At 65.9% G+C, this 54434-nt stretch carries 59 protein-coding genes and 3 tRNA genes (2 of these 62 only partly in view); 45 read left to right on the top strand and 17 right to left on the bottom strand.

Annotated elements, in window-relative coordinates; all coding sequences use genetic code 11:
* The 11 genes from M5E06_RS08790 to M5E06_RS08740 all read left to right on the top strand — a co-directional run.
* On the top strand, positions 1–186 hold the 3' portion of the coding sequence (locus M5E06_RS08790) for an urease subunit gamma (protein ID WP_085089984.1). It extends 117 nt beyond the left edge of the window; only the last 186 of its 303 coding nucleotides appear in the window; the start codon falls outside the window, past its left edge; its stop codon occupies positions 184–186.
* Positions 187–199: 13 nt separating this feature from the next.
* The gene (locus M5E06_RS08785; protein ID WP_252137875.1) at positions 200–505 is read left to right on the top strand and encodes an urease subunit beta; all 306 of its coding nucleotides are present in this window, start codon (positions 200–202) and stop codon (positions 503–505) included.
* A gap of 27 nt (positions 506–532) precedes the next feature.
* Positions 533–2242 (top strand): urease subunit alpha, encoded by a 1710-nt coding sequence (ureC, locus tag M5E06_RS08780; RefSeq protein ID WP_252137874.1) that lies wholly within the window; start codon positions 533–535, stop codon positions 2240–2242.
* A 142-nt stretch (positions 2243–2384) separates the two neighbouring features.
* Positions 2385–3227, top strand: coding sequence for a glutamate racemase (gene murI, locus M5E06_RS08775; RefSeq protein ID WP_252137873.1), 843 nt, complete (start codon positions 2385–2387; stop codon positions 3225–3227).
* On the top strand, positions 3227–3709 hold the full coding sequence (locus tag M5E06_RS08770; RefSeq protein ID WP_109153457.1) for an urease accessory protein UreE: 483 nt from the start codon (positions 3227–3229) through the stop codon (positions 3707–3709). Before murI ends, M5E06_RS08770 begins: the two co-directional genes overlap by 1 nt.
* Complete coding sequence (locus M5E06_RS08765; RefSeq protein WP_252137872.1) at positions 3693–4427, top strand: urease accessory protein UreF; 735 nt, start codon at positions 3693–3695, stop codon at positions 4425–4427. Before M5E06_RS08770 ends, M5E06_RS08765 begins: the two co-directional genes overlap by 17 nt.
* On the top strand, positions 4424–5068 hold the full coding sequence (gene ureG, locus M5E06_RS08760) for an urease accessory protein UreG (protein ID WP_085089978.1): 645 nt from the start codon (positions 4424–4426) through the stop codon (positions 5066–5068). Before M5E06_RS08765 ends, ureG begins: the two co-directional genes overlap by 4 nt.
* Before the next feature lie 111 nt (positions 5069–5179).
* On the top strand, positions 5180–6070 hold the full coding sequence (locus M5E06_RS08755) for a PRC-barrel domain-containing protein (RefSeq protein ID WP_252137871.1): 891 nt from the start codon (positions 5180–5182) through the stop codon (positions 6068–6070).
* 60 nt (positions 6071–6130) lie between these two features.
* Complete coding sequence (locus M5E06_RS08750; RefSeq protein ID WP_252137870.1) at positions 6131–6571, top strand: YgaP family membrane protein; 441 nt, start codon at positions 6131–6133, stop codon at positions 6569–6571.
* Between the two features lie 320 nt (positions 6572–6891).
* Positions 6892–7677 (top strand): enoyl-ACP reductase FabI, encoded by a 786-nt coding sequence (gene fabI / locus M5E06_RS08745; RefSeq protein ID WP_109153454.1) that lies wholly within the window; start codon positions 6892–6894, stop codon positions 7675–7677.
* Positions 7678–7863: 186 nt separating this feature from the next.
* Complete coding sequence (locus M5E06_RS08740; protein ID WP_252137869.1) at positions 7864–8274, top strand: bacteriohemerythrin; 411 nt, start codon at positions 7864–7866, stop codon at positions 8272–8274.
* A gap of 6 nt (positions 8275–8280) precedes the next feature.
* Here M5E06_RS08740 and M5E06_RS08735 read toward each other — a convergent pair whose 3' ends face one another.
* The 3 genes from M5E06_RS08735 to serB all read right to left on the bottom strand — a co-directional run bounded on the left by M5E06_RS08735 (position 8281) and on the right by serB (position 9870).
* Positions 8281–8661 (bottom strand): helix-turn-helix domain-containing protein, encoded by a 381-nt coding sequence (locus M5E06_RS08735; RefSeq protein ID WP_252137868.1) that lies wholly within the window; start codon positions 8659–8661, stop codon positions 8281–8283.
* Complete coding sequence (locus tag M5E06_RS08730; RefSeq protein ID WP_252137867.1) at positions 8658–8909, bottom strand: type II toxin-antitoxin system RelE family toxin; 252 nt, start codon at positions 8907–8909, stop codon at positions 8658–8660. Before M5E06_RS08730 ends, M5E06_RS08735 begins: the two co-directional genes overlap by 4 nt.
* A 67-nt stretch (positions 8910–8976) precedes the next feature.
* Positions 8977–9870, bottom strand: a complete 894-nt coding sequence (gene serB / locus M5E06_RS08725) for a phosphoserine phosphatase SerB (RefSeq protein ID WP_252137866.1) — start codon at positions 9868–9870, stop codon at positions 8977–8979.
* A 148-nt stretch (positions 9871–10018) separates the two neighbouring features.
* Between serB and miaA the strand changes: the two genes are divergently transcribed.
* The 5 genes from miaA to ilvC all read left to right on the top strand — a co-directional run bounded on the left by miaA (position 10019) and on the right by ilvC (position 16084).
* A complete protein-coding gene (gene miaA / locus M5E06_RS08720) occupies positions 10019–11011 on the top strand; it encodes a tRNA (adenosine(37)-N6)-dimethylallyltransferase MiaA (RefSeq protein WP_252137865.1) in 993 nt (330 codons plus the stop codon).
* A gap of 17 nt (positions 11012–11028) precedes the next feature.
* A complete protein-coding gene (locus M5E06_RS08715) occupies positions 11029–12240 on the top strand; it encodes an aminotransferase-like domain-containing protein (RefSeq protein WP_109153449.1) in 1212 nt (403 codons plus the stop codon).
* Positions 12241–12575: 335 nt separating this feature from the next.
* Positions 12576–14339: an acetolactate synthase 3 large subunit gene (locus M5E06_RS08710; RefSeq protein WP_252137864.1), complete on the top strand. Its 1764-nt coding sequence runs from the start codon at positions 12576–12578 to the stop codon at positions 14337–14339.
* 34 nt (positions 14340–14373) lie between these two features.
* Positions 14374–14880, top strand: coding sequence for an acetolactate synthase small subunit (gene ilvN / locus M5E06_RS08705; protein ID WP_109074020.1), 507 nt, complete (start codon positions 14374–14376; stop codon positions 14878–14880).
* Positions 14881–15064: 184 nt separating this feature from the next.
* The gene (gene ilvC / locus M5E06_RS08700; protein WP_014248441.1) at positions 15065–16084 is read left to right on the top strand and encodes a ketol-acid reductoisomerase; all 1020 of its coding nucleotides are present in this window, start codon (positions 15065–15067) and stop codon (positions 16082–16084) included.
* A 55-nt stretch (positions 16085–16139) separates the two neighbouring features.
* Here ilvC and M5E06_RS08695 read toward each other — a convergent pair whose 3' ends face one another.
* On the bottom strand, positions 16140–16871 hold the full coding sequence (locus tag M5E06_RS08695) for an ArsR/SmtB family transcription factor (RefSeq protein WP_252137863.1): 732 nt from the start codon (positions 16869–16871) through the stop codon (positions 16140–16142).
* Here M5E06_RS08695 and M5E06_RS08690 point away from each other — a divergent pair.
* Complete coding sequence (locus M5E06_RS08690; protein WP_252137862.1) at positions 16825–17916, top strand: DMT family transporter; 1092 nt, start codon at positions 16825–16827, stop codon at positions 17914–17916. The two genes, M5E06_RS08695 and M5E06_RS08690, sit on opposite strands and share 47 nt — an antisense overlap.
* 16 nt (positions 17917–17932) lie before the next feature.
* Here the strand turns inward: M5E06_RS08690 and mrdA are convergent, their stop codons facing one another.
* The 5 genes from mrdA to M5E06_RS08665 form a co-directional block, all read right to left on the bottom strand.
* On the bottom strand, positions 17933–19822 hold the full coding sequence (gene mrdA / locus M5E06_RS08685) for a penicillin-binding protein 2 (protein WP_252137861.1): 1890 nt from the start codon (positions 19820–19822) through the stop codon (positions 17933–17935).
* Between the two features lie 18 nt (positions 19823–19840).
* Entirely contained in the window at positions 19841–20353 is a 513-nt protein-coding gene (gene mreD, locus M5E06_RS08680; RefSeq protein WP_085089967.1) for a rod shape-determining protein MreD, read from the bottom strand.
* 71 nt (positions 20354–20424) lie between these two features.
* Complete coding sequence (gene mreC / locus M5E06_RS08675; RefSeq protein ID WP_109153444.1) at positions 20425–21294, bottom strand: rod shape-determining protein MreC; 870 nt, start codon at positions 21292–21294, stop codon at positions 20425–20427.
* 93 nt (positions 21295–21387) lie between these two features.
* The gene (locus tag M5E06_RS08670) at positions 21388–22428 is read right to left on the bottom strand and encodes a rod shape-determining protein (RefSeq protein ID WP_012974729.1); all 1041 of its coding nucleotides are present in this window, start codon (positions 22426–22428) and stop codon (positions 21388–21390) included.
* 352 nt (positions 22429–22780) lie between these two features.
* Entirely contained in the window at positions 22781–23320 is a 540-nt protein-coding gene (locus tag M5E06_RS08665; protein ID WP_149267866.1) for a TIGR00645 family protein, read from the bottom strand.
* Between the two features lie 268 nt (positions 23321–23588).
* Between M5E06_RS08665 and phoU the strand changes: the two genes are divergently transcribed.
* Positions 23589–24296 (top strand): phosphate signaling complex protein PhoU, encoded by a 708-nt coding sequence (phoU, locus tag M5E06_RS08660; protein ID WP_085089964.1) that lies wholly within the window; start codon positions 23589–23591, stop codon positions 24294–24296.
* Positions 24297–24433: 137 nt separating this feature from the next.
* A complete protein-coding gene (gene hisE / locus M5E06_RS08655; RefSeq protein ID WP_252137860.1) occupies positions 24434–24760 on the top strand; it encodes a phosphoribosyl-ATP diphosphatase in 327 nt (108 codons plus the stop codon).
* A gap of 17 nt (positions 24761–24777) precedes the next feature.
* Here hisE and M5E06_RS08650 read toward each other — a convergent pair whose 3' ends face one another.
* Positions 24778–26307: a class I SAM-dependent methyltransferase gene (locus tag M5E06_RS08650; protein WP_252137859.1), complete on the bottom strand. Its 1530-nt coding sequence runs from the start codon at positions 26305–26307 to the stop codon at positions 24778–24780.
* Between the two features lie 239 nt (positions 26308–26546).
* On the opposite strand from M5E06_RS08650, the gene M5E06_RS08645 reads away from it, so the two are divergent.
* The 3 genes from M5E06_RS08645 (at position 26547) to M5E06_RS08635 (ending at position 27582) form a co-directional block, all read left to right on the top strand.
* Positions 26547–26622: transfer RNA gene (locus tag M5E06_RS08645), tRNA-Lys, on the top strand.
* Positions 26623–26645: 23 nt separating this feature from the next.
* Positions 26646–26721: transfer RNA gene (locus tag M5E06_RS08640), tRNA-Lys, on the top strand.
* Positions 26722–26883: 162 nt separating this feature from the next.
* Positions 26884–27582 (top strand): class I SAM-dependent methyltransferase, encoded by a 699-nt coding sequence (locus M5E06_RS08635; RefSeq protein ID WP_252137858.1) that lies wholly within the window; start codon positions 26884–26886, stop codon positions 27580–27582.
* 99 nt (positions 27583–27681) lie between these two features.
* Here M5E06_RS08635 and M5E06_RS08630 read toward each other — a convergent pair whose 3' ends face one another.
* From M5E06_RS08630 to M5E06_RS08620, 3 genes are all read right to left on the bottom strand, one after another.
* A complete protein-coding gene (locus tag M5E06_RS08630) occupies positions 27682–28089 on the bottom strand; it encodes a bacteriohemerythrin (RefSeq protein ID WP_252137857.1) in 408 nt (135 codons plus the stop codon).
* 104 nt (positions 28090–28193) lie between these two features.
* Positions 28194–30008 carry a M3 family oligoendopeptidase gene (locus tag M5E06_RS08625; protein ID WP_252137856.1) on the bottom strand — a complete coding sequence of 605 codons (1815 nt, stop codon included), beginning with the start codon at positions 30006–30008 and terminating at the stop codon, positions 28194–28196.
* A gap of 60 nt (positions 30009–30068) precedes the next feature.
* A complete protein-coding gene (locus tag M5E06_RS08620) occupies positions 30069–30998 on the bottom strand; it encodes a LysR family transcriptional regulator ArgP (protein WP_252137855.1) in 930 nt (309 codons plus the stop codon).
* A 97-nt stretch (positions 30999–31095) separates the two neighbouring features.
* Here M5E06_RS08620 and M5E06_RS08615 point away from each other — a divergent pair, with 97 nt between their 5' ends.
* Entirely contained in the window at positions 31096–31734 is a 639-nt protein-coding gene (locus M5E06_RS08615) for a LysE/ArgO family amino acid transporter (protein WP_252137854.1), read from the top strand.
* 12 nt (positions 31735–31746) lie between these two features.
* On the opposite strand, the gene M5E06_RS08610 is transcribed toward M5E06_RS08615, so the two are convergent.
* Entirely contained in the window at positions 31747–32097 is a 351-nt protein-coding gene (locus tag M5E06_RS08610) for a hypothetical protein (RefSeq protein ID WP_252137853.1), read from the bottom strand.
* Positions 32098–32189: 92 nt separating this feature from the next.
* Between M5E06_RS08610 and M5E06_RS08605 the strand changes: the two genes are divergently transcribed.
* Positions 32190–32654: a DUF3574 domain-containing protein gene (locus M5E06_RS08605; RefSeq protein ID WP_252137852.1), complete on the top strand. Its 465-nt coding sequence runs from the start codon at positions 32190–32192 to the stop codon at positions 32652–32654.
* A 198-nt stretch (positions 32655–32852) separates the two neighbouring features.
* Positions 32853–34790, top strand: a complete 1938-nt coding sequence (locus M5E06_RS08600; protein ID WP_286208638.1) for a propionyl-CoA synthetase — start codon at positions 32853–32855, stop codon at positions 34788–34790.
* Positions 34791–34848: 58 nt separating this feature from the next.
* Here the strand turns inward: M5E06_RS08600 and M5E06_RS08595 are convergent, their stop codons facing one another.
* Complete coding sequence (locus tag M5E06_RS08595) at positions 34849–35502, bottom strand: DsbA family oxidoreductase (RefSeq protein WP_109149795.1); 654 nt, start codon at positions 35500–35502, stop codon at positions 34849–34851.
* Positions 35503–35669: 167 nt separating this feature from the next.
* Here M5E06_RS08595 and M5E06_RS08590 point away from each other — a divergent pair, with 167 nt between their 5' ends.
* Complete coding sequence (locus M5E06_RS08590; protein ID WP_252137851.1) at positions 35670–36131, top strand: hypothetical protein; 462 nt, start codon at positions 35670–35672, stop codon at positions 36129–36131.
* Between the two features lie 4 nt (positions 36132–36135).
* Here the strand turns inward: M5E06_RS08590 and M5E06_RS08585 are convergent, their stop codons facing one another.
* On the bottom strand, positions 36136–36573 hold the full coding sequence (locus tag M5E06_RS08585; RefSeq protein ID WP_252137850.1) for a hypothetical protein: 438 nt from the start codon (positions 36571–36573) through the stop codon (positions 36136–36138).
* Positions 36574–36667: 94 nt separating this feature from the next.
* Complete coding sequence (locus tag M5E06_RS08580; protein WP_252137849.1) at positions 36668–36952, bottom strand: hypothetical protein; 285 nt, start codon at positions 36950–36952, stop codon at positions 36668–36670.
* A 165-nt stretch (positions 36953–37117) separates the two neighbouring features.
* Between M5E06_RS08580 and M5E06_RS08575 the strand changes: the two genes are divergently transcribed.
* The 19 genes from M5E06_RS08575 to M5E06_RS08485 all read left to right on the top strand — a co-directional run.
* A complete protein-coding gene (locus M5E06_RS08575) occupies positions 37118–37345 on the top strand; it encodes a hypothetical protein (protein ID WP_109149792.1) in 228 nt (75 codons plus the stop codon).
* 201 nt (positions 37346–37546) lie between these two features.
* Positions 37547–37623: transfer RNA gene (locus M5E06_RS08570), tRNA-Asp, on the top strand.
* 314 nt (positions 37624–37937) lie between these two features.
* Positions 37938–38306: an NADH-quinone oxidoreductase subunit A gene (locus tag M5E06_RS08565; protein WP_045580751.1), complete on the top strand. Its 369-nt coding sequence runs from the start codon at positions 37938–37940 to the stop codon at positions 38304–38306.
* Positions 38297–38842: a NuoB/complex I 20 kDa subunit family protein gene (locus tag M5E06_RS08560; RefSeq protein WP_174470176.1), complete on the top strand. Its 546-nt coding sequence runs from the start codon at positions 38297–38299 to the stop codon at positions 38840–38842. The genes M5E06_RS08565 and M5E06_RS08560 overlap by 10 nt, the downstream gene beginning before the upstream one ends.
* Positions 38843–38938: 96 nt before the next feature.
* Positions 38939–39568, top strand: a complete 630-nt coding sequence (locus M5E06_RS08555) for an NADH-quinone oxidoreductase subunit C (protein WP_109074000.1) — start codon at positions 38939–38941, stop codon at positions 39566–39568.
* Between the two features lie 53 nt (positions 39569–39621).
* On the top strand, positions 39622–40839 hold the full coding sequence (locus tag M5E06_RS08550) for an NADH-quinone oxidoreductase subunit D (protein ID WP_174757381.1): 1218 nt from the start codon (positions 39622–39624) through the stop codon (positions 40837–40839).
* Positions 40836–41462, top strand: a complete 627-nt coding sequence (gene nuoE, locus M5E06_RS08545) for an NADH-quinone oxidoreductase subunit NuoE (protein WP_109073999.1) — start codon at positions 40836–40838, stop codon at positions 41460–41462. Before M5E06_RS08550 ends, nuoE begins: the two co-directional genes overlap by 4 nt.
* A 16-nt stretch (positions 41463–41478) precedes the next feature.
* Positions 41479–42768, top strand: a complete 1290-nt coding sequence (nuoF, locus tag M5E06_RS08540; protein ID WP_109151176.1) for an NADH-quinone oxidoreductase subunit NuoF — start codon at positions 41479–41481, stop codon at positions 42766–42768.
* 15 nt (positions 42769–42783) lie between these two features.
* Complete coding sequence (gene nuoG, locus M5E06_RS08535; RefSeq protein WP_252137848.1) at positions 42784–44847, top strand: NADH-quinone oxidoreductase subunit NuoG; 2064 nt, start codon at positions 42784–42786, stop codon at positions 44845–44847.
* Positions 44840–45850: an NADH-quinone oxidoreductase subunit NuoH gene (gene nuoH, locus M5E06_RS08530; RefSeq protein ID WP_109073996.1), complete on the top strand. Its 1011-nt coding sequence runs from the start codon at positions 44840–44842 to the stop codon at positions 45848–45850. Before nuoG ends, nuoH begins: the two co-directional genes overlap by 8 nt.
* Positions 45851–45957: 107 nt before the next feature.
* A complete protein-coding gene (nuoI, locus tag M5E06_RS08525; protein ID WP_014248411.1) occupies positions 45958–46446 on the top strand; it encodes an NADH-quinone oxidoreductase subunit NuoI in 489 nt (162 codons plus the stop codon).
* 18 nt (positions 46447–46464) lie between these two features.
* Positions 46465–47079: an NADH-quinone oxidoreductase subunit J gene (locus M5E06_RS08520; protein ID WP_109151178.1), complete on the top strand. Its 615-nt coding sequence runs from the start codon at positions 46465–46467 to the stop codon at positions 47077–47079.
* Positions 47080–47081: 2 nt separating this feature from the next.
* Positions 47082–47390 carry an NADH-quinone oxidoreductase subunit NuoK gene (gene nuoK / locus M5E06_RS08515; RefSeq protein WP_014248409.1) on the top strand — a complete coding sequence of 103 codons (309 nt, stop codon included), beginning with the start codon at positions 47082–47084 and terminating at the stop codon, positions 47388–47390.
* A gap of 9 nt (positions 47391–47399) precedes the next feature.
* Entirely contained in the window at positions 47400–49514 is a 2115-nt protein-coding gene (gene nuoL, locus M5E06_RS08510; RefSeq protein WP_252137847.1) for an NADH-quinone oxidoreductase subunit L, read from the top strand.
* 25 nt (positions 49515–49539) lie between these two features.
* On the top strand, positions 49540–51066 hold the full coding sequence (locus M5E06_RS08505; protein WP_252137846.1) for an NADH-quinone oxidoreductase subunit M: 1527 nt from the start codon (positions 49540–49542) through the stop codon (positions 51064–51066).
* Positions 51067–51079: 13 nt separating this feature from the next.
* Complete coding sequence (gene nuoN / locus M5E06_RS08500; protein ID WP_252137845.1) at positions 51080–52528, top strand: NADH-quinone oxidoreductase subunit NuoN; 1449 nt, start codon at positions 51080–51082, stop codon at positions 52526–52528.
* 10 nt (positions 52529–52538) lie between these two features.
* Positions 52539–53333 carry a biotin--[acetyl-CoA-carboxylase] ligase gene (locus tag M5E06_RS08495; protein ID WP_252137844.1) on the top strand — a complete coding sequence of 265 codons (795 nt, stop codon included), beginning with the start codon at positions 52539–52541 and terminating at the stop codon, positions 53331–53333.
* 45 nt (positions 53334–53378) lie between these two features.
* Complete coding sequence (locus tag M5E06_RS08490) at positions 53379–54152, top strand: type III pantothenate kinase (RefSeq protein ID WP_109151181.1); 774 nt, start codon at positions 53379–53381, stop codon at positions 54150–54152.
* A protein-coding gene (locus M5E06_RS08485) for a ribonuclease J (RefSeq protein WP_252137843.1) crosses the window boundary here: on the top strand, positions 54149–54434 show its start. It continues 1430 nt past the right edge of the window; the window shows 286 of its 1716 coding nt (coding positions 1–286); its start codon is at positions 54149–54151; its stop codon lies off the right edge, out of view. Before M5E06_RS08490 ends, M5E06_RS08485 begins: the two co-directional genes overlap by 4 nt.

Here is a 54434-nt window from a genome sequence, read left to right as displayed (position 1 = left end):
ACCGATTACGTGGTGGAGGGCGCGCGCGACGGCCGCACGGTGGCCGAGCTGATGCGCGACGGCGCCACCGTGCTGACCCGCGATCAGGTGATGGACGGCGTTGCCGACATGATCCACGACATCCAGGTTGAAGCAACCTTCCCTGACGGCACCAAGCTCGTCACCGTCCACCAGCCGATCCGTTGAGGGGAGCAGCCAGATGAAACCCGGTGAAATCTTCCCGGCGGCCGGCGAGATCGTGCTGAACGATGGCCGCACCACCGTCGAACTCGACGTCGCCAACGCCGGCGACCGGCCGATCCAGGTCGGTTCGCACTTTCACTTCTACGAGACCAACAGCGCGCTGACCTTCGACCGTGAGAAGGCACGCGGCTTCCGGCTCGACATTCCCGCCGGGACGGCGGTGCGTTTCGAGCCCGGCCAGACCCGCCGCGTGACGCTGGTCGCCTATGGCGGCGACCGGGTGGTGATCGGCTTCAACCGCATGGTCAACGGCGCCCTCTGACGGGCCGACAGGGAAGGGCGAACGACAATGGCGCATCGCATCGACCGGGCCGAGTACGCGGCCCTCTACGGCCCGACCACCGGCGACCGCATCCGGCTGGCCGACACCGACCTGATCGTGGAGGTCGAACGCGACCACACCGTCTATGGCGAGGAGGTGAAGTTCGGCGGCGGCAAGGTGATCCGCGACGGCATGGGGCAAAGCCAGCGCTCGCGCCACCAGGGGGCGGTCGACACCGTCATCACCAACGCCCTGATCATCGACCATTGGGGCATCGTCAAGGCCGACATCGGCATCACCGGCGGGCGGATCGCCGCCATCGGCAAGGCCGGCAACCCCGACATCCAGCCCGGCGTCGACATCATCATCGGTCCGGGCACCGAGGTGATCGCGGGCGAGGGCAAGATCGTCACCGCCGGCGGCATCGACGCCCACATCCATTTCATCTGCCCGCAGCAGGTGGACGAGGCGCTGAACAGCGGCGTCACCACCATGCTGGGCGGCGGCACCGGCCCGGCCGCCGGCACCTCCGCCACCACCTGCACGCCGGGGCCGTGGCATATGGAGCGGATGCTCCAGGCTGCGGAAGGGCTGCCGATCAACCTTGGTTTCTTCGGCAAGGGCAACACCAGCCGCCCCGATGCACTGCTGGAGCAGATCGCTGCCGGCGCCTGCGGCCTGAAGCTGCACGAGGATTGGGGCACCACGCCGGACGCCATCGACACCTGCCTGACGGTTGCCGACCAGCTCGACGTGCAGGTGGCGATCCACACCGACACGCTGAACGAATCGGGCTTCGTCGAGGACACCATCGCGGCGTTCAAGGGCCGCACCATCCACACCTTCCACACCGAAGGGGCGGGCGGCGGCCATGCGCCGGACATCATCCGGGTGGCCAGCCTCGCCAACGTGCTGCCCAGCTCGACCAACCCGACGCGACCCTTCACCATCAACACGGTGGACGAGCATCTGGACATGCTGATGGTGTGCCATCACCTCAGCCCGCGCATTCCGGAAGACGTCGCCTTCGCCGAAAGCCGCATCCGGCGCGAGACCATCGCGGCGGAGGACATCCTGCACGACCTGGGCGTCTTCTCCATGATCTCGTCGGACAGCCAGGCGATGGGCCGGCTGGGCGAGGTGATCATCCGCACTTGGCAGACCGCCCACAAGATGAAGCTCCAGCGCGGCAGGCTGCCGCAGGAGTTCGGCGACAACGACAATTTCCGGGTCAAGCGCTACATCGCCAAATACACCATCAACCCGGCGCTGTCGCACGGGATCGGCCATGTCGTCGGCTCGGTCGAGGTCGGCAAGCTGGCCGATCTGGTGGTGTGGTCGCCGGCCTTTTTCGGGGTGAAGCCGGACATGGTCATCAAGTGCGGCACCATCGCCGCCGCGCTGATGGGCGACCCCAACGCCTCGATCCCGACGCCGCAGCCGGTGCATTACCGCCCGATGTTCGGCGCCTTCGGTCGCTCGCTCCAGGCCAGCAGCGTCACCTTCGTCAGCGCCAAGGCGCTGGAGCTGGAGGTCGGCCGCCAACTGGGCCTGCACCGTGAACTGATCGCCGTCCAGGGCACCCGCACCGTCGGCAAGAAGGACATGATCCACAACGACGCCACTCCGCACATCGAGGTGGACCCGGAAACCTACGAGGTGCGGGCGGACGGACAACTGCTGACCTGCGAACCGGCGGACGTCCTGCCGATGGCGCAGCGGTATTTCCTGTTCTGAGGCGTTTTTTCTTCCCCTCCCCCGCCCAGCGGGGGAGGGTTAGGGTGGGGGTATGTGGCGTGGGCTGTCTTCGGCTGCGCCGAACCCCCTCATCCCAACCTTCTCCCCAGGGGGGAGAAGGAGTTTTCTGCAGGGTCTATTCGTGATCGGTGTATTCGACTCAGGACATGGCGGGTTGACGGTGCTGCGCGCCCTGGTGGATGCGGCATCCGACCGGCCCTTCGTCTATCTCGGCGACCATGCCGCCGCTCCCTACGGCCCGCGCAGCGAGGACGACATCTACCGGCTGACCATCGCCGGGATGGACCGGCTGTTCGCCCAGGGCTGCCGGCTGGTCGTCATCGCCTGCAACACCGCCGCAGCGGTGGCGCTGCGCCGTTTGCAGCAGGAATGGCTGCCGTCGGCCCATCCCGGCCGCAACGTGCTGGGTGTGCTGGTACCGATGGTGGAGGCGATCACGCGGGTGCCGTGGATGATCGACACCGTTCCGCCCGACCATCTCGCCGAACCGCGCAGCGTCGGCATTTTCGCCACCGCGGCCACGGTCAATTCCGGCTCCTTCCCGCGCGAGATCGGCAAGCGCGCGCCTTCGGTCCGCGTCGTGCAGCAGGCCTGTCCCGACCTCGTGCCGCTGATCGAGCGCGGTGCGTCGGATGACGAGATCGAGCCTGCGGTCGCCGGCTATGTCCGCGTGCTGCTGGACAAGATGGGCAGCCAGCCGCTGGACACCGTGGTGCTGGGCTGCACCCATTATCCGCTGGTGCGCCACCTGTTCGCCCGCGCGCTGCCGCCGGGGGTGGAGGTGCTGTGCCAGCCGACGCTGACCGCCCGCTCGCTGGAGCAGTATCTCGACCGCCACCCGGAATACCGGCCCGATCCGGCTGAACGGGGACTGAAATTCTTCACCACCGGGAATGCGGCGCTGGTCAGCGAACTGGCCGGCCGCTTCTTCGGCCACCCGACCCCCTTCGAACGGCTTAGCTGATGACCGATCCCACCCGCCGCGCCACCCGAGTCCATGCCCGCGGCCATTGGCCGGTCGAGCAGGCGGCCGGCACCGTGACGCTCGCCTTCGACGACCGTTTCCGCCGCCGCATGGCGATGACCGACGATGCCGGCGGCGCCTTTCTGCTCGACCTGCCGCGGGCGGTGGCGCTGGACGACGGCGACGGGCTGGAGTTGATCGACGGCAGCTTCCTGCGCGTGGTCGCCGCCTCTGAGGAACTGATGGAAGTCCGCGTGCCCGGCCCGGTCGAGGCCTTCGCGCGGGTGGCTTGGCATCTCGGCAACCGTCACCTGCCGGTGCAGATCGTCGGCGACACCATCCGCCTGCGCCGTGACCATGTGATCGAGGACATGCTGCGCGGGCTGGGAGCGGAGGTGCGCGACGTGACGGCGCCCTTCATGCCGGAAGGCGGCGCCTATGGCGGGCATTCGCATGGCGGCGGGCATGGGCATTCGCACTGAAATCGTTACGAATGGGGTGAATGACAGCGTCTCCACCCACGCCCTGACGCGCCTGCTGGCGTGGCTGTCGCCCAGCTTTCCCGTCGGTGGCTTCTCCTACAGCCATGGGATCGAGGCGGCGGTGGAGCAGGGGCTGGTGCGCGACCGGGCGACGATGATCGTCTGGCTCGACGGCATCCTGCGTCACGGTGCCGGGCGCACCGACGGCATGCTGTTCGCCGCCGCCCACCGTGCCGTTCTGGCCGGTGACGAGGCCGGCTTCGCCTGGGCGGTGGAGCGGGCCGACGTCCTGCGCGCCTCCGCCGAGACCGCGCTGGAATCGCGGGCGCAAGGGCAGGCTTTCCTGCTGGCGATCCGCGCCGCATGGCCGCTCGACGGGTTGCCGCGTTGGGATGCGGTCATCGCCTCCACCGGACGGCCGGTCGCCTATGCGGTGGCGGTGGCGCTGGTATCGGCGCTGATCGGCGTGGCGGAGGGGCCGGCGCTGACCGCCTACCTGCACGCCTTCGCCGCCAATCTGGTGTCGGCCGGCGTTCGCTTGGTGCCGCTGGGCCAGACCGACGGGCAGCGGGCGCTGGCGGCACTGGACCCCATCACGCATCGCGCGGCGGAGGCGGCGCTGGCGGCTCCGCTCGACGATCTCGGCGGCCGGGCGATGGCCGTCGACTGGACCTCGATGATCCACGAAACCCAATATACGAGGCTGTTCCGCTCATGAGCGCTCTCCCCGCTATCGAAAAGAGCCACGCCGGTCCGCTTCGCGTCGGCATCGGCGGCCCCGTCGGCTCCGGCAAGACCGCGCTGACCGACGCGCTGTGCAAGCGCATGCGCGACGATTGGGAGGTCGCGGCGATCACCAACGACATCTATACCAAGGAGGATGCGGAGTTCCTCACCCGCTCCGGCGCGCTGAAGCCGGAACGGATCATGGGGGTGGAGACCGGCGGCTGCCCGCACACCGCGATCCGTGAGGATGCCTCGATCAACCTCGCCGCCGTCGACCAGATGAACGCGAAGTTCCCCGACCTGGACCTGATCTTCATCGAATCGGGCGGCGACAACCTCGCGGCGACCTTCTCGCCGGAGTTGGCGGACATCACCATCTACGTCATCGACGTGTCGGCCGGCGACAAGATCCCGCGCAAGGGTGGGCCGGGCATCACCCGCTCGGACCTGCTGGTGATCAACAAGACCGATCTCGCCCCGATGGTCGGCGCCAGCCTGGAGGTGATGGACCGCGACGCCCGCAAGATGCGCGGCGACCGTCCCTTCGTCTTCACCAACGTCAAGGCGGGCGAGGGTCTGGACGCCATCCAGTCCTTCATCGTCCAGCGCGGCGGATTGCCCCTTCCGGGTTGACCTTTCACAACTGGGGGAAGATCGGCGCCAGGGAATCTCTGGCTGATGGAACCTCCGGCTTGACCATGCTGTTCATGCAGCATGAGACGATTCAAGCCGGAGGATGCCCTAATGACGCGCCCCACCCCTGCAACGGCCCTGCTGCTGGCCGCGCTGGGAACCCTGTCCTTCGCCGCGCCCGCGCTGGCGGCCGACGACTGCGCGGCCGGGCTCGACCGGCTGGGACAGCAGGCGGCGGCTCTTGAGGCTGCCGGCCCCGGTACCCCCGCTCCGGTGACCCAGCAGGAAACCGCACAGCTTCGCGCCCTGCAGCAGGCGGCGCAGGCCGCCGCGCAGAAGGGCAACGCGCCCGCCTGCCAGGCCATCCTGGGCGAGGCGGCGGCCCTGCAGGACTCCATCGCTCATCCGCGTGCCGTCGCCGCCGACGAGCTTGAGGACGCCAAGCTGCGCAGCCCGGACGGCAAGGATCTCGGCAGCGTGTCCGAGCTGATCATCGATCCCGCCAGCGGCCGGGTCGCCTATGCGGTGGTCGAGTTGGGCGGCTTCCTCGGCATCGGCGACAGCCACTTCCCGGTGCCGTGGGCACTGTTCTCCCCGTCGGGCGACGGCTATGTCCTGAACGTGCCGAAGGACAAGCTGACCAATGCCCCGCGCTTCGACGAGAAGAACCGCCCGAACATGAACGACCGCCAATGGGCGATGGCGGTCCACACCTATTACGGCGTGGCGCCCTACTGGATGCGCGATTCGGCGACGCTGGCCGCCATCGCCGGCTCGGCGGGTGGTGGCGACGCCTCGGCCGGCCCGTTGCGCCAGGAGGTGCAGCGCCTATCGCAGGAGGTGGCGCGGCTGAACCGTGAACTGCAGCAGGCGCGCGGCGCCGCCGGTTCCAGCGGCCAGGAGGGAAGCAGTCAGGGCGGCACTTCGCAATCGGCGCCGGGGGCTGCTTCCGGGACGACATCCGGGAACGGCACCCCCCAGCCGCCGGTTTCCCAACAGTGACGCGATAACGATCCGATGGCGGACGATCCCCGACCGGGACCCGCATTCAGGAGGACCGACATGGAACTCTCTTCCATCACCGAAACGGCCCAGCGCAACCTGCGCGGCCTCAACGACCGCCTTCACGGACCCAGCGGCGGTTACAGCATCAATGTCGGGCATACCGAGCGGCTGGCGTCGCTGGCCGGCGGCGTGCTGCTGGCGGTCCTCGGTCTGCGCCGTCCCAACTGGACCGGCGCCGCCATGGCGCTTGCCGGCGGGGCCCTGGTGGCGCGCGGTCTGACCGGCTATTGCCCCGGCAAGGCGATGCTGTCCGACTGGAGGCACAACGACCGGGCGGCCATTCCGTCGCAGGATGTGAACCAGGGCGTCAATCGCTACTCGCGCCATCCCGGCGACATCTATGAGGAGGCGTGCGAGGAGGAGATCGTCGACGAGGCCTCGCAGGAATCCTTCCCGGCCAGCGATCCGCCGTCCTTCACGCCGGGTGTTGCCCGCTAAGGAGGCGGACCGCACAAGCGGTGTGGCGCCATAACGGAAATGTCATCAAGAAACGGCCAGCCAGTCCCATACTGGCAGGCCGTTTTGATATGGATCAATGAAAGACTGAAACGGCAACAATTCAGTTTTTACTGAACGCTCTCCGAGCAATGCTGCGCAATGATTGAGGGGCATGTGCGGAGCGCGCCCATTGCACATTGCGGACCTCCGGCGGTTGGTTTATGGTGCACTGCACAAGGAGCGCCGCGTGATCTCACCCGGCGAAAGGCGGCCGGGGTTGCGGCCGCTCCTCCCGTCCCATCGACCGCAGGACCGTCCGCATGACCACGATCATTCCCGCCGCCGCCACGCTCGAAGGCAAGAAGGGGCTCGTCCTTGGCATTGCCAACGACCAGTCGATCGCCTGGGGCTGCGCCCGCGCCTTCCGCGCCATGGGTGCCGACCTTGCGGTCAGCTATCTGAACGACAAGGCCAAGAAGTTCGTCGAGCCGCTGGCCCAGCAGCTGGAGGCCGAGATCTTCGAACCGGTGGACGTCACCGGCGAAGGCCAGCTGAAGGCCCTGTTCGACAAGATCGGCGAGAAGTGGGGCAAGCTCGACTTCGCGCTGCACAGCATCGCCTTCGCGCCGAAGGAGGACCTGCACGGCCGCGTCGTCGATTGCTCGCGTGAGGGCTTCCAGCAGGCGATGGACGTCTCCTGCCACTCCTTCATCCGCATGGCCCGCTATGCCGAGCCGCTGATGAAGGACGGCGGGTCGCTGTTCACCATGTCCTATTTCGGCGCCAACCGCGTCATCGACAATTACGGCGTCATGGGCCCCGTCAAGGCGGCGCTGGAGGCCAGCGTGCGCTATCTGGCGGCCGAGTTGGGTCCGAAGGGCATCCGTGTCCATGCCATCTCGCCCGGCCCGATCAAGACCCGCGCCGCTTCCGGCATCGCCCATTTCGACGAGCTGATGAACAAGGCCGCCGAGCGCGCGCCTGAAGGCCGTCTGGTAACCATCGAGGAGGTCGGTTACACCACCGCCTTCCTCGCCACCGATGGCGCGAAGGGTATCACCGGCGACACCACCTATGTCGATTGCGGCTATTCGATCGTCGGCTGAGATTTATCAACTTAAGTCTGTAGAACGGGGCGGGTGCGGCGACGCATCCGCCCCGCTCCGTTTCGGTTCGCGTCATGCGGGTGCGTCAAATTGCCGTGTGACGCCGGCGGCTGTTTGGGTGCGGTGGTAACACCATTCATAATCCTCCCCAACGGGGTGCCGGTTAAGGGGGGAGGCCGCAAGGTCATGGGCGCCATCACATGGCGACGGCAGTTGAGCGTCGGGCAGCCGGCCATCGACGACGATCACAAACACCTGATCGAGTATCTGAACGAACTCGACGCTGCGCTGGCCGCCCCGCGGTTCCAGCCGGTTCGCGTTGCCAAGATCCTGATCAAGCTTCTGGAATACACCAAGGAGCATTTCGCCCGCGAAGAGCGGATCATGCAGATCGTGCATTACCCGAAATTCGACGAGCATGTCGCCATGCACCGCGCCGCGGTCCAGAAGGTCAGCGAGCTGTCGAACCAGTTCTCCAACGAACCCAGCCACGAGAACGCCGAGAAGCTCTACAAATTCACCGCAGACTGGCTGGTCCGCCACATCATCCTGACGGACACGCAGCTGACACCCTATGTCCGCGGCGTATGGGCGTGAGGGACTTTATCGACGCGCTAGCAAGTCCAGCGGCACATTCAGCGCAGCGGCAATGCGCACCATGGCATCGAAACTGCCGGGCTTGCGTTCATTTTCGATTTCCGAAAGGTAGGACGGAGCAAGCCCTGCCGCCTCAGCCAGCCCGCGCAAGGTGAACTGACGGTGTTCGCGAAGAACCGTCACCGGATGTTCGCCGTCCAGGATGCGTTCAGCAACCTCGAAGGGAAAAGTCTCCGTCTCGCCTGCTGCGAGCCGAGCCTTTACTGCTTCCACATCGGCAAGATCCTGGGCGTCGGCAACCAGTTCGGCCAATGCTTCGAAGTCCGCGCGACTGAGTGTGACGCTGTCAGGAGTTTCTGCGATCGGACGGATAGGTAGAGCGTTCATCGGTAAACCTCCTTGCGATTTCCGATCTTCAATACCGTGACCACCATCACATCGCCGTCGATGGCATAAACGGCCCGCCAATCGCCATGCCGGATGCGGCCTTGTCCACCACCGAAAGCCTTGGCCCAAGGATGTGGATCATAGGGAGCAGCAGCAAATGACTTTAGCTTCGTCCGGAGACCATCTGCATCGGACTTCGGCATCCGCAGAAGGACTTTCAATGCAGAGGCTTCAATGACGAGCATCATGGGTGCATGATCCTGGCGCAAATCATCCAGGTCAATAGAAATTCGCTATTAGCGAACACGCAGCCCCTTAGCCCACGAACTCCGCCGCCCGGTAGCCCTGGGCGTAGAGCAGGGCGGTCAGGTCGCCATGGTCGACGCGGGCGCGGGCTTCGGCGGCGACCACCGCCTTGGCATGGAACGCGACGCCAAGACCGGCGGCCAGCAGCATCGGCAAATCGTTGGCGCCGTCGCCGACGGCCATGGTCTCCGCCATCGGCACGCGGTGCTCGCCGGCATAGGCCATCAGCGCCTGCAGCTTGCTGTCCTTGTCCAGGATCGGCTCGATCACCTTGCCGGTCATCACGCCGTCGATCACCTCCAGTTCGTTGCCGCGATCATCGTCGAAGCCGATCCAGTTGCGCACCCGGCCGGTGAAGCAGCGGAAGCCGCCCGACACCAGGACGCAGGCTGCGCCGTTGGCGCGCATGGTGCCGACCAGCTGGGCCGCACCCGGCATCAGGGTGGCGCGCTGCCACACCTCGTCGATCACCGTCTCCCTCAGGCCCTTCAGCAGGGCGACCCGCTCGCGCACCGCGTCCTTGAAGTCGATTTCGCCGTTCATGGCGCGGGCGGTGATGGCGGCGATGTGGTCCTTCAGCCCGACATAGTCGCCCAACTCATCCAGCATCTCCTGCTCGATGATCGTCGATTCCATGTCGGCGACCAGCAGTCGCTTGCGCCGGGTCGCCGCAGGCTGGGCGACGATGTCCAGCGTGGCGCCGTTCAGGGCATGGCGGATCGCCGCCTCCGCCTGCTCCGGCGCCAGATTGCCGAAGGGCAGGTCGCAGGCGGTGCCGGGAGCCAGCCAGTCCGGCGCGCCGGCATCGGCGCCCAAGCCCACCAGCGCCGCCTTGGCGGTCTGGACGACGGCCTCGTCGAGCGTGACGGTACGGGGGGCGATCAGCGTGGCGACGGCGTTCATCGGCGGGTGTCCCGAGCAAAAAAGAGGGCCTTTGCGCGCTGCCTACCACAGGCGAGGGGTCCGGTCCAACGAAGCTTCGGCGTCTACATGCGGTTGGGGCATGCGGATGGGTGTTGCAAAGAGAGCGCCGCAGCCCCATGGAAGGGCGATGAACACGTTCACCGATGTCATCGTCATCGGCGGCCCGACCGCATCGGGCAAGTCGGGGCTGGCGCTGGCGATTGCCGAGGCGTTCGGCGGCACCGTCATCAATGCCGACAGCATGCAGCTTTACGCCGATCTGGATGTGCTGACCGCCCGGCCGACGGCCGAGGATCTGGCGCGGGCGCCCCATCGCCTTTATGGCGTGCTGCCTGCGGCGGAACGTGGATCGGCGGCGCGCTGGCGCGACATGGCTCTGGCGGAGATCGCCGCCGCCAAGGCCGAGGGCCGGCTGCCGGTGGTGGTCGGCGGCACCGGTCTCTACCTGCGCGCCCTGATGCAGGGCTTGAGCGAAGTGCCCCCCATCCCCGACGAGGTGCGCGCCGCCGCCCATGCCCGGCTGGCAACCAACGGCGGCGAGGCGTTCCGTGCCGAGCTGGTCGCCCGCGATCCGGCATCGGCCAAGCTGAACCCCGGCGACACCACCCGCCTGACCCGCGCCTGGGAGGTGCTGGAGGCCACCGGCCATCCGCTGTCCCACTGGCAGAGCCAAACGGCCCAGGGCGCGCCGGAGGATCTGCGCTTCACCATCCTCGTGCTCGACCCGCCGCGGGCCGACCTCTATGCCCAGTGCGACAAGCGTTTCCACCTGATGATGGAGCAGGGCGCACTGGAGGAGGTGCGGCAGTTGGACGCGCTGGCCCGCGAGCAGGCTCTCGCCCCCGACCTTCCGGTGCTGAAAGCCCTGGGCGTGCCGGAGTTGCGCCGGGTCCTGCATGGCGAGATCCCGCTGGACGAAGCCGTCGCGCTGGCCCAGCAATCGACCCGCCGCTATGCCAAACGGCAGGTGACGTGGTTCCGGCATCAGATTGTTGGCAAAAGCTCTGATATGCTGGTAAGTCATACAGGACAGCATAGCTGCCATACCATCGATCTGCCTTGTTCCCTTGCGGTACGAAATGCAATGCTCGACCGCCTGAGAACGATACTAAATTACTGATCCGAAGGAGAAGCACCGTGTCGGTTGATTGGGGTCATGTGTTCGCGGGCCGCGTGGGCGGCATGACGGCGTCCGAAATCCGGGAACTGCTGAAGCTGATCGACCGTCCGGAGATCATCTCCTTCGCCGGCGGCATTCCCGACCCGGACCTGTTCCCCAGCTCCGCCATCGCGCGGTCCTATGAGAAGATCTTCCAGTCCAACGCCGGGGCCGGTGCCGCCCTGCAATACTCCATCACCGAAGGCTACACGCCGCTGCGGGAATGGATTTGCGACTACATGGGCGGCAAGGGCGTCAATGTCGGGCTGGACGGCGTTCTCATCACCAACGGCTCGCAGCAGGTGCTGGAGTTCGTCGGCAAGCTGCTGATCGGCCCCGGCGACAAGATCGTGGTGACCCGCCCGACCTATCTCGGCGCGCTGCAGGCCTTCTCGCCCTACGAGCCGACCTACCTCTCCATCCCGATGGACGAGGAAGGGCCGGAGATGGCCGCGCTCAACGAAGCGCTGGCGCAGAAGCCGAAGTTCTTCTACCTCGTCCCCGACTTCCAGAACCCGAACGGCACCACGGTGACGCTGGCCCGCCGCCACGCCATCCTGGACGCCTGCGAGGCCGCCGGCGTGCCGGTGATCGAGGACACCGCCTATTGCGAGCTGCGCTATGACGGCGAGCATCTGCCGCTGATGGCGGCGCTGGATTGCGAGCGCAACGGCGGCAAGCTGACCAACGTGATCTTCGGCGGCACCTTCTCCAAGACGATGGTTCCGGCGATGCGCATCGGCTGGGTCAACGCGGCGCCGGAGGTGGTGAATCGGCTGGTGCTGATGAAGCAGGCGGCCGACCTGCATGCCAGCACGATCAACCAGATCGTCATGCACGACGTCGTCTCGCAGATCTTCGACAGCCACATCAAGCTGCTGCGCACCCAATACAAGGAGCGCCGCGACGCCATGCTGGCGGCACTGGACGAATTCGCCCCGCCGGGCGTCACCTGGACCAAGCCGGAGGGCGGCCTGTTCGTCTGGATCGAGGCGCCGGAAGGCGTCGACGGCACCGAGCTGCTGGCCCGCGCCATCAAGGAGGCCAACGTCGCCTTCGTCCCCGGCTCGGCCTTCCATGCCGACCGGTCGGGCAAGAACACGCTGCGTCTGGCCTTCTCCGTCACCAAGCCGGCCCAGATCCGCGAGGGCATCCGCCGGCTCTGCGGACTGCTGAAGTCCGCCGCCTGACGGCCTGCGCAAACTCAGTCGCCTCTTCGGAACGGCGGTCGCGCTTCGGTGCGGCCGCCGTTTCCGTTTGCGGCAAGCGCCGGCGGGGCAGGGGGTGGGGCGGGGTGGACACCTCCAATGGGCGCGCAACAATTGGAAAAACTGCGGCAAAAAAACTTTGCAAACATTCGCGAATAGGGTTGACCTATGACGGATGATTTGACTAATTTGCCCATCCCAGCACACGCCATCGGAGCTAAGCCGTTGTTATGAACGGCATCCCCTCCAGGCGGGGTTGGTGTTCCCAAGGAACCGGGTGCCCTAGAGGAGGCGCCCACATGAGAAGGTCGTGAGCGATGTCCGAACAGAAGCTGACCGGCGCCCAGATCGTCATCAAAGCCCTGAAGGATCAGGGCGTTGACATCATCTTCGGCTATCCCGGCGGCGCCGTACTTCCCATCTACGACGCGCTGTTCCAGCAGAACGACCTGAAACATGTCCTTGTACGCCACGAGCAGGCCGCGGTTCACGCGGCCGAAGGTTACGCGCGCTCGACCGGCAAGGTCGGCTGCGTGCTGGTGACCTCCGGCCCCGGCGCCACCAACGCGGTGACCGGCCTGCTGGACGCCCTGTGCGACAGCATTCCGCTGGTCTGCCTGTCGGGCCAGGTGCCGACCCACCTGATCGGCAACGACGCCTTCCAGGAAGCCGACACCACCGGCATCACCCGTCCCTGCACCAAGCACAATTACCTGGTGAAGGACGTCGACAATCTGGCCCGCACCCTGCACGAGGCCTTCTATGTCGCGCGCAGCGGCCGTCCGGGCCCGGTGCTGGTCGACATCCCGAAGGACGTGCAGTTCGCCGACGGCACCTATGTCCCGCCGGCGGAGGTCAAGCACAAGACCTACCGTCCGCAGGTGAAGCCGGAGATCGCCCGCATCGAAGAGGCGGTGGAACTGATCGCCAACGCCAAGCGCCCGGTCTTCTACACCGGCGGCGGCGTGATCAACGCCGGCCCCTTCGCGGCCAAGCTGCTGACCCAGTTCGTCAAGACCACCGGTTTCCCGATCACCTCCACCCTGATGGGCTTGGGCGCCTTCCCGGCGTCCGACAACCAGTGGCTGGGTATGCTCGGCATGCACGGCACGTACGAGGCGAACCTCGCCATGTACGAATGCGACGTCATGATCAACATCGGCGCCCGCTTCGACGACCGTGTGACCGGCAAGCTGTCGGCCTTCTCGCCGGGTTCGAAGAAGATCCACGTCGACATCGACCCCAGCTCGATCAACAAGAACGTCGCGGTCGACATTCCGATCGTCGGAGACTGCGGCGCGGTGCTGGAAGACATGCTGCGCATCTGGAAGGCGCGCGCCAAGTCGCCGGACAAGGCCGCGCTGAAGGAGTGGTGGGGCAAGATCGAGGGCTGGCGCGCCCGCAACTGCCTGAACTACAACCGCACCGAATCGGTCATCAAGCCGCAGTACGCGCTGGAGCGCCTGCGCGAGGCTCTGCGCGGCAAGGACCATTACATCACGACGGAAGTCGGCCAGCACCAGATGTGGGCCGCCCAGTTCCTGCCCTTCGACCAGCCGAACCGCTGGATGACCTCGGGCGGGCTCGGCACCATGGGCTACGGCCTGCCGGCCGCCATCGGCGCCCAGCTGGCCCATCCTGATGCCATCGTGGTGGACGTGTCGGGCGAGGCCAGCTTCCTGATGAACATGCAGGAGATCGGCACCGCCGTGCAGTACCGCGCGCCGGTCAAGATCTTCATCCTGAACAACCAGTATATGGGCATGGTGCGCCAGTGGCAGGAACTGCTGCACGGCTCGCGCTATTCCCAGAGCTACTCGGAAGCCCTGCCGGACTTCGTGAAGCTGGCGGAATCCTGGGGCTGCGTCGGCCTGCGCGCCACCACGGTGGCCGAGGTTGATCAGGTGATCGAGAAGATGCTGACGGTCACCGACCGCCCCTGCATCATCGACATCGCCGTCGATCCGAGGGAGAACTGCTTCCCGATGATCCCGGGCGGCAAGGCCCACAACGAGATCCTGTTCGGTCCGGACGACAGCCCGTCCGATGCCACGCCGGAAGACGGCATGGTGCTGGTCTGATCGGCTGACGACAACGAACGGGGGAATGGGTCTCATGGAAAACGCGATCGAAAAGCACACCATCGCCGTGCTGGTGGACAATGAGCCGGGCGTGCTTGCCCGCGTCATCGGGCTGTTCTCCGGCCGCGGCTACAACATCGAAAGCCTGACGGTGGCGGAGGTGAACAACGCCGAGCACCTGTCGCGCATCACGCTGGTCACCTCCGGCACCCGCATGATCATCGAGCAGATCAAGGCGCAGCTCGGCCGGCTGGTTCCGGTCCACCGCGTCCACGACCTGACCGATGAGGGGCCGTCGGTGGAACGCGAACTGGCGCTGGTCAAGGTGGCCGGCACCGGCGACCGCCGGATCGAGGCGCTTCGTCTCGCCGACATCTTCCAGGCCAAGGTGGTCGACGCCACCCTGACCAGCTTCATCTTCGAGCTGACCGGCACCACCGAGCAGGTCGACGACTTCGTCGGCCTGATGAGCCAGCTCGGCCTCGTGGAAGCCAGCCGCACCGGCGTGGTCGCCATGTCGAAGGGACCGGCGGCGTTCTGAGGCGCCGTTACCCGCGGAATAGCATTCTCCGAAAGATTGGGGCGGCAAAAACGCAAGGAAGCTTTGCGCGTTGCCGCTCCATCGAGCGATTGTTTCCCTTGACGGACGGCTTTGCTCAATGGAGTAATCCGCCGCAGGAAACGCACTCTGTCTTCGTTCGTTGCGAATTCAAGGAACCATCTCAATGCGCGTCTATTACGATCGTGATGCCGACGTCAACCTGATCAAGGGCAAGAAGGTCGTCATCGTCGGCTACGGCAGCCAGGGCCATGCCCACGCCCACAACCTGCGCGACAGCGGCGTGAAGGACGTGCGGATCGCGCTCCGCCCGGGTTCGGCCACCATCAAGAAGGCCGAGACCGCCGGCTTCACCGTGATGACCCCTGCCGAAGCCGCCGCCTGGGCCGACGTCGTGATGGTTCTGACCCCGGACGAGCTGCAGGCCGACCTGTATCGTGACGATCTGGCCCCGAACATGAAGCAGGGCGCCGCCCTGGCCTTCGCGCACGGCCTGAACGTCCACTTCAACCTGATCGAGCCGCGCGCCGACCTCGACGTGTTCATGATCGCGCCGAAGGGCCCCGGCCACACCGTGCGCAGCGAATACCAGCGTGGCGGCGGCGTTCCGTCGCTGGTCGCCGTGCACCAGAACGCCTCGGGCAACGCGCTGGACATCGCCCTGTCCTACGCCTCGGCCAATGGCGGCGGCCGCGCCGGCATCATCGAGACGACCTTCAAGGAAGAGTGCGAGACCGATCTGTTCGGTGAGCAGGCCGTGCTCTGCGGCGGCCTGACCGAGCTGATCCGCGCCGGCTACGAGACGCTGGTCGAAGCGGGCTATGCTCCCGAGATGGCCTACTTCGAGTGCCTGCACGAAGTGAAGCTGATCGTCGACCTGATGTACGAGGGCGGCATGGCCAACATGCGCTACTCGATCTCCAACACGGCCGAATACGGCGACTACCGCACCGGCCCGCGCATCATCACGCCCGAGACCAAGGCCGAGATGAAGCGCGTCCTGACCGACATCCAGGAAGGCCGCTTCGTCCGCGACTGGATGCTGGAATGCAAGGCCGGCCAGCCGTCCTTCAAGGCGATCCGCCGCCGCAACGCCGAGCACGAGATCGAGAAGGTCGGCGAGAAGCTGCGCGCCATGATGCCGTGGATCGCCGAGCGCCGTCTGGTCGACAAGTCGAAGAACTGATCTGGCGAAAGCCTGTCGGTTTGATGAAATGCGCGTCCCTTCGGGGGCGCGCTTTTCATTTGGCGGTCAGGTGCTCCGGTGCGATGCCGAAAAAAGTCGTGAAAGCGTGAGTTCCAGCGTCGGTGATCGCCACCGCGCGGCTGTCAGGGATGCGGACGATCCAGCCGCGTTCCAACGAACAGGTCAGAAGCGCCGCGCCCAGTCGCCCGGCCAGATGATGGCGGCGCTCGCTCCAGTCCAGGCAGACCCGGCACAGCGGTCTGCGGTGCCCGCCCACTTCGGGAATTGCGAGACCGAGTCCGCCGAGGAAATCACGGCCATTGTCGGTCACCAGGGCACTGCCATCGTCGAGGATCACGAACCCGCGCTGGTGCAGCGTGTCGGCCAATTTTGTGCCGAGCCGTCCGGCGAGATGGTCGTAGCAGGTGCGGGCCGTTCGCAGCGCCTTGTCCTTCGGGCCGGGTGGCCGGTGGCGGTGCGGTCCGGCGGCTGCCAGCGCCATCAGGCTTTCCATCGCCTGGGCGATGTCGGGGGAGGCCAGCCGGTAATAGCGGTGCCGGCCCTGGCGCTCCACTGCCAGCAATCCAGCCTCGCTCAATTTCGCGAGGTGGCCGCTGGTGGTCGGGGCGCCGACGCCGGCATGCCATGACAGTTCGCCGGCGGTCAGCGCCTGTCCGCCCATCAGGGCGGAGAGGATGTTCGCACGCGCCGGATCGCCGATCAGCGCGGCGATGGTGGCGATGCCGTTGGCGGAGGCGGTGGGGAAGGGCGGGCTGGTCATGACCATCAGTTTAGGTCGCTTCGCCAGACCCGTCAGCCGCCGACGTTTCGTCCACGACCGAAGCGTTCGCGGCCGTCTTCCACGTGCCGGGCTGGCATGGTGGGCCGGCTTTCAGACCGACGGAGCCATCATGACCATCCTTCCCGCCTCCGATACTCCGGCTTGGCAGCCGAACCTGCGTGTCGAACTTGCCTTGCTGCTGGCCCTCGCCACCCTGTGGGGCGCGTCCTACAGCTTCATCCGCATCGGTGTGGAGACGATCCCGCCTTTGACCTTCATTGCCGGCAGGACGCTGATCGCGGGAGCGATCCTGCTGGTGGTCATCCGCTGGCGCCGCCTTTCGCTGCCACGCGATCCGGCGCTGTGGCGCCGTTTCCTGGTTCAGGCCTGTTTGAACAGCGTCCTTCCCTTCACCCTGATCGCTTGGGCCGAACAGACGGTCGAAGCCGGAACTGCCGTCATCCTCAATGCGACCACGCCGATCTTCGCGTTTCTCATCACCCTTCTGTTCACCCGGCACGAGCCTTTGAGCACCCGGAAGGCGGTCGGCGTGCTCTCCGGTCTCGGTGGGACGGTTCTCATCATCGGGATAGGGGCGGTGGATGGCATCGGCCGCGACCTTCTGGCGCAAGGCGCGATCGTCCTCGCCACACTCTGTTATGCCGGAGCCGCCATCTTCGGCCGCGTGTTCAAGGGACAGGACCCGGTCATGCCGGCCGCGGGAGCGCTGCTGTGCGGAGCGGCTGTCCTGTTGCCGGTCAGTCTGGTGGTCGACCGGCCTTGGACCCTGACGCCGTCCTGGGACTCGCTGCTCGCGCTCGCCGCCCTGTCGGTCTTCTCGACCGCGCTGGCCTTCGTTCTTTATTTCCGTTTGGTTCAAACCCTGGGATCGGTGCCGACCACTGCGCAAGCCTATCTGCGGGTGCCGATCGGGGTCGGGATTGGCGCACTTCTGTTGGGCGAGGCGCTGGAGCCGACCATGCTGGCCGGCTGTGCCGCGGTGGTGATTGGTGTCGCTGCGATGAGCATCCCTGCCCGTCGGCGAGGGTGAGCCCGGCGGAGCAATGTCAGCCCCGCGGCTCCGGTGTTCCGCTCGGCGGTGGGGTTTCGGCGACGGCGGCGCGGCCGGGGTCGCGCTTCTGGGTTTCCAGCAGGATGTCGCGGGCGATCGGCCCCGCTGCGGTCGACCCGCCACCGCCATGTTCGACGAAGACGGCGCAGGCATAGCGCGGCGCCTGGATCGGCGCGAAGGCGACGAACAGGGCGTGATCGCGCTCGCGCCAGGGCAGATCCTCGTTCTTCTTCACACCGGTATTACGCTCGGCCATGGTGATTCGGCGGACCTGGGCAGAGCCGGTCTTGCCGGCCATCTCGTATCCGGCTTCGGTGATGCGCGACCTGTAGGCGGTGCCGTTGGGCGCGTTCACCACCTCGGTCATGCCGCGCAGCACGATGTCGAGATTTTCCTTCTTCACGCCGATGCCGGGCCAAGCGGTCTGTTCGCCACTGACCGTCTTGATCTGCTTGGTCAGGTGCGGCTTGACCGCATAGCCGCCATTGGCCAGCCGGCAGGTCATCACTGCCAGCTGCAGCGGCGTCGCCAGTACATAGCCCTGGCCGATCGAGGCGACCAGCGTCTCGCCCATGTCCCAGCCCTTGCCCAGCGTCGCCTTTTTCCAGGCGATGGTGGGGATCAGGCCAGCGCGCTCGTGCGGCAGGTCGATGTCGGTGCGATGGCCCAGCCCGAAGCGGTTGGACATCTCGGCGATGCGGTCGATGCCGATCCGCCGCGACACGTCGTAGAAGAACACGTCGCAGGAATGGCGCAGCGCGCCGGCAAAATCGACGGTGCCGTGTCCGCCGCGCTTCCAGCAGTGGAACCGGTGGTCGCCCAGTTCGAGGTAGCCGGGGCAGAACACCGTATGGCGGTTGCTGACCACCCCCGATTCCAGCGCCGCCAGAGCTGCCATCATCTTGAAGGTGGAGCCCGGCGGGTATTGGCCGACCACCGCCTTGTTGTTCAGCGGAGTCGCCGGGTTGGACAGCAACTCCTCCCACAGCTCGGCGCTGATGCCCATGGTGAACTGGTTGGGATCGTAGCTGGGGTGCGAGCACAGGGCGTAGATGCCGCCGGTGTGCACATCCATCACCACCGCCGAGGCGCTGACCTCCTGCGACAGCCTTTCCTGCACGAAGCGCTGCAGGGCCATGTCGATGGTCAACTGGATTTCCCGACCCGACTGCCCCTCGTCGCGGGAGAGTTCGCGGATGACGCGGCCGACCGCGTTGACCTCCAGCTGGCTGGTGCCGGCTGTGCCGCGCAGCACCTTCTCGTGAAACTTCTCGATGCCGGCCTTGCCGATGCGGAAACCGGGCAGGGACAGCACGGGATCGCTGTTGCCGCTCAACTCCGCTTCCGATACGGCGCCGACATAGCCCAGGATATGGGCGGTCGCGTCCGCCTGCGGGTAATGCCGCAGCTCGCCCACCTCGATCGACACGCCGGGCAGATCGGGAGTGTTGGTCTCCAGCGTCGCCACCTGCTCCCAGGTCAGGTTCTCGCGCACGGTGACGGGCACGAATCGGCGTTTGCGATGCAACTCGCGCAGCACGCGGCGGCGGTCGCCGTCGGTCAGCGGCACGATGCGGGAGATCTTGTCGAGCGTCTCCTGGATGTTGTGGGTGCGTTCCGACACCACGACGACGCGATAGTTCTGCTCGTTGACCGCCAGCGGCACGCCGAAGCGGTCGACAATGTTGCCGCGCGAGGGCGCGATCAGCCGCAGGCTGATGCGGTTCTCCTCCGCCAGCATGGTGTAGCGGGCCGACTCGACGACCTGCAGGTAATACAGGCGACCGACCAGCGCGGACAGGCCGGCCAGCTTGATGCCGCCCAGCACCAGGGCGCGGCGCGCCAGCAGGCGGGAGCGGTCGGTGTCGCGATCGATTGAACTCATGAGATCCGTCGGGGCCCTTTACCCGTTCAGGAACGCGCGGTGGACGCGGATCAGCAGCCAACCCACCGCAGGAAACACAGCCACCGTCAGCAGGCCCTGGAACAGCGCCGGCAGGATCGACAGCGCGGCGGCGTCCAGCACCGAGAAGGCCAGCCATTGCAGCAGCACGGCACCCGCCATCACCAGCGTGAAGCCGAACCACAGCAGGGCGAAGGTGCTGGCCAGGAATACCCGGCGCTGGTTCAGCACCGCCCATTGGGCGACGACCAGCAGCAGCGCATTCACGCCCAGCGGTCCGCCGACCAGGAAATCCTGCAGCAACCCGATCAGAAAGGCCACCCCCGGACGCATCAGGTCAGGCCTGTGGATCGTCCAGTAATAGACCGAAACCAGCGTCAGGTTCGGCGCCACCGGGGCGTAGCCGGGCACCGGCACCGGAATCATGCCGACCAGCACCATCATCACCGTGACGGCGAAGGGCGCCAGATTGCGCCCGGTCTTGTCCACCTTCTGCCAGAAAGTCGCCGTCATATCGGCAATCCCCCGGTCGGCGGACCGTCCGTCCGGCTCACGTCCACATCCAGCTCACTTCCACATCCGGTTCACTTGGAATCCGGCGACGGGTCCAGATCGGTGCTCGGCAGGCCGAAATCCACCAGACGCAGATATTCGACGCGCGACAGATCGGCGCTGGGCAGGACGCGAATGCCGCGTTCGCTGACCGCGGTCACCACGCCGACCGGCAAGCCGGGCGGGAACAGACCGCCGTCGCCCGAGGTCACCACCCGCTCTCCCACCTGGATCGGCGAGTCGGGCGGCAGGTACAGAAGCTTGGCCTGATCGGAATTGTCGCCGGCCAGGATCGAGCGCTGGCGCGTGTTCGACAGGATCACCGGAATGCGGGCGTTGATGTCGGTCAGCAGCAGGACGCGGGACGACCATTCGCCGACCTCGATCACCCGGCCGACCAGACCGGCGCCGGCCAGAGCCGCCTGTCCCTTGCGTACCCCGTCGCGCCGGCCGGCGGTGACCACCAGCGTGCGGACGAAGGAACTGCCGGGCGTGGCAATGACGCGGGCGGCGATGTAGTTGACGGCCGGCTCCGGGCGGACGCGCAGCAGGCTGCGCAGGCTGTTGTTCTCCGCCTCCAGCCGCAACGCCGCCTGCCTCCATTGCAGCAGCCGGGCGTTCTCGGCCTTCAGCCGCTGGTTCTCGTCGAAGGCGTTCTCAAGCTCCACCGCGGACTCGACCGCGCGCGCCGCCGTCGCTGCGGGGCGGGAGATGGCGTCCAGGATGGGGGCGAAGGCATCGGTCACGCGTGCGCGGGCGCTGTCCACCGAAACGGACTCGATCTTGCCCACCATCATCAACGCGACGGAGGCCAGAACCAGCAGAAGGAAGGAGAAGCGCTGCGCAAGAGCCCGCAAAGGAGCGGCAAGGCGGATGACGGAGCCGGATGAGCGTGGCTTCACAGGAAATTCCCGTCCAGATACGCGGTCCGTCTCCGGTCCTCACCGCCAAGGGTGGGCGGGGGACCGGAGGCCTTCCAACCAGGGATACACCAATCAGTAGGCGCTGACCAAGACGTTTCGCAGCGTCTTCATCTCTTCCAGCGCGCGGCCGGTGCCGAGCGCCACGCAGGAGAGCGGATCGTCGGCGATCGACACCGGCAGGCCGGTGGCGTGGCGCAGGACGAAGTCCAGGTTGCCCAGAAGCGCGCCGCCGCCGGTCAGGACGATGCCCTTGTCGACGATGTCGGCGGCCAGTTCCGGAGCGGTGTGCTCCAGCGCGACCTTCACCGCCTCGACGATGGCCGAAACGGGCTCGGCCAGCGACTCGGCGATCTGGCGTTCGGAGATGATCAGCTCCTTGGGCACGCCGTTCATCAGGTCGCGGCCCTTGATCTCGAGGATGCGGCCTTCACCGTCCTCGGGCGGACAGGCAGAGCCGATTTCCTTCTTGATCCGCTCGGCGGAGCCTTCGCCGACCAGCAGATTGTGGCTGCGGCGGATGTAGCCGATGATGGCCTCGTCCATCTTGTCGCCGCCGACGCGGACCGAGCGCGAATAGACGATGCCGCCCAGCGACAGCACGGCCACCTCGGTGGTGCCGCCGCCGATGTCGACGACCATCGAGCCCGTCGGTTCGGTCACCGGCAGCCCGGCGCCGATCGCGGCGGCCATCGGTTCCTCGATCAGGAAGACGCGGCGGGCGCCGGCGGCCTCCGCCGATTCCTGGATCGCCCGGCGTTCCACCGCGGTCGAGCCCGACGGCACGCAGATGATGACCTGCGGGCTGGCGAAGCTGCGGCGGTTGTGAACCTTGCGGATGAAATGCTTGATCATTTCCTCCGCAACTTCGAAATCGGCGATGACGCCGTCGCGAAGCGGCCGGATGGCCTGGATGTTTCCGGGCGTGCGGCCAAGCATCATCTTCGCCTCGTCACCGACGGCGAGGACCTGCTTTTTGCCGCGCACATTGGCGATGGCGACGACGGACGGTTCGTTCAGGACGATGCCGCGGCCCTTGACATAGACCAGGGTGTTGGCCGTCCCCAGATCGATCGCCATGTCGGCGGACAGAACGCCGAGCAGTTTGGAGAGCATGGAGCTGACGAACTCTATCAAAGCGGTTGAGACGGCCGAGCCGGCGGACTGGCATAGCATGCCCGCCAACGGTTCCATAGTCGAATGCGCCCGCACGCTCAAGCGGAGAGTGCGCCCGGCAGCCCTGATACCTGCCGCGAAGACGGTCTCCGGAAGACCGGGGACCGCTGCGGCGCGGTGTCTGGTGATCGGGACATTGGCGGGTTAGGGTTAATATTCCGTCAACGGGCAGAAGCCCTACGGTCAAACCTGTTCCGATCCGCCGACAGCCCGGCAAGCCGGTGTGACCGTGAAGTGTCTATCCCTGTCGATGATGCGCCGCAATGACCTTTTGCCGGCCCTTCTTTCCGGTTCAGTGTTGATCCGTTGCAGATTTGGGGCCGGACTTCGCGGCAGGGGCGTGGTGCCCCTCCAGCCTGTCCATGCAGGCGAGCAGAACGCCGGAAATCACGAAGGTCATGTGGATGATGACCAGCCACATCAACTCGTCGCGGGAGGTCTGCGCCAAGTTCATGAAGGCCTTCAACAGGTGAATGCCCGAAATGGCGACGATCGAGGCGATCAGTTTCAGCTTCAATCCGCCGAAATCGACCTTTCCCATCCAGTCCGGCCGGTCCTCGTGATTGGCCACGTCGATCTTGGAGACGAAGTTCTCGTAGCCGGCGAAGATCACCATCAGCAGAAGGTTCCCGGCAAAGGACATGTCGATCAGCGTCAGCACGGCCAGCAGCACGTCCTTCTCGCTCATCTCCAACACATGCGGGATGATATGCAGGATCTCCTGCGTGAACTTCACCAGCAAGGCGCCCAGCGAGACGACCAGCCCGAGATAGAAGGGGGCGAGCAGCCAGCGGCTGGCAAAAATGATCTGTTCAAAGCGGCGTTCGATCATGGCGGGTTCGGCACGTCGTTGAGTGAGGGAGAAAACGCGGACTCCACACATGTGTCGCAATGCTGCGCCGCAAAATCAATCAGGCAGTTTCCGGGGTAGCAAGGGGGAGCGGGAACCGGCTTTGGTAATAGGGCCTGGGGTCATAGGGCCTGGGGTCATAGGGCCTGGAGTCATAGGGCCTGGAGTCATAGGGATTGTCATCGTACCGTAACGTCCGGGCGCTATGGTGAGGGCTTTGCAGAAGACCGCCGGGAAGGGTTTGGCGACCATGAAGACCTCCGCTCCGCACATCGTGTCCGCGTTCGAGGACGCGCTGAAGCGGCTGAAATCCGCCATCGTGCAGATGGCCGGCGCTGCGGAGACGCAGATCGACCAGGCGCTGACCTGTCTGGCCCAGCGCAATCCCGAGCTTGCGCGGGAAATCGTGGAATCGGATGCACGACTCGACTCCTTCGAACATGACATTGAAGCCCACTGCATGCGCCTGCTGGCTCTGCGCCAGCCGGTTGCCGACGATCTGCGCGAGGTGATCGCGGCGCTGAAGATCGCCGGCAACCTGGAGCGGATCGGCGACCATGCCGCCAACACCGCCAAGCGGGCTGTTGCCATCTTCAGCCTGCCCGACGCCGGATCGATGGCGGGGCTTCCGCAACTCGGCCGGCTGGTGCGCGAGCGCCTCAGCGCCGTGATCGACGCCTATGTCGACAATGACGGCGAGGCGGCCCTGCGCATCTGGCGCACCGACGACGAGGTGGATGCCCTCTACACCAGCCTCGTTGCGGAGGTGGAACGGTCAGCATTGGCGGCGCCGGACCAGTTCACGGCGCACATGCACCTGATGATGATAGCCAAGAACCTGGAGCGCATCGGCGACCACGCCACCAACATCGCCGAGGTCGTCTATTTCGTCAGCACCGGCGAAGCCCTGCTGGACGAGCGTCCGAAGGCCGACCATTCCTATGACCCGGTGAGCTGAAACGGCGCTGCGCCGCAAGGCATAAGGCCATCGTGCGGCGCCTCACCGCGCCTATGGGGGATGGTAATTCCGTCGCGGAGCGATCACGTTATCGAAACGATGCTTCCGTCGCCCGCACACGAGACAAATCCCACCTGATGACCGACGACCTGATCCGCCTTTATGCCGCCATCCTCGACCGCAAGCAGATGGACCCAGCGCAGTCCAAGACTGCGCGGCTGATCGCCGCCGGCCCGAAGAAGATCGCCAAGAAGGTGGGCGAGGAGGCGGTCGAGGTCGCGCTGGACGCCATGAACGAGGATCGTCAGGGCGTCATCAACGAAAGCGCCGACCTGCTCTACAACCTGTCGGTCCTGTGGGCGACGCTGAACATCCATCCCGACGACGTCTTCGCCGAAATCCGCCGTCGCGAGGCGCTCTACGGCATTGCCGAAAAGCTGCCGAAGACGGCGGCGGAGCGCTGACGCCGATACCCCGGCCCTCAAGCCACCCCCAACTCCTGCAGCAACGGCAGGCGCCGTTGCAGGAAGGCCGCATGCCGGCGCGCCAGTTCCGCGCGGTTGGCGTCATCCCCAACGCAACGCTCGCCATCGCGCCCCAGCACGATGCCGTCGGCCGACAAGTGATTCCAGGCGAAGGCGGCCGGCTCCTCACCTTGCCGTGCGGCCAGCAGGAACAATGCCTCAATCCGCGACACCGGCACGCCGGCGCCCAGAAGGGGCGAGGCGAGCTGCCCCGGCGTGTCGCCGAAGCGATGGCGTTCCAGCACGGCGGCATTGAAGCGGCCGCTTGAAGTCTTCCGTTCGGCAAACCTCTCGTCCGGCATGACCGGTGCCGCCAGCGACAGGCTGGTCAGCAGCACCAGCGCGCGCAGCACCGCCTCTTCCCCCTGCGCCGCCAGGGCCGGCCGGGCGAGCAGCGCGTCCAGGCTCTGCGGCCCCTCGGCCATCGCCTCGCCCAGTGGCTGGTAGAGCGCCCGCGGGAAGGGCAGGCGGCCGACGGGCGTGGACGCGACCTCCGGCAGGTCGTCGGCGGCCACCAGAAGCGCGAAACGGGTCTCGCCCAGTAATGCGCGGCGTTCGGCCTGACCCAGCCGTTCGCCGCCCTTCACGAACAGGTCGCGGCGGAAACTGCGGTTGGTCATCACGTCGCGCAGGGTCTCCGCCTGGGCGGGGTCGCGCGCCTCATCTGCCAGCGCCTGTTGGGCGGGGGAGAGGGTGAGATCGTGCAACTGCTCCATCGGCACGGCGGCGCCGGCGAATTCCAGCTTCGCGCCGGCCAACTCGCGTGCCACGTCGGCATGGTAGAAGGCGGTCCAGTCCCCGTTCAGATATTCGTGGGCGATGTAGTTCGGCGATTTGTGACGAAGTTGCTCGATCCGCTCCACCACGCCCTCGGTGTTGGCGAACCAGCCGCCGCCTTGCGCCGCCATCCGCGCGGCGAACTCCACCGCGCGGGCGATGCGGCCGGGCAGGGGGCCGTCCCCTTCGGCGCAGCGCTCCACCAGCAGACGGCGCAGCGGCATGTGGGCGAGCGTGCCGGGCAGGGCGTTGTAGCTGACGAAGACGACACCTCCCGGCGCCAGCCGGCGACGCAGCGTGTCCAGCAGGATCGCGCGGTTCTCCCCGCTCACCCAGGACCAGACGCCGTGCAGGGAGACCACGTCCAGCATTGGGGCGTCGCGGCGGGCGTACTCGGCGAAGCTTTCCTCCAGGAACTCGGCGTTGGTCAGCCCGGCGTCGGCGACCAGCCGGCGGACGCCGGCGATGTGGGAGGGGTTGAAGTCCATCGCCTCGAATCGCGCTGCCGGATGGGCGCCGGCCAGCAGCGCGCTGGTCAGCCCGTGGCCGCAGCCGGGCTCCGCCATGGTGAAGCTGCCGCGGCGCAGCGCCTCAGGCGGGCGCCAGCCGCGTAGCGTGAGGGCGAAGCAGAGGAGGGCCGGCGACCAGTCGCGATAGACGGCGCGGATATAGTCGATGCCGCCGACATAGCCTTCGGTCCAGCCGCCCATCCCTGATCTCCCGTTCCGATGCCCGTTTCGCCAGCGCCGGTGTAGCCGCCGGGGCAGGAGTCCGGCCACCGAAAAGCACGCGCCAAAAAATTCACATGGGGTGCGATTTTGCTATCGACAGGTCAAAGGCCCTTCGCTATAAACCGCGCCACACCGGCCGGGACAACGGCTTGGCCGGCGCGATGAACAGTCGGCTGATTTCAGCAAGGATTTCAGCCAGGTTCACCGCAGCAAGAGATGGGCGCATAGCTCAGTTGGTAGAGCAGCTGACTCTTAATCAGCGGGTCCAAGGTTCGAGTCCTTGTGCGCCCACCATCTCTTGAACATGTCCTACGGATGGGCGCATAGCTCAGTTGGTAGAGCAGCTGACTCTTAATCAGCGGGTCCAAGGTTCGAGTCCTTGTGCGCCCACCATCCGTTCTCAAAAAATTTCGTGTAGCTTCGATGCCTGGCCTTGAGCCGGGCTTTTTCCCTTTGTACCATCGCACCTTGTCCTGTTTGATGATTGAGTTCGCGTGAGCGGGGCCATGATGGTAAGCCGCCATGCAAGAATCATTGGTTCGATTGGATCCGGACATGTCGGAATCTCAGCGCGCCTATTACAGGAAGACCGCGCAACTTTATGATGAAATGCATGTCTCTCAGGCCGATGAACATACATTCGCTTTGCAGTGGTTGACCGGACTCATTCGGTTTTATGGGTTCCGACGTGTGCTTGACGTCGGGTGTGGGACCGGTCGCGTCGGGCTGTGGCTGGCCCAGCATGCGCCGGATGTCGAGGTCTTCGGGTTGGAACCTGTTCCCGAGATGATTGCCGAGGCAATTCGCAAGGGTCATCGGCCCGACCGGCTTGTCGAAGGCAGCGCTCTCGACATTCCCTATCCCGACGACAGCTTCGATCTGGTCTGCGAATTCGGTGTTCTACATCATGTCCAGGATGACATGCGGGCCGTGCGCGAGATGGCCCGAGTGGCAGGTAACGCCGTGTTCATTTCGGACTCCAACAATTTCGGCCATGGAGGGCCATTGGCCCGTCGCGTCAAACAGGCCATTCACCGGATCGGGCTTTGGCCGCTGGCGGATTTCATAAAGACCAATGGGAAAGGCTATGTCCAATCGGAAGAGGATGGAATCGCCTACAGCTACAGCGTCTTCGACAGCCTTCCACTGCTGCGGTCCAAATTTCCGAAGTCCTATTTTCTGAATACGGCTCCGGCCGGTCCCGATCTCTATCGCACCGCGCCCAGCGTCGCGATGCTCCTTACCAATTCCTGAGAAGCGATCCGCCTCGACCGGATGCCGTTCGTCCGGCTGCGATCAAAGGCTGAGCGCTTCACGGAAAAGGCAGGAGAGCCGCGCAATCGGCGCTGTCCTTCACCCCTCCGCCTGCGCCAGGAAATCGGCGGTCACCCGATCCATCGTCGCCAGATGGGTGTGGAACCAGTCGGGGAAATGCTCGGTCACATACAGACGCGCGCGGGCTTCGTTACCTTCCTCCAGTTCGGCTTCCATGGTCGCGACCACCTTCAGGACGCGGGTGTGCTCGTCCTTGTGGCAATGCAGGGCGAAAAAGCCGTGCTGGGTCATCAGCGCGTTCTCGCGGGCGAAATGCTCGCGCAGATGCTTGGCGAAAGCGGCGAAGGGCGCCCGGAGTTCGCCGGCCGGGGCGTCGAGGGCGGCTTGCCAAAGCGCGAGGGAATCGGCGTGGTCGCGGTCCATGGCCTCGTAGCCAAGGAGGGGGACGTCAGCGGATGGGGCGGAGGGCGTGGTGGTCGCAAGCATGATGTTCGCTTCCAAAAAAGATGGCCTTCGGAGACGATGCTCCGAAGGCCACCATACCCGCACGCCGGCCATGGTCTCTTGACGGCGGTCAAGACACCAAACTGTCAGCCCTGCGCCTCGCCGGCCTCCAGTTCGTCGATGAAGCCGCGGATGACGCCGAGTCCCTTCTGCCAGAAGGCGGGGTCGGAGGCGTCGAGGCCGAAGGGAGCCAGCAACTCCTTGTGGCGCAGCGTGCCGCCGGCCGTCAGCATCGCCAGATATTTCTCGGCGAAGCCCTGTTCGGCATCCTGATAGACCGCGTAGAGCGAGTTCACCAAGCAGTCGCCGAAGGCATAGGCGTAGACGTAGAAGGGCGAATGGATGAAGTGGGGGATGTAGGACCAGTAATGCCGGTATCCCTCGTCGAAGCGCAACGCCGGACCCAGGCTTTCGATCTGCACCGCCATCCAGATTTCACCGATGCGGTCCGAGGTCAGTTCGCCCTCGCGCCGTTCGGTGTGGACACGGCGTTCGAAATCGAAGAAGGCGATCTGGCGGACCACGGTGTTCAGCATGTCCTCGACCTTGCCGGCCAGCATGATTCGGCGGCGCTTCGGGTCGGTCTCTGCGGCCAGCAGGGCGCGGAAGGTCAGCATCTCGCCGAACACGGAGGCGGTTTCCGCCAGCGTCAGCGGGGTGTCGGACAGGAAGTGACCCTGCTTGCCGGCCAGGATCTGGTGGACGCCGTGCCCCAGCTCATGGGCCAGCGTCATCACGTCGCGCGTCTTGCCCTGGTAGTTGACCAGCAAGTAGGGGTGGACGCTGGGCACGGTCGGGTGGGCGAATGCGCCCGGCGCCTTGCCGGGACGGACCGGGGCATCGATCCAGGGATTGTCGAAGAAGCGCTTGCCGAGGCTGGCGAGGTCGGGGGAGAAGCGGCCATAGGCGCCCAGCACGATGTCGCGCGCCTCGTCCCAAGGGATGCTGCGGTCGGCATCCTCCGGCAGGGGAGCGTTGCGGTCCCAGTAATCCAGGTGGTCCTGGCCGAACCATTTGGCCTTCATCGCGTAATAGCGGTGCGACAGCTCCGGATAGGCACCCTTGACGGCGGAGACCAGCGCGTCGACGACTTCATCCTCGACCCGGTTGGACAGGTTGCGGGCGGAGGTCGGCGTCGGATAGTTGCGCCAGTCGTCCTCGATCTCCTTGTCCTTGGCCAGCGTGTTGGTGATCAGCGAGAACAGCCGCGCATTCTCGCCCAGCACCTTGCCCACCACCTCGCCGGCCTCGCGGCGGATGGCGGGATTGCGGTCGGACAGGCGGTTCAGCGCCTCCGCACAGGTCAGATCCTTCCCGCCCATGGGGAAGCGCAGGCTGGCGATGGTCTCGTCGAACAGGCGATTCCAGGCGGCGCGGCCGACCACGTGCTTTTCATGCAGCAGCCGCTCGATCTCGTCGGACAGCTGGTGGTCGCGGTAAAGGCGGACGTCGCGCAGCCACGGCTCGTAATGGCGCAGCGCCGCCGACGCCTTCTGCTTGGCCGCCAGATCCTTTTCGTCCAGCCGGTTGATCTCCAGCGTGAAGAAGATCAGGTGGGCGGAGATATCGTTCACCCGCTCCTGCGCCGACTGATAGAATTTGGCGATGGCCGGGTCGATCATGTTGCCGTTGTAGACCAGCCCGGCATAGGAGATGACGCGCGACAGCGTCTCGTCGATGTCCTCATAGCTGCGGATCGCCGCGGCCAGATCGTCGCCGTTCAGCGCCGCCAGCTTGCCGGCATAGCGTTCGCGGAAGGCCTTGCACTCCCGCTCCATCCGGTCGAGGTCAGCCTTCAGTTCCGGCGACTCGGTGCCGGGATAGAGGTCACTCAGGTCCCAGGTGGGAAGCGCACCCAGATCGGGGGTGTCGTTTGCGGCCATGGCGGCGCTGCTGGTCATCGAGTCCCTCCAGAGATTGGTTGGATCCATATAAGCGCGCACTCGGCGCGGGCAAAGCCTTCATCGGGCGGGCGGGCTTCCTGCCTCTTCGCCGGTGGGATGGAGGGCTCGCCGTCCGGCGCGCAGGACCGCGCGCGACAGGTCGGCCAGCGCGGTTCCGGCGATCCGGCTCTGCTGCCAATGGAGTGGAACGTCCAGCGGCCGGCCGGGCACCAACTCCACCAGACGACCCGTCGCCAGATGGTCGGCAACCAGCGGGTCGGGGTTCATTCCCCATCCCAGCCCGGCCAGCGCCCCATCGACGAAGGCATGGGTGGAGGGCAGCCAGTGAGTCGGCGGAGTGGGCGCCTGTGTCGGATCGCGGTCGCTCAGCACCATGCGCAGCCACTGCGCCTGCAACTGGTCCTTGCGGTTGAAGGTCAGGCAAGGCGCGTTCGCCAAGGCGTCCGCCGTCACCCCATCGGCGAAATGGCGGCGCAGGTAATCCGGGCTGGCGGTGGCGCGGTAGCGGAGTGCGCCAAGCGGATGGCTGTTGCAGCCGGGAACCGGTGCCGCGCTGGCGGTGACGGCGGCCAGAACCTCGCCCATGCGCAGCCATTCGGCGCTGTGGTCCTGGTCGTCCAGCACCAGATCGAACAGGCAGCCCGGCAGCTCGGCCATCGCCGCGACGAACCATGTGGCGAGGCTGTCGGCATTCACGGCGATCCGCAAGGTGACCGGCCCGTCCGCCGGGCTCAGGCCGGGCAGGGCGCCGCGCAATTCGCTTTCCAGCAGCGCCACCTGCTCCACATGCTGGCACAGGCGCTGGCCGGCGGCAGTGCCTGTGCAGGGCTGGCCACGGACCACAAGGACGGTGCCCAGCCGCTCCTCCAGCAGCTTCACCCGCTGCGACACTGCCGACGGGGTGACATGCAGCTGCCGGGCGGCGCGCTCGAAGCTGCCGGTGCGGATCACGGCGGCCAGAGCCATCAGCAGCGGATAGTCCAGCATGGATTAGCTCTGCTTAATCAAGGCAAGAAGGATTAAGTACGGCAAAGGCTGCTCCGGTGGTAGCGGAATGACATTCCCCGACTCCGGAACCACCGCGATGACCGATCTTTCCCCCGCCGCACTGCTGCCGGCCTTCCTGCCGGGCCTGTTCCTCGGCTTCAGCCTGATCGTCGCCATCGGGGCGCAGAACGCCTTCGTGCTGCGCCAGGGCCTGCGCAACGAGCATGTGCTGGCGATCTGCGCCACCTGCGCCCTGTCGGACGCCGTCCTGATCCTGGCCGGGGTCAGCGGATTCGCCACCGTCGCGGCGCGCTGGCCCTGGCTGGAGCCGCTGATGCGCTATGCCGGCGCCGCCTTCCTGCTGGTCTATGGCTTGCGCAGCGCCCGGTCGGCGTGGGCCGGCGGCAGCGGGCTGAACCCGGCCGATCGTGAGCCGGGCGGGCTGTTGCCGGCACTGCTGACCTGTCTGGCGCTGACCTGGCTGAACCCGCATGTCTATCTGGACACGGTGGTGCTGGTCGGCTCCGTCTCCGCCCGCTTCGCCGAGGCACGGGGCGCCTTCGCGCTGGGGGCGATGACGGCGTCCTTCCTGTTCTTCTTCGCGCTCGGCTATGGCGCCCGGCTGCTGCGCCCGCTGTTCGCCCGGCCTGCCGCCTGGCGGGTGATGGACGGCGTCATCGCCCTGGTGATGTGGGCGATCGCGGCGGGGCTGCTGATCGGGCACGCGGGGGCTTGATGCCGCTGGCGCTCAATCCCCCTCCTGCGCCCGCCGGATCGCCGCCTCCACGCATTGCAGGTGCAGCTTCTTGCGGGCGAGCTGGCGGGCTCGGCGTTCCTCCAGGTCGGTGGTCGCCATCACCTCGATGATGCAGCCGCGCCAGCCGTTGGCGTCCAAAGCGCGGGCGACCTCGGCATAGCCGAAATAGCCCTTGTCCGGCTGCTCCCACGGCGCGCGGAAATCGGCGCGGCGCAGGACGAAGCGGTTGGACTGGCTGCCGCCGCCCAGGTTGGTGAGACGGGCCACGATCAGGCGCTCGCCGTTGCCGTGAACGACGGTCAGGATCGGGCGAATCCCGGTGATGGGTGGATCGACGGCCATGATCCATGCATAACGGTCCAGGGGCGTCCTGACCAGAGCGTCGCTGATCGCGCCGCCGACGCTTCCTCTCCCGCCCGAACGGAGAATCGCCCATGCGTCTCTTCAACCGCCCCAGCCTGTCGCCCGCCGTCCTTTCGCTCCTTCTGCTGACCGGTCCCGCCGCGGCCCAACTGGCGCCCGCGCCGGCGCTGTCGCCGGCGGTGTCACCAACGGTGTGCGAGGCCTATGCGGCCGGCGCGATGATCGAGGCGCAATTGTTCTTTGGGCGGAACATCGGCAACGAGCTTGGCGTCAGCGATCGCGAATGGACCGACTTCCTGGACCGGGAGGTGACGCCGCGCTTTCCCAACGGGCTGACCGTCGTCGACGCTTCCGGCCACTGGCGCGACATCCAGACCGGCCATCTGGTGCGGGAACCCAGCAAAATCCTCACTCTGCTGGCCGATGGCGACCCGGCGACGCTGCGGCTGATCCACGAGATCGTCGATCTGTACAAGGACCGCTTCCACCAGCAGTCGGTCGGGCTGGCCATCCGGCCGGTGTGCGTTTCCTTCTGAAACAGCGGGGCTATTCCAATTTCCGGAACACCGTTTCACGAATGGGGAATGCGACAGCTCGCCGCACCCCCGACCTTCTGACATTTGCCTGCACTTATGCTTTTGTCGCAGATTGTGGAGGCTGCGTAACGGATCGTTTCGCGGCCGAGAGGAAATGCGCACCGAATAGTACCAAAATAGAACGAGGGACGCCCTGCCATGAGCGCGATCGCCAGCACCACCACTGCCGAGCTTTTCGACCAGATGCATGCCCGCTCCTTGTCGGACCCGGCCGGGTTCTGGGGGGACGCGGCGAAGGACATCTCCTGGTACAAGCCATGGGACAAGGTGCTGGACGACAGCAACGCGCCCTTCTACCGCTGGTTCACCGGCGGGGAGCTGAACACCTGCTACAACGCGGTGGACCGCCATGTGGAAGGCGGGCGCGGCGCCCAGGCGGCGATCATCTATGACAGCCCGGTCACCCAGACCGTGCAGACCATCACCTATGCCGAGTTGCAGGACCAGGTCGCCCGCTTCGCCGGCGCGCTGCGCGCCCAGGGCGTGGAGAAGGGCGACCGCGTTCTCCTCTACATGCCGATGATCCCGCAGTCGCTGGTCGCCATGCTGGCCTGCGCCCGTCTGGGCGCGGTGCATTCGGTGGTGTTCGGCGGCTTCGCCCCGCACGAGCTGGCGACCCGCATCGACGATGCCAAGCCGAAGGCCATCGTCTCGGCCTCCTGCGGCATCGAGCCGAACCGCGTCGTCAAGTACAAGCCCATGCTGGACGCCGCCATCGAGCAGTCGGCCCACAAGCCGGCCAGCGTCATCGTCTGGCAGCGCCCGCAGGAAACCGCCTCCCTGATCGAAGGCCGCGACGTCGACTGGGCCGAGGCGGTGGCGAAGGCCGAGCCGGCGGAGTGCGTGGCCGTGAAGGCGACCGATCCGCTCTATATCCTCTACACCTCCGGCACGACCGGCCAGCCCAAGGGCGTGGTTCGCGACAACGGCGGCCATGCGGTGGCCCTGCGCTGGACCATGACCAACATCTACAACGTCAAGCCGGGCGAGGTGTATTGGGCGGCGTCGGACGTGGGTTGGGTCGTCGGCCATTCCTACATCGTCTATGCGCCGCTGCTGACCGGCTGCACCACCGTGGTGTTCGAGGGCAAGCCGGTCGGCACCCCCGATCCGGGCACCTTCTGGCGCGTGATCGAGCAGCACAAGGTCGGCACGCTGTTCACCGCCCCCACCGCCTTCCGCGCCATCAAGCGCGAGGATCCGGACGCCAATTACCTGAAGAAGTACGACCTGTCGCACTTCCGCGCCCTGTTCCTGGCCGGCGAGCGCTCGGACCCCGACACGCTGCATTGGGCCGAGGACAATCTGAACGTCCCGGTGATCGACCACTGGTGGCAGACGGAGACCGGTTGGGCGATCTCCGGCAACCCGCTGGGCGTCCACCTGTTCCCGATCAAGTACGGCTCCGCCACCCGCCCGATGCCGGGCTGGGACGTGCGGGTGCTGAACGCCGAGCTGAAGGAGGTTCCGCGCGGCGACATCGGCGCCATCTGCGTCAAGCTGCCGCTGCCTCCGGGCACGCTGCCGACTCTGTGGAACGCCGACGAGCGCTTCAAGAAGTCCTATCTCGCCGATTATCCCGGCTATTACCAGACCGGCGATGCCGGCTTCGTCGACGATGACGGCTATGTCTATGTCATGGCCCGCACCGACGACATCATCAACGTCGCCGGTCACCGCCTGTCCACCGGCGCGATGGAAGAGGTGCTGTCGAGCCACAAGGACGTCGCCGAATGCGCGGTGATCGGCGTGGCCGACGACCTGAAGGGGCAGGTGCCGCTGGGCTTCGTCTGCCTGAAGGCCGGCGTGACCCGCCCGCACGAGGAGATCGTCAAGGAGGTGGTCCAGCTTGTGCGCGAGCAGATCGGCCCGGTCGCCGACTTCAAGCGCGCCCTGGTGGTCGATCGTCTGCCGAAGACCCGCTCCGGCAAGATCCTGCGCGGCACCATGCAGAAGATCGCCGACAGCCAGGATTACAAGATGCCGGCGACCATCGACGATCCGGGCATCCTGCCGGAGATCGCCGACGCGCTGAAGACCCTGGGCTACGCCAAGGACAGCAACACGTCGGCCTGACACGCCAAAACGGGAGAGGGCGGCCTTCGGGCCGCCCTTCTTCATTTTGGGGCCGGGGTCAGCATGAGACGACCGACAGGTTCTCCGGCTCCTCGCTGCCGAGGTCGAGCAGCGGCAGGAAACTCGCAGGCTCCTGCGCGCCGGAGAGCGCATAACGGCGATTGAAGATATAGCAGGGCACCGCCTGCAGCCCCATCTGGCGGGCCAGCGTATCGGCGGCAAGGACCGACGCCGATTCGGCATCTGTGGACAGCTGATGCCGTGTCTCGACGAAGTCCATCCCCAGTCCGGCGGCGACGCTGGCCAGCGCGTCCGGGTCGCCGATGTCCACACCGTCGACGAAATAGGCGGCGAACAGCGCGTCGGCCATGGCATTGCCCAGCCCCAGCCGGCCGGCGATGCGGACCAGACGGTGCGCGTCGAAACTGTTGGGCGTGCGCTGGATGCGGTCGAGCGCCAGCGGCAATCCGTCGCGCGCCGCCGTATCCTCCACCACCCGGTGAATCTGCCGCGCCCGCTCCGCCCCGCCGAACTTGGCGGCGAGATAGTCGTCGCGCGACATCCCGCCGCGCGGCATGTCCGGGTTCAGCTGGAACGGCTGCCAGCGGATTTCCGGCCGCAGGTTCGGCCGCTGCATCAGCGCCCGGTCAAGCCGGCGCTTGCCGATGTAGCACCAGGGGCAGATCAGGTCGGCGAAGGTTTCGATCAGCATGCCGCCACTATCCGCGCCTCCTCGAAATGGAGCAACCGCTTCTTCCGTCTCATCCCGCGGGCCGGACGGAGCCCGCAACCGTTTGTTAACCGAGTTGGCCCAACAGTCCTGAACAGTCCCGCCGATATTTGCAAAGCCGGCGGACACATCCCGGTGGGCGATTCCCGATGAGCAATTCCTACGTCGACGGCAAGGTGCGTGAAGCGATCCTGGCGGCCAAGGGCAGTCGGATGAATGCGCAGAAGATCCTGATGGCCTGGGCCGTCGAGGATCCCGACCTGCTGCGCGGCATCGCCCAGCCCTTCCTGAAGGCCATCGCCGCCGCCGCCATCGAACGCGCCGGCCGTCCGGCCAGCAGCAGGCCGGCCGCGCGTCCGGCCGCCGCCGGTGGGGCGGGGGGCGGGCGGGCGTCAGCCTCCGGCCTCAGCCGTGATGCGCTTGAGAACCTGCTGAACCAGTTGGGCCGCGAGCCGGACGAACAGCCGGCTCCGCAGCGCGCAACGCCTGCCGGCAAGTCCACACCTGCGGGGAAGGGCGCCACCATTCACAACGCACCGGCCGGCGGGCCGAATCATGAAAAGGCGATGATGGCGATCGCCAAGGCTTTCGTCGCCAAGAAGGTGCGTTGACGCCTTACGACCCGTTGTTGGCCGTATAGGGCGTGGCGTCGTCGAACCAGCCCCGCTTGCGCGGCAGCGTCCGGACGTCCGGCGGCGGACTGGCCAGCGCGGTGTTGCCGTTGCGGTAGGGATCCGGAATGTGGTGGCATTCGACGTCGGCCAGCGTGCGGTAGCAATAGAGCCGCGACCGGTCGACCTCGACCTTGTCGGGGCAATAATCGCCGTCCTTCTCGAAGCTGAGGATCGAGCAGTCGCGCCCGGTGGCCGCCGACACGATATGGTCGCCGATGGTCTTCTTGGTCGCATTCAGCGTCACGACATCGGCGCCCGCCGCCGCCAGCCCGAGCGGGGAGGTGCAGCCGGCCAGCGCCCACGCCGAAATCGCCAGCGACAGGACGAAGCAGACCCGTCTGGAACCCTTCTGCCCCGCTTCCATGTGTGCGCCCACCATCCTGCAACTCCTCTTGCCAGGCGTGGCACACCCGGTCCTGCACATTGCGCTTGGCTCCGGTTAACGAGCAGTGAATTCAGGGATGGGGAATGCCTCAGCGAAGCAGGGTGCAGATGCGCGATCGGCATTCCACGACGACGAAGGCATCCTTCTCCTCGGTGCAGCCGACCTTGAAGGTCGTCGACCCTTCCCGTCCGACGGTGTAGCGCAGCACCTCGACCTTCGCCGGCGTGCAGTTGCCCATCGACTTGGCGATCTCCTTCGCTTCGGCCTGGGCGGCCGACACGTTGGCAGCCGCCATGGCGGAGCCCGCCGCGAAAACGGCCAGGGCCGGAAGAACGGCGATGAGACGGAAGAGGGGCGAGTCGCGGAACGTCATGGCCGGACTATCGCACGGGGTAAGGCGGTTCCGGAAGGGCTGCCTCCGAAATGTCGCAGCGATGCGAATCCCACCGCGCACGAATGGCGAAGCTGCTATTCTCGGCCGGAAACGCAAACGGGACGGCGCCCTGCCGCCCGTTGCCGGAAATGGGTGGGGAAACGCATGACCTTGAATGAACGGCGGCTCGGCGACCGCATCCTTGCCGCGCTGGAGCTGGCCCTGGAACAGAAGCATCTCGACGTCGCCGAGCATCTGGCCCGCGCGCTGGAAGAGACGCTGACCCGCTTCGGCGGACCGGATGCGGTCGACCACCGCGAACTGTCGGCGGGCATGCTGCAGGCGTTCGACCGGCTGGAGGTCCTGCGTCGCGATGCCCACCGTCTGCCCTGAGCGGGCGGGCGGGGCACCACGATGCCGCAGGCGTCAGCTCCAGTGAATTTTTTGCAATTTGGTGATTGACAGGCGGCGGCCGGGGCGACTACAAACCGCCCACCGAACGACGGGGGCCTTCAACGGTTCCAGTTAAAAACACTAGGCGGTTCAAGCCTTTGGCTCTGTGACGGCGTGGTGTTTTGAAACAAGTCGCTCTGCGCGGGTGTAGCTCAGTTGGTTAGAGCGCCGGCCTGTCACGCCGGAGGCCGCGGGTTCAAGTCCCGTCACTCGCGCCACTTTCTTTTTCAAATTGCGCGTAACGCGCCAGTATGTCCAAAGGACTCGCAAACTGCGGGTCCTTTTTCGCATGCGTATTGTCTTTCCTTTTCCCTGTTTTAAAAACGTGGTATTACCAAGCTCTCTCGCGGGGGCCGGCTTGTCCTTCCGCGTGGTGAAAAGCGATTCAAAGCGCTTTCCTTGCCCACGGTCTCGGCATATATTCCGGCCCGTCTGATGGGCTAATCCAAGGCATGGCTGCCACGGCTTTGCGCTTCCGCCGATTTCCCGGCCGGAACGGCGCCCGTGGTCGTGGGCTTATGGGAGGAACGCGGTGTCGACTCCGCTGATCATTGAGTATCTTCCGATCCTGGTGTTTCTGCTGATCGGCATCGCGCTGGCCGCGGTGATGGTGGGGGCATCCTACGTCATCAGCCCGAAGAACCCGGACGCCGAGAAGGTCTCCCCCTACGAATGCGGCTTCGAGCCGTTCGAGGACGCGCGCACCAAGTTCGACGTGCGGTTCTACCTGGTCTCGATCCTGTTCATCATCTTCGACCTGGAAGTCGCCTTCCTGTTCCCGTGGGCGGTCGCCCTGGGTGACATCGGGCTGTTCGGCTTCTGGTCGATGATGCTGTTCCTGGGCATCCTGACCATCGGCTTCATTTATGAGTGGAAGAAAGGAGCTCTGGAATGGGAGTAGAGGTCGCCAAGCCGCTGGCGCCGATTCCGCCCGGACCGGAACAGGACGCCTACATCCGCGCGGTCTCGGACGAGATCCAGGACAAGGGCTTCGTGCTGGCGAAGTACGAGGACCTGCTGGCCTGGGCCCGGACCGGCTCGCTGTGGCCGATGACCTTCGGTCTGGCCTGCTGCGCGGTGGAGATGATCCACGCCTATATGAGCCGGTATGACCTGGACCGTTTCGGCGTGATTCCGCGTCCCAGCCCGCGCCAGTCCGACTGCATGATCGTCGCCGGCACCCTGACCAACAAGATGGCCCCGGCGCTCCGCAAGGTCTACGACCAGATGCCGGAGCCGCGCTGGGTCATCTCGATGGGCTCCTGCGCCAACGGCGGCGGCTACTACCACTATTCCTACGCGGTGGTGCGTGGCTGCGACCGGATCGTGCCGGTGGACATCTATGTGCCCGGCTGCCCGCCGACGGCGGAGGCGCTGATTTACGGCATCCTCCAGCTCCAGAAGAAGATCAAGCGCGGCAACCGCATCGCCCGCTGATCCCAGCGGACCGGACCGGCCGGGGCCGACAAGGCTCCGGTCCCGCGGCCGGAAGAGAAGCGCGCTGAAGACAAGTAGGAAGGCAGGGTCCCACCCATGTCCGAACAGGCGTTGAAGGAACTCGGGGACGTCATCGCCGCCAAGATCGGCGGCGACGTCCTGAAGGTCGAGGTGAGGCTCGGCGAACTGATGGTGACGGTCAAACGGCCGGCCATCCTGGCGGTGCTGACCGCGCTGCGCGACGATCCGGCCACCCGGTTCGAGCAGCTGACCGACATCACCGCGGTCGATTACCCGGACCGCGCGGAGCGGTTCGAGGTCGTCTACCAGCTGCTCAGCTACACCCACAACCGGCGCATGCGCGTGAAGCTGGCCACCGATGAGGACACGCCCGTCCCGTCGGCGGTTGCCGTCTTCAGCGCCGCGAACTGGTTCGAGCGCGAGGTGTGGGACCTGTTCGGCATCTTCTTCGAGAACCATCCGGACCTGCGCCGCATCCTCACCGACTACGGGTTCGAGGGGCATCCCTTCCGCAAGGACTTCCCGCTGACCGGCTACGTCGAAGCACGCTACGACGAAGACCAGAAGCGCGTGATCTACGAGCCGGTCCGTCTGACCCAGGATTTCCGCGCCTTCGACTTCCTCAGCCCGTGGGAAGGCATGACCAACGTCATGCTGCCTGGCGATGAGAAGGCGGCCCTCCAGGACGGGAGCAAGAAGCCGTGAGCATGACCGTTTCGACCGAATCGGCGACCGGCGTCGTCTCGACTGGTCCGGCAATGACTGGTCTGGGCGGGGCGATCAGCGCCTCCGGTCCGGAGACCAAGACGCAGATCAAGCCCTACACGATGAATTTCGGGCCGCAGCACCCGGCCGCCCACGGCGTGCTCCGTCTGGTGATGGAGCTGAACGGCGAGGTGGTGGAGCGTTGCGATCCGCACATCGGCCTGCTGCACCGCGGCACCGAAAAGCTGATCGAGTACAAGACCTACATCCAGGCCGTGCCGTATTTCGACCGCCTGGACTATGTCAGCCCGATGTGCATGGAGCACGCCTATGTGCTCGGCATCGAGAACCTGCTGCAGATCAAGGCGCCGCTGCGTGCGCAGTACATCCGCGTGCTGTTCTCGGAAATCACGCGCATCCTGAACCACATCCTGTCCATCACGACCGGTGCGCTGGACGTCGGCGCGATCACCCCGGCGCTGTGGGGCTTCGAGGAACGCGAAATCCTCATGGAGTTCTACGAGCGCGTGTCGGGTGCCCGCCTGCACGCCAACTATTTCCGGCCGGGCGGCGTCGCCTGGGATATCCCGGACGGGCTGCTGGACGACATCTGGGCCTTCACCGAGCGTTTTCCGAAGTTCATGGACGACCTCGAAGGCCTGCTGACCGAAAACCGCATCTTCAAGCAGCGCACGGTCGACATCGGCATCGTCACCAAGGAGCAGGCGCTCGACTGGGCCTTCACCGGCCCGATGCTGCGCGGCTCCGGCGTCGCCTGGGACCTGCGCAAGTCGCAGCCCTACGAAGTCTACGACCGCATGGAGTTCGACGTTCCGGTCGGCCTGACCGGCGACTGCTGGGCGCGCTATCTGGTCCGCATGGAGGAGATGAAGCAGTCGCTGCGCATCATCCGCCAGTGCTGCAAGGAGATGCCGGCCGGTCCTTACAAGATCGAGGACCGCAAGGTGTCCCCGCCGCCGCGCGGCGAGATGAAGCGTTCGATGGAAGCGCTGATCCACCACTTCAAGCTCTTCACCGAGGGCTTCCACGTTCCCGCCGGCGAGACCTACACCGCCATCGAGGCGCCCAAGGGCGAGTTCGGCGTGTATCTGGTGTCCGACGGCACCAACAAGCCCTACCGCTGCAAGATCCGCGCGCCGGGCTTCGCCCATCTTCAGGGCCTGGACTTCATGTCGAAGGGTCACATGCTGGCCGACGCCGTCGCCAACATCGCCTCGATGGACATCGTTTTCGGAGAAATCGATCGATGAGCGCGCCCGCTTCCGATCACGGCCACGCCGAGCCGACCAGCTTCACCTTCACTCCGGAAAACCTGGAGCTGGCGAAGCGCATCATCGCCAAGTACCCGCAGGGCAAGCAGGCCAGTGCCTGCATGCCGCTGCTGGACGTCGCCCAGCGGCAGAACGGCGGCTGGCTGCCGCGCGTCGCCATGGACGCCGTGGCCGACCTGCTCGGCATGCCGCGCATCCGCGTGTACGAGGTCGCGACCTTCTACACGATGTACAACAAGAACCCGGTCGGTAAGCACCACATCCAGGTCTGCACCACCACCCCCTGCTGGCTGCGCGGGTCGGACGAGATCGTCCACACCTGCAAGAGCAAGCTCGGCATCGACGTGGGCGAGACCACGGCCGACGGCCAGTTCACGCTGGGCGAGGTCGAGTGCTCGGGCGCCTGCGTCAACGCGCCGGTTGTGCAGATCGGCGACGATTACTACGAAGACGTGGCGCCGGAGCATATGGAGCGCATCCTCGACGCGCTGGCCCGCGGCGAGACGCCGAAGCCCGGTTCGCAGATCGGCCGTCAGTCCTCGGAGCCGGTCGGCGGCCCGACGACGCTGAAGGCTTTCACCACCGCGCAAGCGGACGATTGAGGGGGAGGGGACAGCGATGCTTCGCGATGAGGACCGCATCTTCACCAACCTCTACGGCTACCAGGACTTCGGTCTCGAGGCGGCCCGCAAGCGCGGTGACTGGGACAACACGGCATCCTTCCTGGCCAATGGCCGGGACTGGATCATCGATCAGGTGAAGGAATCGGGGCTGCGCGGTCGCGGCGGCGCCGGCTTCTCGACCGGCATGAAGTGGTCCTTCATGCCGAAGAACGTGACCGACAAGCCTGTCTATCTCGTCATCAACGCTGACGAGGGCGAGCCCGGCACCTGCAAGGACCGCGACATCCTGCGCCACGATCCGCACAAGCTGATCGAGGGCTGCCTGATCGCCGGTTTCGCAATCGGTGCCAGCGCCTGCTACATCTACATCCGCGGCGAGTTCTACAATGAGGGCTCCAACGTCCAGCGCGCCATCGACGAGGCGTATGCGGCGGGCCTGATCGGCAAGAACGCCTGCGGCACCGGCTACAGCTACGACGTCTACATCCACCGCGGTGCGGGCGCGTACATCTGTGGCGAGGAAACCGCGCTCATCGAGTCGATCGAAGGCAAGAAGGGGCAGCCGCGCAACAAGCCGCCGTTCCCCGCCCAGGCCGGTCTCTATTCCTGCCCGACCACGGTGAACAACGTCGAATCCATCGCGGTTGTTCCCACCATCCTGCGCCGCGGCGCCTCCTGGTTCGCCGGCCTCGGCCGTCCGAAGAACTCGGGCACCAAGCTCTTCTGCATCTCCGGGCACGTGAACAATCCGTGCAACGTGGAAGAGGAGATGGGCATCCCGCTGAAGGAGCTGATCGAGAAGCATGCCGGCGGCGTGCGCGGCGGCTGGGACAATTTGCTGGGCATCATCCCCGGCGGCTCGTCGGTTCCGGTCCTGCCGAAGTCGATCTGCGACACCGTCCTGATGGATTTCGACTCCTTGCGCGAAGTGCAGTCGGGCCTGGGCACCGCCGCGGTGATCGTGATGGACAAGTCCACCGACATCGTGAAGGCCATCGCCCGTCTGTCGCAGTTCTACGCCCATGAGTCCTGCGGCCAGTGCACGCCCTGCCGCGAAGGCACCGGCTGGATGAGCCGCGTCATGCAGCGCATGGTCACCGGCAACGCCCGCATGGAAGAGATCGACATGCTGCTGCAGGTCACCAAGCAGGTCGAAGGCCACACCATCTGCGCGCTCGGCGACGCTGCCGCCTGGCCGATCCAGGGCCTGTTCCGCCACTTCCGCCCGGAAGTGGAACGGCGCATCCAGGCCTACCGCAACAGCGCCCCGCTGGCGGCCGAGTAAGGAGTTCCCGTTCCCATGCCGAAACTGACCATCGACGGGATCGAGATCGAGGTCGAGCCGGGCACCTCGATTCTCCAGGCTTGCGAGCAGCTGGGGATCGAGATTCCGCGCTTCTGCTACCATGAGCGCCTCAGCGTGCCGGCCAACTGCCGCATGTGCCTCGTGGAGATGGAGCGCGCGCCCAAGCCGGTCGCGTCCTGCGCCATGCCCTGCGGCGACGGAATGGTCGTCCGCACCAACAGCGAGACCGTCCTGAAGGCCCGCAAGGGCGTCATGGAATTCCTGCTGATCAACCACCCGCTGGATTGCCCGATCTGCGATCAGGGCGGCGAGTGCGATCTGCAGGACCAGGCCATGGCCTATGGCTTCGACCGCGGCCGCTACGGCGAGAACAAGCGGGCGGTCAAGGACAAGTATATGGGTCCGGTCATCAAGACCATCATGACCCGTTGCATCCATTGCACCCGCTGCATCCGCTTCATCAACGAAGTGGCCGGTGTTCCCGATGTCGGCGCCGTCTATCGCGGCGAGCACATGGAGATCACCACCTTCGTCGAGAAGGCGATCGGTTCGGAGCTGTCGGGCAACCTCGCCGACGTCTGCCCGGTGGGTGCGCTGACCCACAAGCCCTACGCCTTCACGGCCCGTCCGTGGGAGCTGCGCAAGACCGAAACCATCGACGTCCTTGACGCCGTCGGCTCGAACATCCGCGTCGACGCCCGTGGCGCCGAGGTGATGCGCGTCCTGCCGCGCGTCAACGACGACATCAATGAGGAGTGGCTGAACGACAAGAGCCGCTACTCGTACGATGGTCTGAAGCGCCAGCGCCTCGACCGCCCCTACATCCGCCAGAACGGCAAGCTGGTCCCCGCCAGCTGGGCCGAGGCCTTCACCGCCGTCGCGGCGCGCCTGAAGGGCCTGCCCGGCAACCGCGTCGCCGCCATCGCCGGCGATCTGGTCGATGTCGAGGCGCAGTTTGCGCTGAAGGAGCTGCTGTCGCGTCTGGGTTCGACGAACCTGGATTGCCGCCAGGACGGTGCGCGGTTCGACACCTCGGTACGCGCCGGCTACCTGTTCAATTCGGGCATCGCCGGCATCGAGAAGGCCGACGTGATCCTGCTGGTCGGCACCAACCCGCGCTGGGAAGGCACGCTGGTCAACGCCCGCATCCGCAAGCGCTATCTGGCCGGCGGCGTCACCATCGCCTCGATCGGCGAGCAGCGTGACCTGACCTATCCCTACAGCGTGATCGGCTCCGGTCCGGACACGCTGCAGCAGCTGGTCGACGGCAACCACCCGTTCGCCGAGACGCTGCGCGCCGCCAAGAACCCGATGATCATCGTCGGCATGGGCGCCTTCCAGCGCGCCGACGGTCTCGCGGTTCAGGCCGCCGCCCGTCTGGTCGGCGAGGCCTACGGCATGTTCCGCGACGACTGGAACGGCTTCAACGTCCTGCACACCGCCGCGGCGCGTGTCGGCGGCATCGAAGCCGGCTTCCTGCCGGGCGAGGGCGGCCGCGACGTCCACGGCATCCTCGACGGCGCGTTGAAGGGCGAGATCGACTTCGTCTACCTGCTGGGTGCCGACGAGATCGACATGGCCAAGCTGGGCAACGCCTTTGTCGTCTACCAGGGCCACCATGGCGATGCCGGCGCCCACCGCGCCGACGTCATCCTGCCGGGTGCCGCCTACACCGAGAAGAACGCGGTCTACGTCAACACCGAAGGCCGTCCGCAGCTTGCCCGCCTCGCGGTCTTCCCGCCGGGCGAGGCTCGCGAGGACTGGAAGATCGTCCGCGCCCTGTCGGAAGTCCTGGGCGCCACGCTGCCCTTCGACACCCACGGCCAGCTGCGCCAGCGGCTGATGGCGGCGAACCCGATCTTCGGTGCGGTCGGCGAAATGACCCCGGCCAGCTGGGCGCCGTTCGGCGCGCAGGGCCCGGTCGATGCCGCGCCCTTCGTGACGCCGATCACCAACTTCTACATGACCGACCCGATCAGCCGGGCCTCGGTGACGATGGCCAACTGCACGGAAGCGCTGGTGGGCCCTGCTCAGGAGAGGACTGGCACCCATGGCTGAGTTCTGGAGCGGCTTCCTCCTGCCGCTGATCATTATGGTTCTGGAGATCCTGGCGATCACCGTGCCGCTGCTGGTGGCCGTCGCCTTCATGACCTACGCAGAGCGCAAGATCATGGGCGCGATGCAGCTTCGCCAGGGACCGGCGATCGTCGGTCCCTTCGGCCTGATGCAGCCCTTCGCCGACGGCCTGAAGCTTTTCGCCAAGGAACAGATCCTGCCGGAAGGCGCCAACCGCGTCGTGTTCTACGTCGCCCCGATGCTGACCTTCTTCCTGGCGCTGATCGCCTGGGCGGTCATCCCGTTCGACTACGGGGTGGTACTGTCCAACATCAACGTCGGCGTGCTGTACCTGTTCGCGATCTCCTCGCTGGGCGTGTACGGCATCGTGATGGCCGGCTGGGCCTCGAACTCGCGCTACGCCTTCCTCGGTGCGCTCCGCTCCGCGGCGCAGATGGTGTCCTACGAGGTCTCGATGGGCCTCATCATCATCACTGTGCTTCTGTGCGTCGGTTCGCTGAACCTGACCGACATCGTGCGGGCCCAGGAGACGGTCTGGTTCTGCATTCCGCTGCTGCCGATGTTCGTGATGTTCTTCATCTCGGCGCTCGCGGAAACCAACCGCGCCCCCTTCGACCTGCCGGAAGGCGAGTCGGAGCTGGTCGCCGGCTTCATGGTCGAGTACAGCTCGGCTCCCTTCGCGCTCTTCTTCCTTGGCGAATACGCCAACATGATTCTGATGAGCGCGATGACGAGCATCCTGTTCCTCGGCGGCTGGCTGCCCCCGCTGCCCTTCGCGCCCTTCACCTGGGTGCCGGGCATCGTGTGGTTCGCCCTGAAGATCGCGTTCTGCCTGTTCACCTATGTCTGGGTTCGCGCCACCGTGCCGCGCTACCGCTACGACCAGCTGATGCGGCTGGGTTGGAAGGTCTTCCTGCCCCTGTCGCTGTTCTGGGTCGTGCTGACCGCCGGCGTCCTGGTGACCTTCGGCTGGCTGCCGAAGTAAGCAACGGCGAAAGCCTGCACCGAACCCACCATCGACATGTCGATTTGAGTGCCGGCGAGCCGCCCGACCAAAGGGCGGCGGCCGGCGAGGAAGGAGACGAAGAGGCCATGGCGTTCCTCGACCGCGCGGCGCGCAGCCTGTTCCTGACCGAGCTGCTGGGCGGCATGGCGCTGACCTTGCGCTACATGTTCAAGCCCAAGGTCACGATCAATTACCCCTATGAGAAGGGCCCCATCAGCTCCCGCTTCCGCGGCGAGCATGTGCTCCGCCGTTATGCGAACGGCGAGGAGCGCTGCATCGCGTGCAAGCTGTGCGAAGCGGTGTGCCCGGCTCTCGCCATCACCATCGAGGCCGAACCGCGCGACGACGGCAGCCGCCGCACCACGCGTTACGACATCGACATGACCAAGTGCATCTACTGCGGCCTGTGCCAGGAAGCCTGCCCGGTCGACGCGGTGGTCATGGGGCCGAACTTCGAGTTCTCCACCGAATCCCGTGAAGAGCTCTTCTACAACAAGCAGAAGCTGCTGGCGAACGGCGACCGCTGGGAGGCGGAAATCGCCCAGAACCTCGCGGCCGAGGCTCCTTACCGGTAAGCGGAAGCGAGAAAAACGATGATACTCCAAGGCATCGCCTTCTACGTGTTCGCCGCGCTGCTGGTGGCCTCCGGTGTGATGGTCATCTCGGCGCGGAACCCCGTTCATTCTGTCCTTTTCCTGATCCTCGCCTTTTTCCAGGCGGCCGGTCTCTGCCTCCTGATGGGGGCCGAGTTCATCGCGATGATCCTCATCATCGTCTATGTCGGCGCCGTCGCCGTGCTGTTCCTGTTCGTGGTCATGATGCTCGACATCAACTTCCGCGAGCTGCGCAAGGGTGCGATGGAAGCGCTGCCGCTGGGTGCGCTGGTTGGGCTGATCCTGCTGGCCGAACTGGCCGCCGTGCTCGGCGGCTGGATCGTGGCTCCCAACGTCGCCGCCATCGCCGGCGCGCCGACTCCGGCCTTTGATCAGGTGTCGAACACACAGGCGTTGGGCCGGCTGATGTACACGCAGTACGTCTACCTGTTCCAGGCGTCGGGCATCGTCCTGCTGATCGCCATGATCGGCGCGATCGTGCTGACGCTGCGGCACCGTCCGGGCGTGCGCAAACAGAATGTCGGCGCCCAGATTTCCCGTCGCCGGGAAGACGTGGTCGTCATTCGCAAGGTTACGACCGGGGAGGGCGTGTGATCATGGAGATCGGTCTCGGACATTACCTGACGGTCTCGGCAATCATCTTCACGCTGGGTGTGCTGGGCATCTTCCTGAACCGGAAGAACGTCATCATCATCCTGATGTCGATCGAGATGATGCTGCTGGCGGTGAACCTGAACCTCGTCGCCTTCTCGACCTTCCTGCACGATCTGGTCGGCCAGATCTTCGCCATGATCATCCTGACCGTCGCCGCCGCCGAGGCGGCCATCGGCCTCGCCATCCTGGTGGTCTACTTCCGCAACCGCGGCTCGATCCGAGTCGAAGACATCAACATGATGAAGGGCTGAGGCGGCGCCATGGAAGTGCTAGTCGTATTCCTTCCGCTCCTGGCGTTCCTCGTCGCCGGATCGATCGCGCTGTTCGGCGGGCCGAAGGCCGAGCCGGCGGCTGCCGGTCACGGAAGCCACGGTCATTGCCATGACGATCACGGGCACGCCCAGATCGCCCATGCCCATGACGATCATTCCCATCACATCTCGCATGACGAGCTGGACCACGCACACGACGACGCCCACGACGACCACCATGTCGTCGCCGGGCCGCCGACGGTGGGCGACCGCGTCTCGCAGTTCGTGACCGCGGGTGCAGTCATCGTCTCGGCGATCCTGTCCTGGATCCTGTTCTTCGACGTCGCCGTGCACGGTAACCCGCGCACGATCGAGCTGATGACCTGGATCCAGAGCGGCACGCTGGACGTGAAGTGGGCGCTGCGCGTCGACCAGCTCACCGCGGTGATGCTGATCGTCGTCAACACCGTCTCGGCGTGCGTGCACGTCTACTCCATCGGCTACATGGCCGAGGATCCGCAGAAGCCGCGCTTCATGGGCTACCTGTCGCTGTTCACCTTCGCCATGCTGATGCTGGTGACGGCGGACAACCTGGTCCAGCTGTTCTTCGGCTGGGAGGGCGTCGGTCTGGCCTCCTACCTGCTGATCAACTTCTGGTACGAGAAGCCCTCGGCGAACGCCGCCGCCATGAAGGCCTTCCTGGTCAACCGCGTCGGCGACTTCGGCTTCGCGCTCGGCATCTTCGCGATCTTTGTGCTGACCGGTTCGGTCCAGTTCGACACGATCTTCGCCAAGGCCCCGACGCTGACCGGCGAGACGCTGCATTTCCTCAGCTGGGACTTCAACGGTCTGACCGTCGCCTGCCTGCTGCTGTTCATGGGCGCCATGGGCAAGTCGGCGCAGCTTGGTCTGCACACCTGGCTGCCGGACGCGATGGAAGGCCCGACCCCGGTGTCGGCGCTCATCCACGCGGCCACCATGGTCACCGCCGGCGTCTTCATGGTCTGCCGCCTGTCGCCCGTCTTCGAATACGCCCCGACGGCGCTCGAGGTGGTGACGGTGGTCGGCGGCCTGACCGCCTTCGTCGCGGCGACCATCGGTTTCACCCAGTTCGACATCAAGCGCGTCATCGCCTATTCGACGATGTCGCAGCTCGGATACATGTTCTTCGCCGCCGGCGTCTCCGCCTACGGCGCGGCCATGTTCCATCTGTTCACGCACGCCTTCTTCAAGGCCCTGCTGTTCCTTGGCGCCGGCTCGGTCATCCATGCTCTGCACCATGAGCAGGACATGCGGAAGATGGGCGGCGTCTGGCGCAAGATTCCCTTCACCTATGCGGTGATGTGGATCGGCAATCTGGCTCTCGCCGGTCTGCCCTTCTTCGCCGGCTACTATTCCAAGGACATGATCCTGGAGGCGGCCTTCGCCTCGGGCAGCGGGGTGGGGCGCTTCGCCTTCGCCCTGGGTATCGCGGCTGCTCTGCTGACCGCCTTCTACTCCTGGCGCCTGCTGTTCATGACCTTCCACGGCACGCCGCGGATGGACAAGGAAGTCTACGACCACGCCCACGAATCGCCGGTCGTCATGCTGATCCCGCTGGCGGTCCTGACGCTTGGCGCGCTGTTCGCCGGCTTTGGTTTCCACCAATGGTTCATTGGTCACGACCGGATGGAATTCTGGGGCAAGGCCATCATGACCCTGCACGAGCATGACGCCATCGAGGCCGCGCACCACCACACCCCGGGCTGGGTCGCCATCGCCCCGCTGGTGGTCGGCCTGATCGGTATCGCCATGGCCTACATCGGCTATGTGATGATGCCGCGCCTGCCGGGCCGGATCGCCTCCACCTTCCGCGGCATCCACCAGTTCCTCTACAACAAGTGGTACTTCGACGAGCTGTACGACGCGCTGTTCACCCGTCCGGCCAAGGCCATCGGCTACGGCCTGTGGAAGTCGGGCGACGGGGCGGTGATCGACGGCGTGGGACCGGACGGCATCGCCGCCGCCACCCGCGACGTCGCGGCACGCGCCAGCCGGCTGCAGTCGGGGTACGTCTATCACTACGCCTTTGCCATGGTGATCGGGGTCGTCCTGCTCGTCGCCTGGCTGTCGGTCTTCGGCTGAGCGGTTTCGAAGGAGAACAACAACAATGGCTAGCTGGCCGATCCTGTCGTTCGCGACCTTCCTGCCGCTCGTGGGCGTCGCGCTGATCCTGCTGTTCTGCCGGGGCAATTCCCCGGACGTGCTGCGGAACGTGCGGTACATCTCGCTGTGGACGACCCTCGTCACCTTCGTCCTGACCCTGCTGGTCTGGGCCAACTTCGATCCGCGCAATCCCGGCTACCAGATGGTCGAGAAGGCGGGCTGGATCCCCGAGTTCGGCATCAACTACCACATGGGCGTCGACGGCATTTCGGTGCTGTTCGTCGTCCTGTCCGGCTTCCTGATGCCGCTGTGCATCCTGGCGAGCTGGGAGTCGGTGCAGGTCCGCCTGAAGGAATACATGATCGCATTCCTCGTGCTGGAAACCCTGATGATCGGGATGTTCTGCGCGCTGGACTTCATCCTGTTCTACATGTTCTTCGAAGGCGTCCTGATCCCGATGTTCCTCATCATCGGTGTCTGGGGCGGCCCGCGCCGCGTCTATGCCGCCTTCAAGTTCTTCCTCTACACGCTGCTCGGCTCGGTCCTGATGCTGTTGGCGATCCTGGCCATGTATTATGTGGCCGGCACCACCGACATCCCGACCATCACCGCCACCCAGTTCCCGCGCAACATGCAGCTGTGGCTGTGGCTGGCCTTCTTCGCCTCCTTCGCGGTGAAGGTGCCGATGTGGCCGGTCCACACCTGGCTGCCGGATGCCCACGTCGAGGCGCCGACCGCCGGCTCGGTGATCCTGGCCGGCGTGCTGCTGAAGATGGGCGGGTACGGCTTCCTGCGCTTCAACATTCCGATCCTGCCGGAAGCGACCGAGTATTTCGCGCCGCTGATCTACACCCTGTCGGTCGTCGCCGTGATCTACACCTCGCTGGTCGCTCTCGCCCAGGAGGACATGAAGAAGCTGATCGCCTACTCGTCGGTCGCCCACATGGGCTTCGTCACCATCGGCATGTTCGCGCTGAACCAGCAGGGCATCGAAGGCTCGGTGTTCCAGATGCTGTCGCACGGCGTCGTGTCGGGTGCGCTGTTCCTGTGCGTCGGCGTCGTCTACGACCGGCTGCACACCCGCGAGATCGCCCGTTACGGCGGCCTCGTGAAGAACATGCCGAAATACGCGGTGGTCTTCCTGTTCATGACCATGGCCTCGGTCGGTCTGCCGGGTACCGCCGGTTTCGTCGGCGAGTTCCTGGTGCTGATGGGCGTCTTCCGCGACAACACCTGGGTCGCCGCCCTGGCCGCTACGGGCATGGTTCTGGGCGCCGCCTACGCGCTGTGGCTGTACCGCCGCGTTGTCTACGGCAAGCTGACCAAGCCGGACGTCAAGGCGATGTTCGACATAACTCCGCGCGAAATCGCGGTGTTCGTGCCGCTGATCATTGTCGTCCTGTGGATGGGCGTCTATCCCAGCAGCTTCCTGAACGTCACCTCGGCATCGGTCGAGCAGCTGATCCAGACCTACCAGACCAAGCTGGCCGCGTCGCACGCCGCGTCCGGTGTCTCGGTCGCCGCTCGGTAAGGGGTTCTTCGACATGACCGCAGTGTTTCCCGACATCTGGCCGGCCCTGCCGGAGATCTTCCTGGCACTCTCGGGCGTTGCCCTGCTGATGCTGGGCGTGTTCCGCGGGGACGGCTTCACCCGTCCCGTCTCCTATCTGGCGATCGTCTGCATGCTGCTCGCCGCCGTCCTGGCGATGGGCTACGGTAGCGGCCGCGTCGTCACCTTCAACGGCATGTTCGTGATGGATGCCTTCGGCGTCTTCATGAAAGTGCTGGTGCTGGTCTCCGCGGCCTTTGCGGTCGTCCTCTCGCTCGGCTTCAACGAGCGGGAGCAGATGGCCCGCTTCGAGTTCCCAGTGCTGATGGTCTTCGCCACGCTCGGCATGCTGATGATGATCTCGGCCAACGATTTCATCTCGCTGTATGTCGGCCTGGAGACCCAGAGCCTGGCGCTCTATGTCATCGCGGCCTTCCGCCGTGACAGTGGGAAGTCGTCGGAAGCCGGCCTGAAGTACTTCGTCCTCGGCTCGCTCTCCTCGGGCATGCTGCTGTACGGTGCTTCGCTGGTGTACGGCTTCGCCGGCACGACTTCGTTCGACAAGGTGGCGGCGCTGTTCGCCGGTGGCGCCCATGTGTCGCCGGGTCTGGTGATCGGTCTGGTGTTCGTGATGGCCGGTCTGGCCTTCAAGATCTCGGCCGCTCCGTTCCACATGTGGACGCCGGACGTCTATGAGGGTGCGCCGACCCCGGTGACCGCCTTCTTCGCGGCGGCGCCGAAGGTGGCGGCCATCGCCCTGCTGACCCGCGTGGTGATGGAGCCGTTCGGCCACCTCGCCGCCCAGTGGCATCAGGTGCTGGTGGCGACCGCCATCCTGTCGATGGTGATCGGTTCCTTCGTCGCCATCATGCAGACCAACATCAAGCGCCTGATGGCTTACAGCTCCATCGGCCATGTCGGTTACGCGCTGGTCGGCCTGACGACCGGTACGCAGGACGGCGTGCGCGGCGTGCTGATCTACATGGCGCTCTACATCGCCATGAACATCGGCGCCTTCGCGGTCATCCTCAGCATGAAGGCCAAGGGCCGGATGCTGGAGGAGATCAAGGACTTCTCCGGCCTGTCCAAGACCAACCCGATGCTGGCCGCGACCATGGCGATCTTCATGTTCTCCATGGCCGGCATCCCTCCGATGGCGGGCTTCTTCGGCAAGCTCTATGTCTTCCTGGCCGCCGTCGCCGCGCAGGAATACACGCTGGCCGTCGTCGGTGTGCTGACCAGCGTCGTGGGTGCCTTCTACTATCTGCGCATCATCAAGATCATGTATTTCGATGAGCCCGCAGTGGTGGTCGACAAGGTCGACGACGACAGCATGACCGGCGTCCTGGTGCTGACCAGCCTGTTCACCTTGCTGTTCTTCGTCGCTCCCGCGCCGATCCTGAACGGTGCGGCGGCTGCCGCGGCGGCCCTGTTCGCCGGGTGACATCCGACCGATGACGGCATCGCTCGAAGCGGAGGCGGCGCGTCTGCGCCTGCCTCCGGGCTTCCAGATCAAGGCCTTCGACTCCGTCGGCAGTACGAACGACGAAGCGAAGGCCTTGTCGCGTTCAGGGGCGCCCGAAGGCACCGTCGTCTGGGCGCGCCGCCAGGACAGCGGCCGTGGCCGCCGCGGCCGGGCCTGGACGTCCCCTGAAGGAAATCTCTACAGCACGACCATCCTGCGGCCCGGCTTGGCCCCGGCGGAGGCGGCGCAGATCTCCTTCGTCGCGGCGCTCGCCATTGCGGAAACTGCCGAGTCGGTCCTGCCTGACCCGAGCGGCGTTCGCTGCAAATGGCCCAATGACGTTCTGGTGCATGACCGCAAGCTGTCGGGCATCCTGCTCGAGTCGGAGCCGGCAGCCGACGGCAAGGTCGCCTGGGTGGTGCTGGGGGTCGGCATCAACCTGCGGCATTTTCCCGCGACCGCCGATTATGGCGCCACCTCCTTGATTGCCGAGGGCGCTCCGCCGATGGGGCCGGGCGCGCTTCTCGAGGTCTATGCGGGGCATCTGGCGACTTGGTACGGCCGCTGGCTCGCGCATGGTTTCGCGCCCGTGCGCGAGGCGTGGCTGGCGCGGGCCAAGGGGCTTGGCGGGCCGATCCTGGTCAGGCTGGCCGATCGGACGATCCCCGGCACTTTCGCCGATCTGGACAGCGACGGCGTTCTGTTGCTTGATCCAACGGACGGCGGGCCGCGGCAGCGGATCGCCGCCGGCGACGTGTTCTTCGCGCCGCCTCCAGCGAGCTGAGTTCGCCAGCCGAATTCAAACGCCCACCGCCTTCAGGACCTTGCCATGCTGCTTGCCATCGACGCCGGAAACACGAATGTGGTGTTCGCCATCTATGACGGCGACCGCCAGCGCGGCATCTGGCGAACGGCGACCGATCCCAAACGCACCTCCGACGAATATATGGTGTGGCTGACCCACCTGATGGCGTTGAAGGGGCTGAAGCCGGTCGACATCCACGGCGCGATCATCGCCAGCGTCGTGCCCGGCGCCACCTTCAACCTGAAGCGGCTGTGCAAGGATCATTTCGGCTGCGAGCCGGTGATCGTCGGCCAGCCCGGAGTTGATCTCGGTGCGAAGGCCCTGGTCGACCGGCCGGAGGAGGTGGGCGCCGATCGTCTGGTCAACACGGTGGCCGCCGCGGCGACCTACAAGACGCCGCTGATCGTCATCGATTTCGGTACGGCCACGACCTTCGACGTGGTGGATGCCGATGGCAATTACTGCGGCGGCGTGATCGCGCCGGGGCTGAACCTGTCGCTGGAGGCGCTGCAGAGGGCCGCGTCCAAGCTGCCGCGGGTCGAGATTCAGCCGCCGTCCGAGGTGATCGGCAAGAACACCATCGCATGCATGCAGTCCGGCATCTTCTGGGGGTATGTCGGCCTGATCGAAGGGCTGGTCTCCCGCATCCGGGCGGAGTACGGCGAACCGATGCGGGTGGTCGCCACTGGCGGATTGGCTGTTCTTTTCGCCAAGGCTACCCATGTGATCGAACACACCGACAACGAGCTGACGCTCCGCGGTCTCCTCCTGATCCACAAGCGCAACACGGTCCAATGACACAATCCTCCAAGACAGCCGCCGGAACGTCCGAAGCCCCGGCGGACACCTTCGTTCCGGAGGATGGCGCACTGTATTTCGTCCCACTCGGCGGTTCCGGCGAGATTGGGATGAACCTCAATCTCTACGGCCATCAGGGCAAGTGGTTGATGGTGGACCTCGGCATCTCCTTTGCCGACGACACCATGCCCGGGCTGGACGTCATCATGCCGGACCCGACCTTCATCGCCGAGCGTCGCGACGATCTGGTCGGTCTGGTGCTGACCCATGCGCATGAGGACC

The sequence above is a fragment of the Azospirillum sp. A1-3 genome, from assembly GCF_023806445.1.
Taxonomy (GTDB): domain Bacteria; phylum Pseudomonadota; class Alphaproteobacteria; order Azospirillales; family Azospirillaceae; genus Azospirillum.
The sequence above is the reverse complement of the archived record's forward strand: the minus strand, read 5'-3'. Positions and strand labels throughout refer to the sequence as shown.

What these genes read in the sequence shown, in the direction of transcription:
- M5E06_RS08785 (WP_252137875.1), top strand. Translation starts at nt 200, where the DNA reads ATGAAACCCGGTGAAATCTTCCCGGCGGCCGGCGAGATCGTGCTGAAC.
- ureC (WP_252137874.1), top strand. Translation starts at nt 533, where the DNA reads ATGGCGCATCGCATCGACCGGGCCGAGTACGCGGCCCTCTACGGCCCG.
- M5E06_RS08770 (WP_109153457.1), top strand. Translation starts at nt 3,227, where the DNA reads ATGACCGATCCCACCCGCCGCGCCACCCGAGTCCATGCCCGCGGCCAT.
- M5E06_RS08765 (WP_252137872.1), top strand. Translation starts at nt 3,693, where the DNA reads ATGGGCATTCGCACTGAAATCGTTACGAATGGGGTGAATGACAGCGTC.
- ureG (WP_085089978.1), top strand. Translation starts at nt 4,424, where the DNA reads ATGAGCGCTCTCCCCGCTATCGAAAAGAGCCACGCCGGTCCGCTTCGC.
- M5E06_RS08755 (WP_252137871.1), top strand. Translation starts at nt 5,180, where the DNA reads ATGACGCGCCCCACCCCTGCAACGGCCCTGCTGCTGGCCGCGCTGGGA.
- M5E06_RS08750 (WP_252137870.1), top strand. Translation starts at nt 6,131, where the DNA reads ATGGAACTCTCTTCCATCACCGAAACGGCCCAGCGCAACCTGCGCGGC.
- fabI (WP_109153454.1), top strand. Translation starts at nt 6,892, where the DNA reads ATGACCACGATCATTCCCGCCGCCGCCACGCTCGAAGGCAAGAAGGGG.
- M5E06_RS08740 (WP_252137869.1), top strand. Translation starts at nt 7,864, where the DNA reads ATGGGCGCCATCACATGGCGACGGCAGTTGAGCGTCGGGCAGCCGGCC.
- M5E06_RS08735 (WP_252137868.1), bottom strand. Translation starts at nt 8,661, where the DNA reads ATGAACGCTCTACCTATCCGTCCGATCGCAGAAACTCCTGACAGCGTC.
- M5E06_RS08730 (WP_252137867.1), bottom strand. Translation starts at nt 8,909, where the DNA reads ATGATGCTCGTCATTGAAGCCTCTGCATTGAAAGTCCTTCTGCGGATG.
- serB (WP_252137866.1), bottom strand. Translation starts at nt 9,870, where the DNA reads ATGAACGCCGTCGCCACGCTGATCGCCCCCCGTACCGTCACGCTCGAC.
- miaA (WP_252137865.1), top strand. Translation starts at nt 10,019, where the DNA reads ATGAACACGTTCACCGATGTCATCGTCATCGGCGGCCCGACCGCATCG.
- M5E06_RS08710 (WP_252137864.1), top strand. Translation starts at nt 12,576, where the DNA reads ATGTCCGAACAGAAGCTGACCGGCGCCCAGATCGTCATCAAAGCCCTG.
- ilvN (WP_109074020.1), top strand. Translation starts at nt 14,374, where the DNA reads ATGGAAAACGCGATCGAAAAGCACACCATCGCCGTGCTGGTGGACAAT.
- ilvC (WP_014248441.1), top strand. Translation starts at nt 15,065, where the DNA reads ATGCGCGTCTATTACGATCGTGATGCCGACGTCAACCTGATCAAGGGC.
- M5E06_RS08690 (WP_252137862.1), top strand. Translation starts at nt 16,825, where the DNA reads ATGCCGTTGGCGGAGGCGGTGGGGAAGGGCGGGCTGGTCATGACCATC.
- M5E06_RS08695 (WP_252137863.1), bottom strand. Translation starts at nt 16,871, where the DNA reads ATGGTCATGACCAGCCCGCCCTTCCCCACCGCCTCCGCCAACGGCATC.
- mrdA (WP_252137861.1), bottom strand. Translation starts at nt 19,822, where the DNA reads ATGAGTTCAATCGATCGCGACACCGACCGCTCCCGCCTGCTGGCGCGC.
- mreD (WP_085089967.1), bottom strand. Translation starts at nt 20,353, where the DNA reads ATGACGGCGACTTTCTGGCAGAAGGTGGACAAGACCGGGCGCAATCTG.
- M5E06_RS08670 (WP_012974729.1), bottom strand. Translation starts at nt 22,428, where the DNA reads ATGCTCTCCAAACTGCTCGGCGTTCTGTCCGCCGACATGGCGATCGAT.
- M5E06_RS08665 (WP_149267866.1), bottom strand. Translation starts at nt 23,320, where the DNA reads ATGATCGAACGCCGCTTTGAACAGATCATTTTTGCCAGCCGCTGGCTG.
- phoU (WP_085089964.1), top strand. Translation starts at nt 23,589, where the DNA reads ATGAAGACCTCCGCTCCGCACATCGTGTCCGCGTTCGAGGACGCGCTG.
- hisE (WP_252137860.1), top strand. Translation starts at nt 24,434, where the DNA reads ATGACCGACGACCTGATCCGCCTTTATGCCGCCATCCTCGACCGCAAG.
- M5E06_RS08650 (WP_252137859.1), bottom strand. Translation starts at nt 26,307, where the DNA reads ATGGGCGGCTGGACCGAAGGCTATGTCGGCGGCATCGACTATATCCGC.
- M5E06_RS08635 (WP_252137858.1), top strand. Translation starts at nt 26,884, where the DNA reads ATGTCGGAATCTCAGCGCGCCTATTACAGGAAGACCGCGCAACTTTAT.
- M5E06_RS08630 (WP_252137857.1), bottom strand. Translation starts at nt 28,089, where the DNA reads ATGCTTGCGACCACCACGCCCTCCGCCCCATCCGCTGACGTCCCCCTC.
- M5E06_RS08625 (WP_252137856.1), bottom strand. Translation starts at nt 30,008, where the DNA reads ATGACCAGCAGCGCCGCCATGGCCGCAAACGACACCCCCGATCTGGGT.
- M5E06_RS08620 (WP_252137855.1), bottom strand. Translation starts at nt 30,998, where the DNA reads ATGCTGGACTATCCGCTGCTGATGGCTCTGGCCGCCGTGATCCGCACC.
- M5E06_RS08615 (WP_252137854.1), top strand. Translation starts at nt 31,096, where the DNA reads ATGACCGATCTTTCCCCCGCCGCACTGCTGCCGGCCTTCCTGCCGGGC.
- M5E06_RS08610 (WP_252137853.1), bottom strand. Translation starts at nt 32,097, where the DNA reads ATGGCCGTCGATCCACCCATCACCGGGATTCGCCCGATCCTGACCGTC.
- M5E06_RS08605 (WP_252137852.1), top strand. Translation starts at nt 32,190, where the DNA reads ATGCGTCTCTTCAACCGCCCCAGCCTGTCGCCCGCCGTCCTTTCGCTC.
- M5E06_RS08600 (WP_286208638.1), top strand. Translation starts at nt 32,853, where the DNA reads ATGAGCGCGATCGCCAGCACCACCACTGCCGAGCTTTTCGACCAGATG.
- M5E06_RS08595 (WP_109149795.1), bottom strand. Translation starts at nt 35,502, where the DNA reads ATGCTGATCGAAACCTTCGCCGACCTGATCTGCCCCTGGTGCTACATC.
- M5E06_RS08590 (WP_252137851.1), top strand. Translation starts at nt 35,670, where the DNA reads ATGAGCAATTCCTACGTCGACGGCAAGGTGCGTGAAGCGATCCTGGCG.
- M5E06_RS08585 (WP_252137850.1), bottom strand. Translation starts at nt 36,573, where the DNA reads ATGGTGGGCGCACACATGGAAGCGGGGCAGAAGGGTTCCAGACGGGTC.
- M5E06_RS08580 (WP_252137849.1), bottom strand. Translation starts at nt 36,952, where the DNA reads ATGACGTTCCGCGACTCGCCCCTCTTCCGTCTCATCGCCGTTCTTCCG.
- M5E06_RS08575 (WP_109149792.1), top strand. Translation starts at nt 37,118, where the DNA reads ATGACCTTGAATGAACGGCGGCTCGGCGACCGCATCCTTGCCGCGCTG.
- M5E06_RS08560 (WP_174470176.1), top strand. Translation starts at nt 38,297, where the DNA reads ATGGGAGTAGAGGTCGCCAAGCCGCTGGCGCCGATTCCGCCCGGACCG.
- M5E06_RS08555 (WP_109074000.1), top strand. Translation starts at nt 38,939, where the DNA reads ATGTCCGAACAGGCGTTGAAGGAACTCGGGGACGTCATCGCCGCCAAG.
- M5E06_RS08550 (WP_174757381.1), top strand. Translation starts at nt 39,622, where the DNA reads ATGACTGGTCTGGGCGGGGCGATCAGCGCCTCCGGTCCGGAGACCAAG.
- nuoE (WP_109073999.1), top strand. Translation starts at nt 40,836, where the DNA reads ATGAGCGCGCCCGCTTCCGATCACGGCCACGCCGAGCCGACCAGCTTC.
- nuoF (WP_109151176.1), top strand. Translation starts at nt 41,479, where the DNA reads ATGCTTCGCGATGAGGACCGCATCTTCACCAACCTCTACGGCTACCAG.
- nuoG (WP_252137848.1), top strand. Translation starts at nt 42,784, where the DNA reads ATGCCGAAACTGACCATCGACGGGATCGAGATCGAGGTCGAGCCGGGC.
- nuoH (WP_109073996.1), top strand. Translation starts at nt 44,840, where the DNA reads ATGGCTGAGTTCTGGAGCGGCTTCCTCCTGCCGCTGATCATTATGGTT.
- nuoI (WP_014248411.1), top strand. Translation starts at nt 45,958, where the DNA reads ATGGCGTTCCTCGACCGCGCGGCGCGCAGCCTGTTCCTGACCGAGCTG.
- M5E06_RS08520 (WP_109151178.1), top strand. Translation starts at nt 46,465, where the DNA reads ATGATACTCCAAGGCATCGCCTTCTACGTGTTCGCCGCGCTGCTGGTG.
- nuoK (WP_014248409.1), top strand. Translation starts at nt 47,082, where the DNA reads ATGGAGATCGGTCTCGGACATTACCTGACGGTCTCGGCAATCATCTTC.
- nuoL (WP_252137847.1), top strand. Translation starts at nt 47,400, where the DNA reads ATGGAAGTGCTAGTCGTATTCCTTCCGCTCCTGGCGTTCCTCGTCGCC.
- M5E06_RS08505 (WP_252137846.1), top strand. Translation starts at nt 49,540, where the DNA reads ATGGCTAGCTGGCCGATCCTGTCGTTCGCGACCTTCCTGCCGCTCGTG.
- nuoN (WP_252137845.1), top strand. Translation starts at nt 51,080, where the DNA reads ATGACCGCAGTGTTTCCCGACATCTGGCCGGCCCTGCCGGAGATCTTC.
- M5E06_RS08495 (WP_252137844.1), top strand. Translation starts at nt 52,539, where the DNA reads ATGACGGCATCGCTCGAAGCGGAGGCGGCGCGTCTGCGCCTGCCTCCG.
- M5E06_RS08490 (WP_109151181.1), top strand. Translation starts at nt 53,379, where the DNA reads ATGCTGCTTGCCATCGACGCCGGAAACACGAATGTGGTGTTCGCCATC.